This window comes from Vibrio celticus (assembly GCF_024347335.1).
Lineage (GTDB): Bacteria > Pseudomonadota > Gammaproteobacteria > Enterobacterales > Vibrionaceae > Vibrio > Vibrio celticus.
On the sequence record NZ_AP025464.1, the window covers coordinates 1,038,089 to 1,095,759 of the forward strand.

The 57,671-nt window shown below is 44.1% G+C and carries 51 protein-coding genes, 2 pseudogenes and 1 riboswitch; of the genes and pseudogenes, 21 read left to right on the forward strand and 32 right to left on the reverse strand.

Annotated elements, in window-relative coordinates:
- Positions 1-77 precede the first annotated feature (77 nt).
- From aroG to OCV19_RS20610, 4 genes and pseudogenes are all read right to left on the reverse strand, one after another.
- Positions 78-1,130 (reverse strand): 3-deoxy-7-phosphoheptulonate synthase AroG, encoded by a 1,053-nt coding sequence (aroG, locus tag OCV19_RS20595; RefSeq protein WP_065675869.1) that lies wholly within the window; start codon positions 1,128-1,130, stop codon positions 78-80.
- 313 nt (positions 1,131-1,443) lie between these two features.
- Positions 1,444-1,659: a DUF3820 family protein gene (locus tag OCV19_RS20600; RefSeq protein WP_004730103.1), complete on the reverse strand. Its 216-nt coding sequence runs from the start codon at positions 1,657-1,659 to the stop codon at positions 1,444-1,446.
- A gap of 104 nt (positions 1,660-1,763) precedes the next feature.
- A pseudogene (locus tag OCV19_RS20605) lies at positions 1,764-1,874 on the reverse strand (DUF3313 domain-containing protein); the annotation flags it as partial.
- Positions 1,875-1,974: 100 nt separating this feature from the next.
- Positions 1,975-2,328: a hypothetical protein gene (locus OCV19_RS20610; protein WP_017061749.1), complete on the reverse strand. Its 354-nt coding sequence runs from the start codon at positions 2,326-2,328 to the stop codon at positions 1,975-1,977.
- Positions 2,329-2,651: 323 nt separating this feature from the next.
- A riboswitch (cyclic di-GMP riboswitch) is annotated at positions 2,652-2,741 on the forward strand.
- A 72-nt stretch (positions 2,742-2,813) separates the two neighbouring features.
- Between OCV19_RS20610 and gbpA the strand changes: the two genes are divergently transcribed.
- Positions 2,814-4,280: an N-acetylglucosamine-binding protein GbpA gene (gbpA, locus tag OCV19_RS20615; RefSeq protein WP_065675868.1), complete on the forward strand. Its 1,467-nt coding sequence runs from the start codon at positions 2,814-2,816 to the stop codon at positions 4,278-4,280.
- Between the two features lie 110 nt (positions 4,281-4,390).
- On the opposite strand, the gene cyoE is transcribed toward gbpA, so the two are convergent.
- The 4 genes from cyoE to OCV19_RS20635 form a co-directional block, all read right to left on the reverse strand.
- The gene (gene cyoE, locus OCV19_RS20620) at positions 4,391-5,365 is read right to left on the reverse strand and encodes a heme o synthase (RefSeq protein ID WP_065675867.1); all 975 of its coding nucleotides are present in this window, start codon (positions 5,363-5,365) and stop codon (positions 4,391-4,393) included.
- Complete coding sequence (locus OCV19_RS20625) at positions 5,355-6,410, reverse strand: COX15/CtaA family protein (protein ID WP_065675866.1); 1,056 nt, start codon at positions 6,408-6,410, stop codon at positions 5,355-5,357. The genes cyoE and OCV19_RS20625 overlap by 11 nt, the downstream gene beginning before the upstream one ends.
- A gap of 61 nt (positions 6,411-6,471) precedes the next feature.
- Positions 6,472-7,080, reverse strand: coding sequence for a hypothetical protein (locus OCV19_RS20630; protein ID WP_065675865.1), 609 nt, complete (start codon positions 7,078-7,080; stop codon positions 6,472-6,474).
- A gap of 54 nt (positions 7,081-7,134) precedes the next feature.
- Positions 7,135-8,070, reverse strand: a complete 936-nt coding sequence (locus OCV19_RS20635; protein ID WP_083994279.1) for an SURF1 family protein — start codon at positions 8,068-8,070, stop codon at positions 7,135-7,137.
- Between OCV19_RS20635 and OCV19_RS20640 the strand changes: the two genes are divergently transcribed.
- Positions 7,964-8,194 carry a DUF2909 family protein gene (locus OCV19_RS20640; RefSeq protein WP_065675863.1) on the forward strand — a complete coding sequence of 77 codons (231 nt, stop codon included), beginning with the start codon at positions 7,964-7,966 and terminating at the stop codon, positions 8,192-8,194. The two genes, OCV19_RS20635 and OCV19_RS20640, sit on opposite strands and share 107 nt — an antisense overlap.
- 72 nt (positions 8,195-8,266) lie before the next feature.
- Here the strand turns inward: OCV19_RS20640 and OCV19_RS20645 are convergent, their stop codons facing one another.
- The 4 genes from OCV19_RS20645 to coxB are packed head-to-tail and all read right to left on the reverse strand — an operon-like array spanning position 8,267 to position 12,691.
- Entirely contained in the window at positions 8,267-9,151 is an 885-nt protein-coding gene (locus OCV19_RS20645; protein ID WP_065675862.1) for a cytochrome c oxidase subunit 3, read from the reverse strand.
- A 38-nt stretch (positions 9,152-9,189) separates the two neighbouring features.
- A complete protein-coding gene (locus OCV19_RS20650) occupies positions 9,190-9,819 on the reverse strand; it encodes a cytochrome c oxidase assembly protein (protein ID WP_065675861.1) in 630 nt (209 codons plus the stop codon).
- A gap of 11 nt (positions 9,820-9,830) precedes the next feature.
- Entirely contained in the window at positions 9,831-11,492 is a 1,662-nt protein-coding gene (gene ctaD / locus OCV19_RS20655) for a cytochrome c oxidase subunit I (protein WP_065675860.1), read from the reverse strand.
- A complete protein-coding gene (gene coxB, locus OCV19_RS20660) occupies positions 11,489-12,691 on the reverse strand; it encodes a cytochrome c oxidase subunit II (protein WP_065675859.1) in 1,203 nt (400 codons plus the stop codon). Before coxB ends, ctaD begins: the two co-directional genes overlap by 4 nt.
- A gap of 453 nt (positions 12,692-13,144) precedes the next feature.
- Here coxB and OCV19_RS20665 point away from each other — a divergent pair, with 453 nt between their 5' ends.
- On the forward strand, positions 13,145-14,851 hold the full coding sequence (locus tag OCV19_RS20665) for a phospho-sugar mutase (protein WP_065675858.1): 1,707 nt from the start codon (positions 13,145-13,147) through the stop codon (positions 14,849-14,851).
- 106 nt (positions 14,852-14,957) lie between these two features.
- Here the strand turns inward: OCV19_RS20665 and OCV19_RS20670 are convergent, their stop codons facing one another.
- The 4 genes from OCV19_RS20670 to yegD all read right to left on the reverse strand — a co-directional run bounded on the left by OCV19_RS20670 (position 14,958) and on the right by yegD (position 19,649).
- Positions 14,958-15,590 (reverse strand): LysE family translocator, encoded by a 633-nt coding sequence (locus OCV19_RS20670; RefSeq protein WP_059018985.1) that lies wholly within the window; start codon positions 15,588-15,590, stop codon positions 14,958-14,960.
- Positions 15,591-15,740: 150 nt separating this feature from the next.
- Positions 15,741-16,373, reverse strand: coding sequence for a fumarylacetoacetate hydrolase family protein (locus OCV19_RS20675; protein WP_065675857.1), 633 nt, complete (start codon positions 16,371-16,373; stop codon positions 15,741-15,743).
- A 373-nt stretch (positions 16,374-16,746) separates the two neighbouring features.
- Positions 16,747-17,811 (reverse strand): porin, encoded by a 1,065-nt coding sequence (locus tag OCV19_RS20680; protein ID WP_065675856.1) that lies wholly within the window; start codon positions 17,809-17,811, stop codon positions 16,747-16,749.
- Positions 17,812-18,296: 485 nt separating this feature from the next.
- Positions 18,297-19,649: a molecular chaperone gene (gene yegD / locus OCV19_RS20685; RefSeq protein WP_065675855.1), complete on the reverse strand. Its 1,353-nt coding sequence runs from the start codon at positions 19,647-19,649 to the stop codon at positions 18,297-18,299.
- Positions 19,650-19,808: 159 nt separating this feature from the next.
- Here yegD and OCV19_RS20690 point away from each other — a divergent pair, with 159 nt between their 5' ends.
- Positions 19,809-20,117 carry a DUF1289 domain-containing protein gene (locus OCV19_RS20690; RefSeq protein ID WP_083994281.1) on the forward strand — a complete coding sequence of 103 codons (309 nt, stop codon included), beginning with the start codon at positions 19,809-19,811 and terminating at the stop codon, positions 20,115-20,117.
- A 134-nt stretch (positions 20,118-20,251) separates the two neighbouring features.
- On the opposite strand, the gene OCV19_RS20695 is transcribed toward OCV19_RS20690, so the two are convergent.
- Positions 20,252-20,602: a HopJ type III effector protein gene (locus tag OCV19_RS20695; RefSeq protein WP_065675854.1), complete on the reverse strand. Its 351-nt coding sequence runs from the start codon at positions 20,600-20,602 to the stop codon at positions 20,252-20,254.
- Between the two features lie 194 nt (positions 20,603-20,796).
- Between OCV19_RS20695 and OCV19_RS20700 the strand changes: the two genes are divergently transcribed.
- Positions 20,797-21,456 carry a PilZ domain-containing protein gene (locus OCV19_RS20700; RefSeq protein WP_065675853.1) on the forward strand — a complete coding sequence of 220 codons (660 nt, stop codon included), beginning with the start codon at positions 20,797-20,799 and terminating at the stop codon, positions 21,454-21,456.
- 59 nt (positions 21,457-21,515) lie between these two features.
- Here OCV19_RS20700 and luxQ read toward each other — a convergent pair whose 3' ends face one another.
- From luxQ to OCV19_RS20725, 5 genes are all read right to left on the reverse strand, one after another.
- Positions 21,516-24,089: a quorum-sensing autoinducer 2 sensor kinase/phosphatase LuxQ gene (gene luxQ / locus OCV19_RS20705; RefSeq protein WP_065675852.1), complete on the reverse strand. Its 2,574-nt coding sequence runs from the start codon at positions 24,087-24,089 to the stop codon at positions 21,516-21,518.
- Positions 24,089-25,183: an autoinducer 2-binding periplasmic protein LuxP gene (locus tag OCV19_RS20710; protein ID WP_065675851.1), complete on the reverse strand. Its 1,095-nt coding sequence runs from the start codon at positions 25,181-25,183 to the stop codon at positions 24,089-24,091. Before OCV19_RS20710 ends, luxQ begins: the two co-directional genes overlap by 1 nt.
- Positions 25,184-25,491: 308 nt before the next feature.
- Entirely contained in the window at positions 25,492-25,806 is a 315-nt protein-coding gene (locus OCV19_RS20715) for a GIY-YIG nuclease family protein (protein ID WP_019823424.1), read from the reverse strand.
- A complete protein-coding gene (locus OCV19_RS20720; RefSeq protein ID WP_019823422.1) occupies positions 25,807-26,463 on the reverse strand; it encodes a YceH family protein in 657 nt (218 codons plus the stop codon). It lies immediately after the preceding gene.
- A 56-nt stretch (positions 26,464-26,519) separates the two neighbouring features.
- Positions 26,520-26,720 carry a hypothetical protein gene (locus OCV19_RS20725; RefSeq protein WP_065675850.1) on the reverse strand — a complete coding sequence of 67 codons (201 nt, stop codon included), beginning with the start codon at positions 26,718-26,720 and terminating at the stop codon, positions 26,520-26,522.
- Positions 26,721-26,915: 195 nt separating this feature from the next.
- On the opposite strand from OCV19_RS20725, the gene OCV19_RS20730 reads away from it, so the two are divergent.
- The 3 genes from OCV19_RS20730 to OCV19_RS20740 all read left to right on the forward strand — a co-directional run bounded on the left by OCV19_RS20730 (position 26,916) and on the right by OCV19_RS20740 (position 28,484).
- Positions 26,916-27,230 carry a DUF496 family protein gene (locus OCV19_RS20730; RefSeq protein WP_004730049.1) on the forward strand — a complete coding sequence of 105 codons (315 nt, stop codon included), beginning with the start codon at positions 26,916-26,918 and terminating at the stop codon, positions 27,228-27,230.
- Between the two features lie 226 nt (positions 27,231-27,456).
- Positions 27,457-28,083, forward strand: a complete 627-nt coding sequence (locus OCV19_RS20735; RefSeq protein ID WP_065675849.1) for a D-Ala-D-Ala carboxypeptidase family metallohydrolase — start codon at positions 27,457-27,459, stop codon at positions 28,081-28,083.
- Positions 28,084-28,247: 164 nt separating this feature from the next.
- Entirely contained in the window at positions 28,248-28,484 is a 237-nt protein-coding gene (locus tag OCV19_RS20740; protein WP_065675848.1) for an SMP domain-containing protein, read from the forward strand.
- A 32-nt stretch (positions 28,485-28,516) separates the two neighbouring features.
- Here the strand turns inward: OCV19_RS20740 and OCV19_RS20745 are convergent, their stop codons facing one another.
- On the reverse strand, positions 28,517-31,081 hold the full coding sequence (locus OCV19_RS20745; protein WP_065675847.1) for an ATP-binding protein: 2,565 nt from the start codon (positions 31,079-31,081) through the stop codon (positions 28,517-28,519).
- An 893-nt stretch (positions 31,082-31,974) separates the two neighbouring features.
- Between OCV19_RS20745 and OCV19_RS20750 the strand changes: the two genes are divergently transcribed.
- Positions 31,975-33,411: a glyceraldehyde-3-phosphate dehydrogenase gene (locus OCV19_RS20750; protein WP_050621730.1), complete on the forward strand. Its 1,437-nt coding sequence runs from the start codon at positions 31,975-31,977 to the stop codon at positions 33,409-33,411.
- 239 nt (positions 33,412-33,650) lie between these two features.
- On the opposite strand, the gene OCV19_RS20755 is transcribed toward OCV19_RS20750, so the two are convergent.
- Together OCV19_RS20755 and hcp are read right to left on the reverse strand one after the other, a co-directional pair.
- Positions 33,651-34,706 carry a hybrid-cluster NAD(P)-dependent oxidoreductase gene (locus tag OCV19_RS20755; RefSeq protein ID WP_065675846.1) on the reverse strand — a complete coding sequence of 352 codons (1,056 nt, stop codon included), beginning with the start codon at positions 34,704-34,706 and terminating at the stop codon, positions 33,651-33,653.
- 119 nt (positions 34,707-34,825) lie between these two features.
- Positions 34,826-36,487 carry a hydroxylamine reductase gene (gene hcp, locus OCV19_RS20760; protein WP_065675845.1) on the reverse strand — a complete coding sequence of 554 codons (1,662 nt, stop codon included), beginning with the start codon at positions 36,485-36,487 and terminating at the stop codon, positions 34,826-34,828.
- 273 nt (positions 36,488-36,760) lie between these two features.
- Here hcp and OCV19_RS20765 point away from each other — a divergent pair, with 273 nt between their 5' ends.
- Positions 36,761-36,991, forward strand: a complete 231-nt coding sequence (locus OCV19_RS20765; protein ID WP_048659061.1) for a hypothetical protein — start codon at positions 36,761-36,763, stop codon at positions 36,989-36,991.
- A 53-nt stretch (positions 36,992-37,044) separates the two neighbouring features.
- The gene (locus OCV19_RS20770) at positions 37,045-38,208 is read left to right on the forward strand and encodes an alpha/beta hydrolase (RefSeq protein WP_065675844.1); all 1,164 of its coding nucleotides are present in this window, start codon (positions 37,045-37,047) and stop codon (positions 38,206-38,208) included.
- A gap of 115 nt (positions 38,209-38,323) precedes the next feature.
- On the opposite strand, the gene OCV19_RS20775 is transcribed toward OCV19_RS20770, so the two are convergent.
- The 3 genes from OCV19_RS20775 to OCV19_RS20785 form a co-directional block, all read right to left on the reverse strand.
- The gene (locus tag OCV19_RS20775; protein WP_048659058.1) at positions 38,324-38,938 is read right to left on the reverse strand and encodes a LysE family translocator; all 615 of its coding nucleotides are present in this window, start codon (positions 38,936-38,938) and stop codon (positions 38,324-38,326) included.
- Positions 38,939-39,065: 127 nt separating this feature from the next.
- A complete protein-coding gene (locus tag OCV19_RS20780) occupies positions 39,066-39,986 on the reverse strand; it encodes a LysR family transcriptional regulator (RefSeq protein ID WP_065675843.1) in 921 nt (306 codons plus the stop codon).
- Positions 39,980-40,441, reverse strand: coding sequence for an Lrp/AsnC family transcriptional regulator (locus tag OCV19_RS20785; protein ID WP_065675842.1), 462 nt, complete (start codon positions 40,439-40,441; stop codon positions 39,980-39,982). The genes OCV19_RS20780 and OCV19_RS20785 overlap by 7 nt, the downstream gene beginning before the upstream one ends.
- Before the next feature lie 254 nt (positions 40,442-40,695).
- On the opposite strand from OCV19_RS20785, the gene yjeH reads away from it, so the two are divergent.
- Positions 40,696-41,961 carry an L-methionine/branched-chain amino acid transporter gene (gene yjeH, locus OCV19_RS20790; RefSeq protein WP_065675841.1) on the forward strand — a complete coding sequence of 422 codons (1,266 nt, stop codon included), beginning with the start codon at positions 40,696-40,698 and terminating at the stop codon, positions 41,959-41,961.
- Between the two features lie 16 nt (positions 41,962-41,977).
- Here the strand turns inward: yjeH and pdxR are convergent, their stop codons facing one another.
- Positions 41,978-43,435 carry a MocR-like pyridoxine biosynthesis transcription factor PdxR gene (gene pdxR, locus OCV19_RS20795; protein WP_065675840.1) on the reverse strand — a complete coding sequence of 486 codons (1,458 nt, stop codon included), beginning with the start codon at positions 43,433-43,435 and terminating at the stop codon, positions 41,978-41,980.
- A 90-nt stretch (positions 43,436-43,525) separates the two neighbouring features.
- Here pdxR and OCV19_RS20800 point away from each other — a divergent pair, with 90 nt between their 5' ends.
- Together OCV19_RS20800 and OCV19_RS20805 are read left to right on the forward strand one after the other, a co-directional pair.
- A complete protein-coding gene (locus OCV19_RS20800) occupies positions 43,526-44,185 on the forward strand; it encodes a pyridoxamine 5'-phosphate oxidase family protein (protein ID WP_065675839.1) in 660 nt (219 codons plus the stop codon).
- A gap of 82 nt (positions 44,186-44,267) precedes the next feature.
- Entirely contained in the window at positions 44,268-45,230 is a 963-nt protein-coding gene (locus OCV19_RS20805; protein ID WP_065675838.1) for an urea transporter, read from the forward strand.
- Positions 45,231-45,240: 10 nt separating this feature from the next.
- Here the strand turns inward: OCV19_RS20805 and OCV19_RS20810 are convergent, their stop codons facing one another.
- Positions 45,241-46,248, reverse strand: a complete 1,008-nt coding sequence (locus tag OCV19_RS20810; RefSeq protein WP_065675837.1) for an AraC family transcriptional regulator — start codon at positions 46,246-46,248, stop codon at positions 45,241-45,243.
- Positions 46,249-46,381: 133 nt separating this feature from the next.
- Between OCV19_RS20810 and OCV19_RS20815 the strand changes: the two genes are divergently transcribed.
- The 6 genes and pseudogenes from OCV19_RS20815 to OCV19_RS20840 all read left to right on the forward strand — a co-directional run bounded on the left by OCV19_RS20815 (position 46,382) and on the right by OCV19_RS20840 (position 53,025).
- Positions 46,382-46,732, forward strand: coding sequence for an MFS transporter (locus tag OCV19_RS20815; RefSeq protein ID WP_017066493.1), 351 nt, complete (start codon positions 46,382-46,384; stop codon positions 46,730-46,732).
- Entirely contained in the window at positions 46,726-47,949 is a 1,224-nt protein-coding gene (locus OCV19_RS20820) for an HlyD family secretion protein (protein ID WP_048608932.1), read from the forward strand. The genes OCV19_RS20815 and OCV19_RS20820 overlap by 7 nt, the downstream gene beginning before the upstream one ends.
- A gap of 717 nt (positions 47,950-48,666) precedes the next feature.
- Positions 48,667-49,692: pseudogene (codB, locus tag OCV19_RS20825) on the forward strand (cytosine permease); the annotation flags it as partial.
- A 9-nt stretch (positions 49,693-49,701) separates the two neighbouring features.
- Positions 49,702-50,979, forward strand: a complete 1,278-nt coding sequence (locus OCV19_RS20830) for a cytosine deaminase (RefSeq protein ID WP_065675836.1) — start codon at positions 49,702-49,704, stop codon at positions 50,977-50,979.
- A 358-nt stretch (positions 50,980-51,337) separates the two neighbouring features.
- Positions 51,338-51,550 (forward strand): transcription antiterminator/RNA stability regulator CspE, encoded by a 213-nt coding sequence (gene cspE, locus OCV19_RS20835; protein ID WP_004740083.1) that lies wholly within the window; start codon positions 51,338-51,340, stop codon positions 51,548-51,550.
- A 458-nt stretch (positions 51,551-52,008) separates the two neighbouring features.
- Complete coding sequence (locus tag OCV19_RS20840) at positions 52,009-53,025, forward strand: GGDEF domain-containing protein (RefSeq protein WP_065675835.1); 1,017 nt, start codon at positions 52,009-52,011, stop codon at positions 53,023-53,025.
- A 127-nt stretch (positions 53,026-53,152) separates the two neighbouring features.
- Here OCV19_RS20840 and OCV19_RS20845 read toward each other — a convergent pair whose 3' ends face one another.
- The gene (locus OCV19_RS20845; protein WP_065675834.1) at positions 53,153-53,749 is read right to left on the reverse strand and encodes an aldolase/citrate lyase/malate synthase family protein; all 597 of its coding nucleotides are present in this window, start codon (positions 53,747-53,749) and stop codon (positions 53,153-53,155) included.
- Between the two features lie 169 nt (positions 53,750-53,918).
- On the opposite strand from OCV19_RS20845, the gene OCV19_RS20850 reads away from it, so the two are divergent.
- Positions 53,919-55,448 (forward strand): DUF3612 domain-containing protein, encoded by a 1,530-nt coding sequence (locus OCV19_RS20850; protein ID WP_083994278.1) that lies wholly within the window; start codon positions 53,919-53,921, stop codon positions 55,446-55,448.
- A 567-nt stretch (positions 55,449-56,015) separates the two neighbouring features.
- On the opposite strand, the gene OCV19_RS20855 is transcribed toward OCV19_RS20850, so the two are convergent.
- Positions 56,016-57,656 (reverse strand): DEAD/DEAH box helicase, encoded by a 1,641-nt coding sequence (locus OCV19_RS20855; RefSeq protein WP_065675832.1) that lies wholly within the window; start codon positions 57,654-57,656, stop codon positions 56,016-56,018.
- Positions 57,657-57,671 lie beyond the last annotated feature (15 nt).

Genomic DNA, 57,671 nt, shown 5'->3' on the forward strand with positions numbered 1-57,671 from the left:
CACAAAAAAGCCCTTATTAGCTGTTGCTAACTAAGGGCTTTGAATTTTCAGTAGCTTAATCGCTGACTGTAATTAGTCTATTTGTTACGACGAGCTTCAACAGCGTCTGCCAGCTGGCGAAGTACTGTTTCAGTGTCTTCCCAACCAATACACGCATCAGTAACAGATTGACCGTACGTTGCAGCTTTGCCCTCAACCAGGTCTTGGCGACCTTCAACAAGATGAGATTCAATCATCACACCAAAGATAGCTTTGTCGCCACCAGAAATTTGTGCGCTTACGTCATCAGATACGTTCATTTGACGCTTAAACTGCTTAGAGCTGTTTGCGTGGCTGAAATCGATCATCACTTTTTGTGGAAGACCAGAAGCTGCTAACTCTTCTTTAATCTTACCAACGTGTTCTGCGCTGTAGTTTGGCTCTTTACCACCACGTAGGATGATATGACAATCAGGGTTACCTGCTGTTTCAACGATAGCTGAGTGACCGTACTTAGTTACCGATAAGAAGTGGTGAGAAGCGCTAGCAGAGCGAATAGCATCTGTTGCAATCTTGATGTTGCCATCAGTACCATTCTTAAATCCTACTGGGCAAGATAGGCCAGAAGCCAGTTCGCGGTGAACTTGAGATTCTGTAGTACGTGCGCCGATTGCACCCCAGCTGATTAGGTCAGCAACGTATTGAGGCGTGATCATATCTAGGAATTCGCTTGCCGTTGGCATGCCCATGTCAGTTAGGTCCAGCAGTAGCTTACGTCCTAGACGAAGGCCATCATTTAGCTTGAACGTATCGTTCATGTACGGGTCATTAATTAGACCTTTCCAACCAACAGTTGTACGTGGCTTTTCAAAGTAAACACGCATTACGATTTCAAGGTTATCACCAAGTTCGTCACGCAACACTTTCAAACGCTTACCGTACTCAAGAGCAGCTTCTGTGTCATGAATAGAACATGGACCTACAATAACAAGCAAGCGGTCATCGCTCTGATCTAAAATATTGTGGATCGCTTTGCGGCTTTCAAAGGTTGTAGAAGAAGCAACTTCTGTCGCTGGAAACTTTTCTAAAACAGCAACAGGGGGTAATAACTCTTTTACTTTGTTAATTCTTACATCATCAGTCTGGAACATTGCTTACTTCTTCCTTTTTTCTATCCTTGAGCTGAATGTACGTTGTCTCACGTCACTTTCTATCAGCACTAATCTTCTTGTTCCTTGTAACTTAACTAGTAAAAACTCTAGTTTCAATCACTAATTAAAAATAAACGCAATTTTTTTTGTGTTTTATATTTAAAACACCCTGTATACCATTATTTACACGCTATCGATTGCGTATTTTATAGGAAGGTAAGAAGATCCATCCTTCAAGCTTCATCATGCATGTGAAATTGTGTCGAACTTAAAAACAAAAAAGCTCACGTGAACAGCGTGAGCTTTTATTTAATTACATTCTTTTCAATGGCTTGACGACACTATCAAGCCCTTCAATTTTCAGAGCAAGGCACAGTTTTAATAAGTCGCCGAGTTCACCAGACGGGAATCCCTTTTTATCGAACCACAGCAAATATTCTTCAGGTAAGTCAATCAGTGTACGACCTGCGTACTTTCCAAATGGCATCTGCATTCGAGCCAACTTAATCAGGTTCTCTTTCTCTAGCATTATTCGCTCTTTCTATGCATCATCTATGTTGTGTAGAGTATCACCTAAACGTTCAACCCAATAGTTGATCGCGTCTTTGGCATCATCCAGCAAGTCAATCATGGCTGAAAATCTTCGTAGCTGGTAAATTTAGTAGCAGTTCTAATTGGGCCGCCTGCACAACCAAACAAGAAAATGCTGGTTGCAACAAGCAAAAGGACTTTTAAAGAGTTCATAACGCACTTAGTTAAAATTAAGGAATCTAACTAAGTATGCTATACCCTATGTAAAAAGGTTGTAGAAAAAGGGGGTTAAAAATCAGAGCTAACTCTAAAATCAATCATGTTGAACAGTGTGTGCGTACTCTACAATTACCTGATTTCCTTCAATATAAGCATTTTGGATCTCACCATCAACACTCATTCTACTTTTCAGGTAGACCACTTTAGGCCCAGACTCATTGCCCTCTTTCAGCGAGGGGAATACATTCCTTGGTTCCAAATGAAGTAAACGACAAAAGTGACTAATGAAAGACATGGTTAATGGCGTCTCCCCTCTTAGCACTCTTGAGAAATCAAGCTGGTTCATGCCTAGCTTTTTTGAAAACTCCATCTGCGTAATTCGCATTCTCGATTTTTGTGACATCCACGTTTGATACAACGCGTCTCTGTCTAGTTCTGTGAATTCCATACCGGCTCCTTTATATAATTCATACCAATCAATTGTCCGGTTTTTCATACATGGCGTGTCAGGGTTCGGTTAGTGGAAACCAAAGGTTTGGTTTTGATATGCGCACAATTGTTGTACAGAGCGAAGCGAAACAACCCAAATTCATTCACTAAAACGATTAGAGCAAATGCTTTCTTTATTTATATCAATAATTTATACGTTAACGAACTAAACATATAGCAAGTTAATTTGTATCAAGAATTAAAAGTTCGAGATTGGCATTCCACATTTCAATCGATTGATTCGCATTTATAAAACTGGTTGGCTACATTTCGATTGCTCAAACGCACTTCTGGCAAACTATTTGAAAGAATAGGACGCAAAGCCACCGGTCTGTCGACAAATATTCTGTCTATGATAGCGGGGCCGCCACTTAATAGAATTTAAGTGTAAATGCATGCCGGGGTGCTCTCTTTTTTGTCGGCCAAATACAGTAAGGACAAATAATGAAACAACTCCAAAAAAAATCACTCATCGCGCTATCGCTTCTTAGCGTAAGCGGTGCAAGCTTCGGTCACGGTTATGTCTCGGCATACAACAATGGCGTAGCTGAGAGCCGTATTGCCCTATGTAAGTTCCCTGCAAGTGATACGCAAGAGAAAAACACCAACTGTGGTGGTATCCAATACGAACCACAAAGTGTAGAAGGCCCTGAAGGCTTCCCAGAAGTTGGCCCTGTTGATGGGAAAATCGCCAGTGCGCAATCTTCTTTAGCAGCAGCACTAGACGAACAAAAGGCAGACCGCTGGGTTAAACGCCCTATCAAGTCTGGTTCTCAATACTTCGAGTGGACATTCACAGCTAACCACAAGACTCGCGATTGGAAATATTACATTACTCAACCCGACTGGAATCCAAACCAGCCGTTGGCTCGCAGCTCTTTTGACTTAACGCCATTCTGTGTTGTTGAAGGCAATATGGAACAGCCACCGATGCAAGTCAGTCACTTGTGTAATGTGCCAGAGCGTGAAGGTTATCAAGTGATCCTTGCCGTATGGGATGTAGGTGACACTGCAGCAGCTTTCTACAACGTTATCGACGTGAAATTTGATGGCGACGGCCCTATCATTCCTGATTGGGATCAAGGTGGTCAAATCAACCCGACACAAGACCTGAATGTTGGTGACGCTGTTTATACGCGTGTATTCGACCAGTCTGGTGAGAACGCTTCATACAGCACTGAGCTTGTGATTGAAACTTCTGAACAAGGCAAAGCCAATAACTGGTCTTACGCGCTTGCTTCTAAGATCAACCAAGAGCAGACGCAAATCAAAGCAGGTCAATTGAATGACCAAGGCGATTTCGCACCCGTTTACGGCACGAATCCTGTTTATCTAAAAGCAGGCTCTGGCTTTAACAGTGTCGAAATCGGCTACAAGATTGATACTCCAGAACCCGAGCATGAGCTTGAAGTAACGGGCTTAGAATCAGAGTACATTATCGATGAGAGCCAACCTACTCAGCTTGATCTTACGTTAGCGGCAACAGGCGATATCCAAGCTGAGCTTACCGTGTACAACCATCACCGTGAAGCACTTGCATCTCAGAAATCGGACCTAACAGACGGACAAGTTGAAGATGTTCAACTGACTCTTTCTAAGTCTGAAGCTGGCCACCACATGCTTGTGGTTGTGACGAAAGATGACCAAGGTAACTTAGTGGATCAGAATACGCTTGATTTCCATCTAATGGATGAGCAAACACCGCCACCAGCGGGCGATTACGACTTCGTGTTCCCAGAAAGCATTGAATCTTATACTGCAGGAACAAAGGTTCTGAGCAGCGATGGTGGTGTTTATCAGTGTAAAGAGTTCCCATACTCTGGCTACTGTGTTCAATGGGCTCCAACAGCAACTCAGTACGAACCAGGTGTAGGTTCACACTGGCAAGATGCTTGGAACAAAGTGGACTAATTGTTAGCGAGTTACTTACTTTCAAGTATGTGAGCTTGTGTAATTAGCCAAACAAAAACGGATGCCCAGAGCATCCGTTTTCTTATTCAGCAACAGCAGAAATGCGGTTATCAAAGTAGATAGTGGTCTGCCAACAGAGCCACAAACAAGATCATGAGATGATAGATGGAGAACTTAAAGGTCTTCATCGCCATATTAGGCTCATCACGATATTTCAGTATCCAAGCGTGATAAACAAACCCACCGTTAAGTACCAATGAAGCGCTCAGATATATCCAGCTGCTCATGCCAACCAATACAGGCAATATACACACGATGCTAAGCAACAAGGTATACAGCAAAATAGACGTCTTAGTGTATTCGATTCCGTGGGTTACAGGCAGCATGGGGATGTTCACTTTGGCATACTCGTCACGACGATGAATTGCCAACGCCCAGAAGTGGGGAGGCGTCCAAATAAAGATGATCATCACCAACAACCAAGCGTTTGAATGCAGCTCGTTGGTGACTGCCGTCCAGCCCAATAGCGGAGGCATAGCGCCTGCGATCCCTGCTATCACGATGTTCTGTGGCGTCGCTCGCTTCAAGTACATGGTATAGATGACCGCATAGCCCAACAAGCTTGCAAAGGTTAACCAAGCCGTGAGTTGATTGACCCACACAACTAACGTAGCAAACCCAAGTAAGCCGATACCTGCTGCAAAGCTGAATACGCGCACACTGCTGAGCTCACCGGATGGTAAAGGACGTCGATTTGTTCGAGTCATCTGTCCGTCGATCTTTTTATCGATCAAATGGTTAAACGCAGCCGCTGAACCTGCCATTAACCCTATCCCAATCATTCCGAACAGAGTTTGTTGCAAAGGCAATCCATTCGGCACGGCCAAACACATCCCAACCAATGCCGTCAGTAACATCAAAGCCACCACTTTAGGCTTGGTCAGCGTTAAATAAACCTTCCAAGTAGCTTTGTTTTTTTCAGCCTTTTCGTTACCTAAAGCTATGTCATTGTTGGCTGCTATCTTATGATTTAAGGCTGCGTCTTGAGCCACCACCTCATACTGTGTTGACGTTCTACTGACCATGATTACCTCCTTGTAATACACTGTTCTTCACCAAGCTCTCACTCGGTTTGCGTTGCCACACCACAAAATTGGTTACAACCATGCTGATGAGCAACATCGCTGCGACTAGGTTATGCAAAACCGCGACTGAGATTGGCAGGTGAAACCATACATTACTGATCCCAAGGCTGATTTGAGTAAACAACACTATTGCGACAATGACGCTCAGCTTTTGGTAAGGTGCTTGGCCAAACTTCCATAACTGGTACACGACCATCAGCACCGTTAATGTCGCCACAATAGCCCCGAACCTGTGCATGACATGGATGGTGAGCCTCGCGGGATACTCCAACACGCCAAACTCATAGTTATCGTGTCCGTGTTGAGCAAAATCGAACGCATTTTTGAAATCGAGGTAGCTCATCCAGTTACCTTCACAAATAGGTAATTGGGTACACACCAAAGCGGCGTAGTTTGACGATGTCCAACCACCGAGAAGTATCTGTCCAACCACAATGAGTAACCCAAAGAACGCCCAAAATTTAAGTGTTGGAGAATAAGAAGCCTCGCCAAAACGGCTTTGGAATTGAGACAAACGACAATAAAGCAGACACAACAGTGACAGCAACGTGAAGCCGCCCATCAAATGCGCCATAACCACAACGGGCATCAACTTGAGAGTCACCGTCCACATTCCAAGCAAGGCCTGAAAGATCACAGTGGCAGAGATAAGTAATGGAAGACCAACTGGTGTGATGTTCTTTTTAATACACCAAGCTACAACAACAAAGATGAGCAGTCCTAATGTTCCTGCAAAGTAGCGATGTATCATCTCTATCCAGGCTTTATCTGCTTCAAGAGCTCGCTCAGGGAATTGCAGATTGGCTTGATTCACTGCTTGAGCATCAGAAGGAACGGTGATCTTCCCATAACACCCTGGCCAGTCAGGACAGCCAAGACCAGCATCAGACAAACGTGTATAAGCGCCGAGAACAATCACGGTAAGGGTTAACAAGATAGTTAATCTCATCACGAGCATCAGTAAATCAGGGGCTTTATTCTGCATCACTTATCTCCCTATACTTATTCCCTTTTCGCTGCTTAAGCTCAAGCATTCGCGCCATCAACTACCCAACTCGTGACAGCTTAAGTAGCTTTCTTAAATCATGAATCATGCCTTTGGATTGCCCGACTAACTGCGACGGTTCCGAAACGCTTTTGTACTCCATAACCAACTGTCCTAGCGGGTCAATAATGACAATAGAAGCCGGCGCAAACTCGGTACTTAACTGATCACCACCAGCTAACAAAGACAAATCCGGCTTATCGAGCGAACCCGTTAACGAGTTGCCCTCAGATACAAAAACAACGGCGGTCACGCGCTCTTTGTTTTTCCCTAACGCCAAGTAGCTTTGATTCAAATAATGGAGTTGTTGTTCACACAAGCTTTCGCACTCCATCGGTGCGATATAACCCACAACCCACCCCTCTCCTGCCATTGGTACCGTTACGCCGAAATCTGCTAGTGTGGTTCTTGGTTCAATCAATTCGCCCGAGTTAGTGACACCTGATGTGTACCAATTCTGGTCCAACACGGTTTTGGCTATAATCGCAGGTAAAGCGAAAATCAAAACTAATCCAATTAATACCAGACGTCCCTTAGTTCGGCGGCTTTTAAACTCGGCCATATTTGCATTGGTACTTTCCCTGCTGATTTGTACTTGAGATTTATCCATCTTTCTTCCTTATTGCAGGCGATGCCTTTAAGCCGCTATTTAAACTTCAAGTGCCTACTTCTTATTCATGTGGCTATTTTTCTCAAAATGACGGAACCCAATCAACAACATCAAAGACAGAAGTACAGCAGCCATTACAAACCATTGAAACGAGTAACCAAAGTGCTTCTCAGATTTCATCGCCGTCGGTCGCCATAACAACTCATAAGGCCAGGAATCTAAGCTCTGAGGTTGGAAGACAAAGGGCAGCACTTCTTGCCCTGTATACTGTGATAACGCTGCTATGTTTAGGTTTTGGACTCTATTCGGTGTCGTATTTTCTAAACCCAACTCATGACTTAAAGGATTAATTGAGCGTGTATACAAGCGCCCTGACATTTTGGTTGGTACAGTGATGCTTCCTAATTGCGGCAATTCTCTTCTGTCATTACTTGCCGGAACAAACCCAAGATCGATCAACAACTGTTTTTCAGCTACTAAGGACTGGTTTTCATCTTCAAAGCGAACCTCACCCAACATGTAAATCACATACCCTACCGTTCCTTGGTTTATCTGGTTGTCTAACAAGAGTATCAAGCCACTCGTATTGACTAATTCAACATCAGCCTTTAACCCGTTTAGGGTTTGAGGATTTAATGACTCTTGACCAGATAAATCCAGCTCTCGCAACTCAGAAATAACAACACCTAAAGGTTGTGACGAGAGCTGTGCTCTCTCAGCTAATTGTTGTTCATAACGTAATTTCTCGTTACCACGATCGAGTTGCCACAAACCTAACTTGATTAAAGCGCCGACTGAAACCACAGTTAAAACAACCGCAATCCAAAAACCTTTACCGCGGAACTTGTGTTCATCATCAATCAATCGGTTTGGAGTTATCACTATGGCGTCATCTACCTTTGTTCTGTTATTTAAAGTCGTCTTGGTCGCTTTGCTGTTTTTTATCGCTTTCAATTTGATGAAAGGTCTAATCCAAATCGCCTCGGGCAAACAAAATGGCAAAAGACTGAGTCACTTCTTAGGTCGTCGTGTGGTGCTGTCTGCCATCGTTGTGCTATTGCTGTTACTTGCCCTAGCCTCAGGCACCATTACTCCAAATCCAAGGCCTTATTAAGGCTTTCAAGTTGATCAACGTTTTCAAACATATTTATTCTTCCAAGCAGCGCTTAAAGCAAACCCGTTATTATTAAAGGACATAGACGAACACAAACAACCCTAACCAAACCACATCAACAAAGTGCCAATACCAACTGCCCGCTTGGAACGCAAAGTGGTCTTTCGGAGTGAAGTGGTCTTTTGCAACCCTTGCCAGCAACACAATCAAAAAGATCGTCCCTAAACAGACATGTAAGCCATGAAACCCAGTCAGCAAAAAGAAGGTATTACCGTAGATGCCTGACTGAAGTGTCAGCCCCATCTCTTGATAAGCATGAAGGTACTCTTCAACTTGGAAGAACAGGAAGAAGCCAGCCAGAACAATGGTTATCTCCAACCAGACGATCAAAGCCATACGCTTATTTTGCTCAAGACTGATATGTGCAATGTGCAGCGTCACAGAGGAAAGCAGCAGAATAATAGTGTTCTTAAGCGGGATACCTTGCCAAGGCATGGCTTGTGTCGTTACGCCATCAGGGGTAGTCGTTAGTGGCCATATTGATTGGAACATCGGCCACAATACTTCATGGGTCATTTCATTATTGCCCGCACCACCAATCCAAGGCACAGAAATCATACGAGCATAGAAAAGCGCGCCGAAGAAAGCGCCGAAGAACATGATTTCAGAGAAAATAAACCAACTCATTCCTTGTCTAAAAGAACGAGAAATCTGCTCAGAATAAACTCCACTTAATGATTCCGTGATCACATTACTAAACCAGCCTGCGAGCATGTAAAGCAGCACTGCAAACCCGACTAACAACACCGCTTTGCCAAACACACCACCTGCGGCGTCGGTCCCCATGTTTTGCACCGTCAAGCCAGCGCCAACCGCGACCAAAAACAGTGCTACAGCACCCACTAATGGCCAGTGACTTTGATGTGGAACGAAATAAACTTCCTTTTTAGAACTCATCGCTCAACTCCTTATGTTGATACTGGTTCTGTATATCCCTAATTACTTGCGAGTACGTTAGGCTCAGATTTATTGGCCGCTGCACCCACCTCATTCGTGATATTGAATAACGTGTAAGAGAGCGTAAGCGTATGTATCGATTCTGGAATATCTGGCTCAATGTAAAATATCAAACCCATTTCGACGCTCTTGTGCCCGTCCAATGGTTGCTGATTAAAGCAAAAGCATTCCATCTTGTTAAAATAGGTCGCTCCCATTCCCGGAGAAACCGATGGTACGGCTTGGCCAACCAGTGAAGCTCCAGAAAGGTTTTTGGCAATGTAGTTAGTTTGAACCACCTCGCCAGGATGAACCTCTAACACTCGAACCTCAGGCGAAAACTGCCATGGCATATCTGGCTTGATGTGGGACATGAATTCGACTCGAACCGTACGAGAGTAGTCTGGCTGCATTCCCTGAGGTTGCACCGCTGAAACAGTATTAGTTTTACCATTGATGCCTAAGGCCTCACACATCACATCGTAGAGCGGCACCAAAGCGAAACCGAAGCCAAACATCGCAACCACGCTCAACACCAAGTAGCCCGTCAGCTTTTTGGTCGATCGCTTATTAGACAGGCGCTTAGGTTGTTTTTTATCTTGATTGGGATCGCTTTGCTTATCACTCATGGTTCTGCCCTCTAATCCACTTTCGGCGGATGAGTAAAGGTGTGGTGAGGCGCAGGGCTTGGTACTGTCCATTCAAGACCTTCTGCTCTATCCCAAGGCTTACTTGGCGCAGGCTCTCCCCCTCTTACGCACTTAATCGCTAGCCATAAGAAAATTAGCTGAGACAACCCAAACGCAAAACCACCAATCGACACGACTTGGTTAACGTCAGCAAACTGAATCGCATAATCAGGAATACGACGCGGCATACCCGCTAACCCTAAAAAGTGCATCGGGAAGAACAGTACATTGACTGAAATCACCGACGTCCAGAAATGCCACAGGCTGAGCTTGTGGTCGTACATATGTCCGGTCCACTTAGGCAGCCAATAATAGGCAGCAGCCATAATCGAGAACACGGCACCGGTTACCAGAACATAATGGAAGTGAGCCACAACAAAATAAGTATCGTGGTATTGGAAATCAGCTGGCACGATAGCGAGCATCAATCCAGATAACCCGCCAATCGTAAACAAAACAATGAAGGCAATCGCAAACAGCATTGGTGTTTCAAAGGTCAAAGCACCCCGCCACATGGTCGCCACCCAGTTGAAGACTTTCACACCGGTCGGCACCGCTATCAACATGGTGCAATACATGAAGAACAGTTCGGCAAATACTGGCATACCCGTGGTGAACATGTGGTGTGCCCAAACCAAGAATGACAACAGTGCGATACTACAGGTCGCATAAACCATCGAGTGATAACCAAACAGGCGCTTACCACTGAATGCAGGGATGATGGCTGAGACAATACCAAAAGATGGCAAGATCATGATGTACACTTCGGGGTGCCCAAAGAACCAGAATATGTGCTGGAACATCACTGGGTCCCCACCACCAGCGGCATCAAAGAAGCTAGTCCCAAAATACTTGTCAGTCAGTACCATAGTCACAGCCCCCGCGAGAACGGGCATCACGGCTATCAGCAAGAAAGCGGTAATTAACCATGTCCATACGAACATCGGTAGCTTGAACCAAGTCATACCCGGCGCTCTCATGTTCACTATGGTTACGATCACGTTAATCGCCCCCATGATCGAACTGATCCCCATAATATGAACTGAGAATACGAATAGCGCGGTACTGTCTGGGCCATAAGTTGTCGAGAGTGGCGCGTAGAAGGTCCAACCAAAGCTCGGGCCGCCCCCTGCTGTAAACAAAGATCCGATTAAGATTAGAAACGCAAAAGGCAAGATCCAGAAACTGAGGTTGTTCATTCTAGGCAGCGCCATATCTGGTGCACCGATCATCATCGGAATCATCCAGTTAGCCAAACCCGTAAATGCAGGCATCACGGCACCGAATACCATGATTAAACCATGGACTGTCGTCATCTGATTGAAGAAATCTGGCTCAACAAGTTGTAAACCCGGTTGGAACAGCTCCGCACGGATCACCATCGCCATGGCGCCGCCCGTTAAGAACATTGCAAAGCTGAACCACAAATAAAGTGTACCAATATCTTTATGATTGGTTGAATACAACCAACGAGCCCAACCTTTAGGTGCCGCATGTGAGTCGTGATCATCAACAGGCAAATCATTATTGCCCAGGGTGTCTTCCGCAGAATGGCTCAGTACTTGGTCTTCTGCTGGAGCCGATTTCACCGGCTTATTGATTGGTGAACTCATAACTGATCCTTAGCATCATTTTGTGCATCATCCGTTGAGCTTTCAGAACTGCCTTCTTGCTTGGCTTTATAAGCGTTCACATCTGAAGCCTGAACAATATCGCCGGTGTCATTACCCCAAGCGTTTCGTTGATAAGTCACTACCGCTGCGATCTCTTTCTCAGTTAACTGATTATCGAACGCTTGCATCGCCGTACCGCCACGACCATAAACAATGGTGTCGATATGAACATCCACATCACCAAGGGCAATAGGACTTCCTTTGATGGCAGGGAATGCTCCAGGGATACCTTCGCCATTCACTTGGTGACAAACTGCACAACGAGTTTTATATACCTCTTCGCCAATGGTATTGAGCTCTTCCAAAGAAAGTGACGCATCTAATGCATCTTTCGCGGCTTGTTGTGCGGTTATCGCCAATTCTTTCTGGTCCGCTAACCATGCATCAAACTCGTTTTCCTCCATAGCCTGTACCACTATCGGCATGAAGCCATGAGCACGACCACATAACTCAGCACACTGGCCTCGATAAACACCGGGCTCATCTATCTTTGTCCAAGCTTCATTGATAAAGCCCGGAATGGTATCTTTCTTAACGGCAAATGCTGGGACCCACCATGAGTGAATCACATCGTCAGAAGTCATCAAGAAACGGACTTTACGATTGATAGGCAGTACCAGTGGCTTATCAACTTCTAGCAGGTAATGCGCGTCTTTCACTTCGAGGCCTTCAATCTCTTTGTCACTGGTCGCTAAAAGGCTGAAAAATTCGACGTCTTCACCAAAATAGCTGTAATGCCATTTCCATTGTGATCCAGTGATTTTAACGGTCAGATCTGATTGGGAGGTATCTTCCATCGCTATCAAAGTCTTGGTGGCGGGTATGGCCATAGCGATGAGGATGATAATAGGGATGATGGTCCAAAGAATTTCGACTTTCGTGCTTTCGTGAAAATGTGCAGCAACTGCGCCCTTCGATTTCCTGTGCCTCAAAATCGAATAAAACATCACACCAAAAACCACAAAGGCAATCGCACAGCAGATGTAGAAGATCAGCATATGAAGTTCATACACCTTACCACTGATCTCAGTGACGCCTTGAGTCATGTTGTAATGACTGCTTGCGTGCACTAAAGGCGATACTAAAAGCACAACAAAACTCTTCAAAAGCCACGCTAGCCTAACCAGTAATCTTTTCAAAAGAGCTCTCCTTATCCTTCCTAATTGGATACTTGCGACCTAAATGTCGTTGCGAGCTGGACAACATTCATTGTTATTCCGGCTACGCTTAAAAAGGCTGAATCTCAATCTACAACTCACATGGAAATGGCCTGTAAGCGGACTGCTGACCTCATATCACCTAAGAACTAATACGGTTCAAAAGCGTTGGAGGTTTCCATGAAAGATTCAAAAACGGCGAATTTGTTAAATTTTGTTATATTTATGTAAAAGGCTAGTTAGTGATATCCAATTGTTCAAGGTAAGTTTACTTACTAAACAGTCAATTATTTGAAGTGGCTTAATCTACGTGCCCTCTTGCCGTTGGAATTTATTTTATATCGAGTTTTACGATTGCTTTCATGGAAATGATAATCAATATCACTTAAATTAAATCAACAGTAAGTCATACAGACATTAAAAGGTTTAGTGATTATGCAAGATGCAATGAATTGGTTAGCGAGAGACCCAGACCCAAGAACTCGTGAAGAACTTCAACACCTCATCGATGAGGGAATGCACGACGAACTTGAAGACCGCTTTACCCAACGATTAGAGTTCGGAACAGCAGGGCTTAGAGGAAAAGTTGGATGCGGCCCAAATCGAATGAACCGTTTAGTCATACAGGAAACAGCAACCGGGCTCGGCCACTACTTAATCGAACATGTCGCCAATGCGACCATCCGCGGTGTGGTCGTCGGTTATGACGGCCGTTTAGATTCCAAGCAGTTCGCGATTGATACCGCTTCCGTGCTCACGGCTTTAGGCATTAAGGTTTACCTAACCTCGAATGTCGCAGCGACCCCTATCGTTGCCTTTGGTATTGAACACTTCAACGCCGCCGCTGCCGTTGTGGTGACGGCCAGCCACAACCCACCGGAATACAATGGTTTCAAAGTGTACTGGGAGAATGGCGCTCAAATCATTCCTCCTCACGATGCAGGCATTGCCGCTGAAATCGATATCGCATCAACCAAGCCGCTCCCTTTAATGAGCCTAAGTGACGCTGAAACGCAAGGAAAGTTGGTGTGGTTAACTGAAGGCTATTATCAAACCTACCGCGCTGCGATCAATCAGAGCCCATACGTGAGTAAAGAGATCGAATCGGCGAACACCACTATTACCTATACCGCAATGCATGGTGTCGGCGCACAAATGGCTGAGGATCTACTTCATGATTCTGGTTTCCATAAGGTATTCAGCGTCGCCGAGCAAAGAGAGCCCGATGGTCATTTCCCGACGGTCAACTTCCCGAACCCGGAAGAAAAAGGCGCGATGGATTTGGTGGTTAACTTAGCAAAAAGTGTCGATGCCGACATTGCTTGTGCCAACGATCCAGATGCAGACCGATTTGCGGTTGCAGTGAGAACAGATGATGGCTCATACAAAATGCTAACAGGTGACCAAGTTGGTGTGCTATTCGCGCATTACTTGTTATCAAAACCTCATACCAAAAACCAGTTAGTTGGTAACAGCATCGTCTCATCCACCCTACTAGAAAAAGTGGCTCAATCTCATGGAGCGACTTATTTCCAAACGCTGACAGGTTTTAAATGGTTAGCGAATATTGGCATGCAATTAGAAGATGAGCAGAACGAGTTCTTGTTCGCCTATGAAGAAGCGTTAGGCTACACAATTGGTACTCAGGTACGAGACAAAGATGGGCTATCGGCTATTGTCGTGTTTGCTCAATTGGTTGAGGAGTTAAAATCTCAAGGCCGAACGGTTTGGGATCTCCTCGCTCAGATTTCATTTGAACATGGGGTTCACACCAACGCTCAACGAAGTATTGCACTAGACCCAGATTCACCATCGATTGGTTCTAAGCTCCGCTCGGCACAGCCTAAAGCAATCAACGGTGTCGTTATCTCTGTGATTGAAGATCTGCAGTCTTCTTTACGCTTCGTCATTGGAGGCAATACGGAAGCCATTAACCTGCCTGCAAGTGACGTACTCATCTATCACCTCGAGGATGGATCTCGCATTATCGTAAGACCTTCAGGCACAGAGCCAAAAGTGAAAGTCTATTATGAGACGGTGACAAAGTTTGAAGGGACAGAAACCTATGACGACACTCGCCTACGCGGTGAGCAGTACATAGAGAAGCTGATTGAACAGCATCAACAAGAGTTAAATTCATAGCAGTTAGCGCGTTCAACATGTAACGGTTAAATATAAAAAATGGACGCTCGAAGCGTCCATTTTTGTCTCAGTGGCAAACCACGAGAAGATGTCTGATTTGATTCGTCTACGAAGTAAAGAAAGACGACAACATCCAGATGGCTAACACGATGAAAACTCCGCCCATCACTTTCTGTTGATAGGTACGAAACTTCGCGTTTTCTACGAGAGATTTACCAATCGTACCCACTAACGCCACCAGCAAAAAGTTAAACGTTAAGCCGAGAACATTCAGTAATAAACCCAGAACGAGCATCTGCTGACCGGAAGTCGCTTCAATATTCGTCGACACAAACTGTGGTAAGAACATCACAAAGAAAACCAAGGCTTTTGGATTAAGCAGGTTACTGATTAGCGCTCTTTGATAGTAGGCTTTTGCTGCAAAGTTATCGCTTAACTCAGGCGCGTTACCCTGTTCTGTTCGAAGGCAATCCCACCCCATTTTCAATAAGTAGGTTCCGCCTAAGAGGTGAAGGGCTTTTAGAGCGACGGGGCTCATTGCGATCAATGCTGAAACACCCATCGCTGCCAATACTGTCAGGATGATTCCGGAAGTTGCATTACCTAAACTTGCGAACACACCAACCTTGCGGCCATAGCTCATACTTGAGCTCGCGATGAGTAACATATCAGGGCCAGGTAAAAGAAGAAGTGCAACAACGGCTGTCAGGTAAACAGGTAAGATGGCTAAGTCGATCATGGGTTTCAGTATTGATAAAAACGGAGGCGGATTTTATATCAATTACCAACACCCTTCCAGATGTAATTAGTTGTAAGGTGGCAAATTGTACGAATTAAAAACTAACTTTAACCAATCAAACCAATTTATTAATTAAACATAGAGTATTAATTAACTCGCTACCCACTCAATCTCAATCAATGTCGTTTCACCACACTTTAGACGGCCAAGGAAGATATCACCTCGATGCACCTCACCAACACCTTTAGGTGTGCCTGTCATTACAACATCACCATCAAGCAAAGTCGTGTAAGAAGATAACTCTTCGAGGATAGTTTGTGGAGAGTAAAGCATCTGCTCTACGTGCCCTTTTTGAACGCGAACACAGTTAATAAATAGCTCTAGATTTAAGTCAGAGAGATCTAAGTTATCAATGGGTACAAAACGGCTCAAGACAGCGGAACCATCAAACGCCTTGGCGCGCTCCCAAGGTAGGCCTTTCGCTTTTAAGCTACTTTGTAATTCACGTTTGGTGAGATCTAGTCCTAAACCCACAGCGGAGTACTGACCATTTTCAACAATCAAACAGATTTCTGCTTCGTAGTGCAGCGCTTCTTGATGAAAAGAAGACAGAGATGACGTAACACTGGTGCTCGGTTTATTGAAAACCACCATAGAGTCTGGAATTGCGTTATTGAGTTCTTCGATGTGATCGACATAGTTACGCCCAACACACAGCACCTTGGTTGGAGTTGCTGCTCGTTTCGAATTCATCAGCTGTTCCTGATCGACAACACTGCTCATAGTTTATCCCTGAACTATTTTTGGAGTGGAGAGTTTAACTCATCATAAAATGAGAGTCTTCGACAAGATGGTTACCAATATCTAAATTCTGATCTTTAGCTCAATTAAATGATTTAAATACTTTTATCCGAAGATCGCGACATATAAGAACTGATGACAAGAGCCATAACTTCGTAGATCATCGCTGCGTAGATCATAACTACGTAGACAAAATGAATAGCAGGGGAACATGAAGGAAAAGCTAAAACCGTACGTATAGAACGAAAGAAGCCCTCTCAAACCAAAAGGCTCGAGAGGGCTTAGCATGGTGTCTAGGACAGTATCCTAAAAGGTAAACTTAAGGAGTAAACACTATGCTAAATAAGTCTTCGACTTATAGGTAGTAACGAGCACCAAGTAGCCATTGGTCGTCAGCTTTTTCTTTGTACACGCCAGAACCTTGTAGGTCGAACTGGTAACCAGCAAAGCCTACGAACTGAGATGTGAAGTTGTATTCAGCTTGTAGAGCAGTTGTAGCAAATACTGTTTCGCTCATCTTGTCGTCTTCTACAGCTTCGTAGTTAACGCTTAGATTAAGGCTGTTAGAAAGAGCGTAAGACGCTAGTAATTCAACTGCCGTTGTCTCTTCTAGAGGACCAGCAGAAGTCTTGTTCATGTAGTTGTTCATAGCGTAAACACCTGCAAGGTATAGACCTGAACCGTATGAACCGTAAGTTGCACTTACAACGTTAGAATCCGCAGTTTTTGAACCAGAGATACCATCAAAGCTTACATCACCAGTGTTGTATGCGTAGTTCACAGAGAAGTCTGCGATGTTGTAGTTCAGAGCAATCTGAGCACGGTTACCGTATTCGTTATCTAGAGATACAGCATCGCTGTATTTAACTGTATCAGCTTTACGACCTTGCCATGCAACACCAAGACCTAGCGTACCGGCATTACCGAAATCTAATGCGTTAGCGTAGCTAACCATCTCTTCACCACGACCAGTACCTAGGTTACCGTGGTCATCGTAGATGAAGTCATTCGCGAACGCGATTGGCATATCAGCAACACCAGCAACGTTGTAGTAAGGTGCCCATTGAGTACCTACTGCTGCACGACCGTAATCATCGTGAGAAACACCAACGTAACCAAGACGAGTTGTGAATGACTCATCACCGCCGTCTAGCATGTTTAGCGCCCACTCACCTTTAGCATCAGCAGTGAAGCCGTTACCAAGGTCGTGAGTTGCACCGAAGTTGATACGTGGAGAAACAGTCTCTACACCGATATCATCTTCACTAAGACGGTCAGCGCTGTTTACGTCACCAACTGCAACTGAAACGTGGCCGCCAACTGAGAATGTTGTGCCGTCTTCGTTGTAAAGTTCTACTGCAACTGCCTGTGTACCAAATACTGCACCAGAAATTGCTAGCGCTAAAAGTTTCTTATTCATTGTCATATCCATTATGTAACTGGGTGAGTTATTCACTAACAACCTCGTGCTTACGGAGAAGTTGTTACCTGCATTTAACAAGTAGCCAAACCCTAATATACGAATGACAAGAAAGTTGCATTAAAATATATAAAATAAAAAACCGCATCATAAAAACAAAAATCTTTTAAAACAAAAAATAATACAGAAAGCACTGGGAGTTTCTTTCATTCTTTGAGATAAGCACTTTGATTATTTTTGATTTTATAATCACTAAAAAAGCATTAAAAATCTAAATCCAAGATAACTCATCAGACCATCGAGAGGCTCGCCTTTACCCTTGAAACATTTTGCAACACATAGAGCTCAGCTGAAATATTTAGCTTTGTGAAACAAATCCCAATTTGAGCTAGGAAAAATCGCTCAATTAAAAGTTCACTAGAGAAAAGACAAAAAAGGGCAACCAATCAGCGACTGGTTGCCCTTAATAACTCATCATTGAACTCTTATTTGAAGCAAACCTCAGCCCAACGAGCTAAACCTGCGGTTACTGAACCGAAGTAATTACCACTCACAATAGGTACGTTCGGCACAGCTTGTTGTACGGCCTCACGAAGTATCGGTGAACGAGCTGAACCACCCGTCATGTAGATTACGTCTGGCTTTTTCTGGCCTTGTTGAATCGCCTCTTTAACCAACTCAATCATCTTAGACTTTGGTGTTTCAATCGCTTCAACCATCTGTTCGACTGAGATATCTACCTCGACAAGTTCAGAGGCAACATTAATCTCAGCACGATATTGAGAGGATTCTGCCAGCGCAATCTTAGCTTCTTCAGCTCTACGCACAATACCGTAGCCCAAGGTGTCGTGATAAACCTTCATCAAACGTTCTAGCTTTTGAGGCTCCGACGCTTCTTTGCGAAGTAATTTTAATGCCGCTAGGTTTTCTCTTGAATAGAAGTTCTTTTGAGCTTCAACATTATTAATCGCAATTGGATTCCAGAATTGAGTCAGTGGCATATCAATACCCGAAATGCCTTTGCTGCCCATACCAAAAGGTGACATCAGTTGTTTGAATGCAAGATAGATATCGAGGTCATTACCCCCTACCCTTTGTCCACTGTGTGCCAACAAGCTCTGGGTACGATCCGCTTTACCAGACCAGCTTGGTCCCATCTCCAATAATGAGCAATCGGTGGTACCACCGCCAATATCAACAACCAATACCGTTTGGTTTTCAGTTAGTGTGCTTTCATAATCAAGACCTGCGGCTACGGGCTCAAATTGAAAAGCGATATCAAGGAAACCAGCACGCTTAGCTGCGCGAGTGAGGGTGTCTTCAGCTTGTCTGTTTGCTTCTTCACCACCTCGACCGTGGAAGTTGATTGGTCGACCGATAACAGCTTGCTTGATCTGCTCTTGAGTCGTGAGTTCGGCTTGATTCTTGATATTTGCCATCATGGCGCACACTAAATCTTCGAAAAAGCTCACCTGCACATCATGCAGTCCACTCGCGCCAAGGAAAGACTTAGGGGACTTAACATAATAAACATCGCGAGGATCTTCTAAATATAAGTCCAACGCAGCCTGACCAAATGCCATGTCTTCTGGTACTAGGTCGATACTCTCTTCTCTGTTCAGAGCGATCGCACGTCGTAAAACTTGCTCACCGATCGCATCACTCGGCTTGATATTCAAATGACGGAATAGATGTTCAGAAACACTCTCACGAGTAGGCGCAAACACGGTTGAGGGAATATAGTGGTTGTTACCTTCGAGCGGTAACAGGCTTGGCTCTCCATTAACCATCGCCGCGACAGAACAGTTCGCTGTTCCATAATCAAATCCAATAAACATAATATCCCCCACTCAACAAAAGGGGCGAGATGCTACATGAAAAGCCTAAAAATTACGAGGTCATTTCTAAAATTAACTGAGTAATTTCTTAGCCTAACGGCTCTTCAAGAAGAAACAAATATGCTACATTTCAGCCCAAATGAATCACAGGTTAGACAAATGAAAACACCTTGCCGAGCGGCTTGTAAAAATAATGGCGGAATGTGTAGTGGCTGCTTTCGAACAATGGATGAGATTATAGGCTGGAAAGGCTTATCTGAAAACGAACGAACGTCAGTCATGGATAACCTTAGTGGCGAGAGTTCGACTCACCAATGTCCACAGTGTAATGAGCCAGCTCAATGCGATATCAGTGCGGGCAAAGAGACGTGTTGGTGTTTTGACCTAGAAAAACGAGATACTAGCGATATTCCAAAGGCTGGAGTATGTCTATGCCGCAAGTGCTTGTCTGCCCTGCCTATTCAGTAGCTTAGAACCTATTCAGCTCGTTACTAGTTAACAAGTTACAAGCTGGTTCAACGCAGACAAAAAAAGCGAGAGGTTATGTTCTCGCTTCAAAATACTGAGATTAAGTTTCGACCTAATCGTTACCAAGTTAGTGTCTACTTCGTTTTTGCAACCAGCGCAGGCTGAGAAAACTGGATACCATTCCAGCCATGAACCATGAAGTTACGAATATTTTGATGGTCGCTGTTCTCAGGAAACCCTAGCACGTCGTTACGATAAAATTGACCAAAACAAGCAAGTGTTTGCTCTGCTGATAGGCCTTGCTCTAAACCAAAAGCAAAAATCTTACACGAACCATTATTCTGCCCTGCAGCGTTCACTACCTCACCATTACGAAATTCGCTCTCAGAAAAATCATAGTGAGCTTCGATCACTTGCATTGTATCTTCAAATTGCACAGCCTCTGGGGTTTCAGCCAGAGTATTTAATAAGGTTTCCAGTTCCATTTACTATTTCTCCATCAAGTATATATCTGTCAGCAGTGTATCTTGTTTTACGACAAGAGTAAGCTGTTGTTTAGTTGAGACAGCGATTCACTTTTTTGTTGTACGCTGCTAATTACTTCAATGAAAATAATGACATAGTTTTATCAGGACGTTATATTATTTTATCAAACGATTAACATTATTCAGTAACGAATATGCATAAAGATAAAAACTTAGAACTGTTCAGATACCTAAAGCCAGGTACAAAAACAGCAGGTGTATTGGAATTTGGCCCAGACGACTCAATCCAGATCAGTACACTTTATATCGGGCACAAAGAAGATCAGTACCTTATCCTAGAGCTTACGCAAAAAGCGACAGAAGCACTGACACTGAGAAAGCTCACAAACGTTGATATTATTGTTCGTGCGATTACCGACACCGAACTTGGGCACATTGTCGCGTTCAAAACCAATGTACTGGCTCATATCTCCTCACCAGCACATCTAATCTTCCTTCGCCCACCCTCAAACTTTGCAACCAAGCCTATTCGTGAACACGAAAGGTATAAGGTACGTCTCGGCTGTGAAGTCACCTTTGATACCTTGTCGCTGGATGCCACTCTGGTCGATTTTTCAGCGTCAGGGTGCGGTATCTATCTTACCCAGCAATCAGATATTGATGTCGGCTGGAAGATAAAAGTTAATTCTGACTTAAATGAGTACTTAGATGACGATCTAGTCTACAAAGTGTTGAGTAAGAAAAGGCAAAGACAAGGCTGGCTGTTAGGTATCCAATTCCCTGAACACCTAGATATGAGTGATGAGTTAAAAACGCTACTGTTGGAACAAGCCTTTGTCGCTGGCTCTATATAAAGGCACCAAATTAGTCACTGCTCTTCAATAGAGTCCGTTTAAGAGCGCTAAGTTAAAGCCTAGTGCTCTGTGTCATTCCAGTATGAGTTTTTAAAATGAACAAACGCTTGGTGGAGCGACTCTTCTTTAATCGGCTTTACAATCACGTAATTCGCCCCAGCGGCCATAAAGCTGTCTCTAGTTGACTCTTGAGCATCAGCGGTACACGCATAAATAGGGGCTGACACACCAATCTCACCTCTTAGTTGCTGAGTGGTTTCTACACCACCGAGATTAGGGAGCTGATTATCCATCAAGATCAAGTCATAGGTAATCGTCTTAGCCATCTCTATCGCTTCTAAGCCATCTTTTGCCCAAGTGACGACCATGCCATATTTCTTACAGAAAGCCTGAGCAATAAAGGCATTGGTGTGATTGTCTTCCACCAGCAACACATTCAAAGGTCGACTAAACAACGCCTCTGGCTCAACTTCAGCTTGTTGCTTAGCATCGACTAATAGCGGCTTGGCGTGTACGATAACAGGAATTTCTATCGTGAACTCTGAGCCTTGACCTATCACGCTGCGGACTTGAATGTCCCCTTCCAGCATATCGACCAGATTTTTTACAATTGTAAGTCCTAAACCAGTGCCACCATATTCACGAGTGGTGGTCTCTTCGGCTTGAACAAAGGGTTCAAAAACAGCATCAATTTTGCTTTCATCAATACCAATTCCGGAATCTTGCACTCGCACGATTAAGCTGGCGTGATCGGAGTTAAAGATGCTCTCGAGCTCAAAGCTGACGGAGATACCGCCTTGATGAGTGAATTTAAAAGCATTACTCAACAGATTAAACATGATCTGATTGAGGCGTACTTGGTCGGTATTGATTTCAATATCATCAGCCAAGTGATTCACAATGGTAAATTCGACGGATTTATCTTCACACAGCGGTCGATAGATGCTGTCTAAAGTATTAACTAACTCCCCTAAACGGAAGTCTTTCTTTTGAATATTAAACTGCCCTTGCTCAATTTTTGAGAAGTCCAAGATATCGTTAAGTACCGCCAGTAAATGTTCCGCACTATTACACAGTACATCCACCTGCTCGCGATTATCTTCATTGTGCATAGAGCGCTTCAGCAGCTGAGACACACCGAGAATACCGTTGAGCGGCGTGCGAATCTCATGACTCATCTTAGCTAAGAAGTCTGCTCGCACATTCGCAAGATGCTCAGCTTCTTCTCTTGCTCGATCAGCCTGTCGTTCCGCCTCGATAAGCTTAGTAATATCTTGCCCTTGTACCACCACTCCTGTGATGCCGTGTTCCACGCGAATAGCAGACATGTTCCAACGAAACACCTTTTCACCAATGGGTACGTTAATACCCGTCAGTTTAGATCCTTGAACCACCATTTGAATATTAGGCAGCATTCGATACTCAAACTCTTGGGCAATTGGACCATAATTGTCATCAGCATCGAACAACGCCATGCGAGCGGCGGGGTTCATCTGAATCAAATCGCCTTTTTCAGACCAAACTAAGATAGGCGAATGAGCAAAGTTAAAGAGATCTTGGAATTTTTGATTCTGTTCAGATAAGCGCTCAAAGGTGTCTTCAAGAGTACAACCAATATGATGAAATTCGAAAATGTTAGAGCCATCGAACTTGTTGTACTCTTCGCTAGCACTTGCCGAACGAGTAAAGTCCATTAGCTTATCAAGCTCGGCTGAGACTCTCTTTTGAATCCAAGTTCGAGCAAAAAAAGACATCAATATGATCACCACAATCACCACGATGATCGCACGCTGATAATTCTCTTCTAACGCAATGAAATTATTATTTTTTTGAACAGCTCGAATGATTAAAGGAGTTTCAACAGCATTAATCTTAATGGTTGCGATGGTAACGAAATGACGCGGCAACTGTTCGTACATTTGATAATTGAGGATGTCGGTAATGGTGTAGCTTTCATCACCACTGAATGTCGATGTCACCGGTGTACCGTGCGCTTCAATAACGATATTTTCGCAGTTACTGCCTTGTTGGATTGACTCAGCCAAAGAGAAGTTATTATCAAGCACAATGGCGATATAGAGTTGACCAAGGACTTCCCCAGTAGCGTTATCAACAATAGGGGTACGGCGAGCCAACAAGTGACGCTTACCTATATCTGTCCTCAGTTTAATAAAATGCCAATTACTGCTGAACGAAACCTCATCAGAAATATGCTTTAAGTTGTACTCATCCAAACCATAAAATTGACCGTTGCCGTCTTCCCAAACCAAACCATCGTGGGTTGAGGCAAAGCGTAAATCTGGCGCATGGTCCGGTTCACGTTGGTCAACACCAAAGAAAAAGTAGCTCAGAGTCTCGTCATTACCCGTATCAAAATACTCTCTGAGAGTTTCACTGTGTGAGCTACTGTCTTGATGGATTTGCAGCACCGACAAACGATAATCAAACATGTTTTGGATCAGGCTTGAGGTTTGCTGTACCGTTCGATTCGTCTCTTGCTGTACGATATTACTGCTGGTTTCATAATTATGAATAAGCACGCCAAGTGCCATCACGCCTATCACCAAAATAACGATACGCGTAATGAGTCTAGCTAAAGTGTTTCTAGGTGTACTGGCGTAACTTTTCTTCATTAGTGACCTGAGTACCTAAATGCCCGCTGTTTAAGTTCTGAAATACGTTCTGGGGAATCTTCCTTGGTGACAATTTCAAATTCACCAGAGTAAACGGTAGGCACTTCCAAACCGGCTAGATCCCACTTGATCGCCTCTGCCATTGCAATGCCTGTATCGTCGTTCATACGCATGACAGTAACATCTAGGTCGCCCCTTGCAATGGCTTCAAGTTCAGCAGAGCCGCCTCCCCAACCATTCACTAAGATGTCTTGGCCCGATTCACGAATCGCTTCCATTGCACCGAGAGCGACATCCGTTGAACATGCATAGATAAAGTCTAGATCCTTATCGTTCTCTATGCTGATTTTAGCCGCTTGGTAGCCACTGTCTTTGTTTGATTTTGTGTAAAACGAAGACTTAAGGGTAAAGTTGGTATCAGTATTCACTTCATGGATAAAAGTATCTCCACGCGCATCACTGATATAGCCTTGTGAGTAATACAAAACAGAATACTTACTGTCTGGTGGACTTACTTGTTTAAAATAGTCCGCCAGTTTTAAGCTGCCTGTCGCATGGTCAAAACCCACATACATAAATGGCTGTCTATCTGCCCAAGCTCGCACTGGCGTCGTGATATTTTGCAGAATGAGTTTGGTGTCAGTAGAGGTCAACACGTGCTCGATAAACTTGCGGTGGCGCGTGGTATCTAGTGTGAAAATCAAATAATCCGTCTTGTTTTCAATCGCTTCTTGCAACGAAATACTCTGCTGCGCGAGATCGGCATTAATACGGGTAAATACTTGATTTATTTGGTAGCGGATCTTCAGCCTATCGAGACGCTTCTCAAAAGCTTGAATATTACGAACCCAGTAATCCGAGATCTGTTGACCCGGATACACCACGGAAATCGTAATTGGTTCGTCTTGGATTCTTCTCAATGGCACAGGGTGATTTTGTACAGCCTCGACCATTTTATCGGTCAATGCTTTTTGCTCTGGAAAAATGGAAAGATAATCTTGGTATTCCCAGTACCCATTGAGGACATGAGTACCATGGGAGAGAGCGGACGCAGAAAATACGGCAAGTCCAAACAACATCAGTAAACGTTTCATATTTTTCTCGTTTTGTATGAGCTACTTTGGCTCATTTTTTAACCTAGCATGACACCATCTCTTTGTATGGCTAATGGATATTATGTAGGACAACGATGATAAATGATAGCGTCTAACACTAATTAGAACGACATTCTAAATGAGCAATATATTAATTTGGAATGGAGATTAACAACGACCAGTTCAATCATGATTTCAGCCCATTCACCTTAGGATTAATTAACGTTTAAATTCAAAAGCTTAGCTTAATTTATTATAGACCCTTATATTATTAAGATTTAATCAATAACAAATATTTTGGCTATGAATTATGAGACTTCGATATATTGAATTTTGTCTTTTTGCCACTCAATAATCAGTTTGAGTGATACCAGTTTTTCTTTGCGGGATTTGGGCAATTGCTTAATCGCATATTCGGTTTTCAATGCTTCACTTTTTGAGCCAACATCAAAACTCCAAACCAGCTTTAGCGGGCCTTTACCTTTTAAAGCTTTGGCGCCTTTACCGGTTTGATGTTGTTCAAATCGACGTTCTAGATTGTTCGTCACGCCACAATAAAGGGCATTGTGACGATTGCGGATCAAGTACACGACCCAATCCGCATTTTTATCAGCATCTGACATTTAAAGCAGTGATTCAACCAGAGCCTTAAGCTCTGCCACTTCTGCTCGTAGGCTTGCAACTTCAGACTCAAGCTCTTCAAACTTTTCACTCGTTGCAGAGGGGGCAGCCGCACTTACTGATGCCGTCGCAAACGCTTCAACATCCACTTCACCGCTCAACAAGTGCTGGTAGCGTGATTCACGTTTACCCGCTTCGCGTGGCAGCTTCACAACCAAGGCACCTGCTTCTCTTGCAGCGAGTTTGTCTAATGTTGCTTCTACTTCTTTCACATCACTAAAGTTTGCAAGGCGACCCGTTCGAGTACGAAGTTCACCAGGCGTTTGCGCGCCGCGCAGTAACATACAGCAAATGATTGCACGCTCTTGCTCTGTAAATTGCAGATCACCGAACTCAGTGTTGCAGAAACGATGCTGATACTTATTAACACGGCTATTGAAGCTGCTCTCATCACTCACCATGCGACGTCCAATTAAACCATCAACCGCATCTAAAACATCTGACTCAGAAAGAGAGAGAACAGGTTCACGGTTACTCTTTTGATTACATGCCGTGGTTAAACTGTTCAGTGTCAGTGGGTAATGATCGGGAGTAGTGACTTCTTTTTCGATCAAACAACCGATAATTCTCGCTTCAATTGGGGAAAGTACTGTGTTCATCGTTTTTCCTTTTTATTATTTTGATAATTCCATCTCAACACCTAACAATGCAGTAACTAGTGTTCAGACAAAATTGGTATTCGTTTCTTTCTGCCCTGTTCATCAATCATTATGATCTTAGAACGATTTAGCTCTATTTCCACGACTTCCAAATAAGTACGCTCTTGTACATACGCATCACGAAGCTTGTTTTGTTCTGCTGAAGATTCAGTGACATTGTCGTCCAATTCTTCGTTTTCCAATTGTTGTTGATTCATTTCACATTTCGTATCAATGCAGTATCTACATGGGATACTAACTTGAACGGTAAGATAAAAACAATCACACATCAGCGAGAGTGACGAATAATTAAACAACCTTACTTTTGCTTTGATCTAAAGACTGTTACATCATCAATTGATGTGCTTTAATCAGAACCAGACAACGTATTTGACGAATAGGAAAAGGAATCTATGAGCAGCGTATTTGAAATTGTTAACCAAGCACGACGTAAGAACAAACTTAAGCGTGAACTTTTAGACAACGAAAAGAAAGTTCGTGACAACCGCAAGCGTGTCGACCTTCTTGATAACCTACTTGATTACATCAAGCCAGAGATGACTCACGACGAAATCCTAGGCATTATCAAAAATATGAAAGCTGACTACGAAGACCGTGTTGATGACCACATCATCAAGAGCGCTGAGATTTCTAAAGCTCGCCGTGACATCAGCCGTCGCATTCGTGAACTGACAGAAGAAGACAAGCAAACTCAAGGTAAGAAGTAATCTAACCTCGCTAATTTACTTGTAACAATGTTAGTAACCCACTCATAGTAGTGGGTTTTTTTGTACCTAAACTCCAGCGTCTATACTTAAGCATCTAGACCTAAGCATCTAGACCTAAGCATCTAAACCTAACCGTCTAGACTTAAGCGTACCTAAGCAAAATGAATGAAACTCAACAGCAGTATCAAACTAAATAACGAGTGTACACTAGCGATGGAGAGACTTTATGTACGGAAGTATTCTGATTACCTTGGCGTTATCAACGACACAACCTTACCCTGAAAAATTTGAGAAACTTTATACCGAAGAAACCGAAATCACTTATGACGATCTCGTGGTCGATGTTCATGGCTACAAGGTTCCGACCCGATCAGCATTTCGAGGTTGGATGCTCCTCAATCACGCTCAAGACCAAGTGAGAGCGATCGGACAACAACTCAAGGACAATGGCGTCACTCAGAGCATGCCTCTGCATCTCGTTCTATTGCAAGGGACGGATTGGGCAATGAGTAATACAACCTTGTTTACCCTCCCAAATAAGAAACATGTGCCAAACATGATCAATACCCTGAAGTACATACAACAATATATTGAGCCTGAAATCGGTGTTGTTATCCCTGTGTCCGGAGAGCGAACCAATATCTACAATCAACAAGCTGGTGGTGCACTGCGAAGTAAACACTTGGAATTCTGCGCCTTAGACTTAGTTCCTGCGAATGATATTACTCGCGAAGATCTACACGTGAAACTTAAAAAGGTTCATGCTGAATTTGGGCAAAAAAATAACGTTGGGCTGGGGTTGTATTCTGGTGTTCGATTCCACATCGATACTTGCGGATTTAGACAGTGGTAATCACATCGCAGAGTCATAAGGACATGATAACCACTAAAGTCATTATGACTCACACAGTTAACAGGACACTTTAACCACTTGATTTAATGATTAAATTAAAAATGGAACGCTAATTGCTATTAATAACAAGTATCATAATTATTAATAGCAATTAGGAATTCAATATGAAGACGATGACTCAACGCTTTCAAACTCTGCTTTCTGTTTCAAACTTCAGTCTAGCTATCACAACCTTGCTTATGCTTCTCAGTATTATCGTTGCTTATCCAATGGCCGATCACTTCTCACTGCCAATTCAAATCGTCGCCCACATCAGCACCATCTTAGTCGCAGCCTTGTTGAAAATCAGCTATGTCGGTCGTTGCCTTGCACAATACAACCTTGGATTGGAAGTTTGTTAAGTCGCGTCGCGCTAGCCTTGATAAGGGAGCCCTTAGACAATATCAAGGCTACTGAAAAGATCGTACAGCTGATGAGATTTATAGGGTTTCGGTAAGTAGGCGTTCATACCGGCTTCAAAACAGTCTTTGATATCTTCTTCTAGAACACTGGCGGTTAAAGCTATGATGGGTAATGGTGTGACTTGTTGATCGGCTTCCCACTGGCGAATCGCACGAGTCGCTGTTATACCATCCATAACAGGCATCATGCAGTCCATTAAAATGGCATCAAACTGAGCTCCTTGGGTAATGACATCCACCGCTTCTTGGCCATTACTGGCAATCAAATATTCATAACCCGCTTGCTCAAGGAAGAAGCTCGCTATTTTTTGATTCATCAGATTGTCTTCAACGATCAAAATGCGTCGATTCAGAGAGCGAACTTCTTCATCTTTTGCTTCCACTTGAGGCGTTTGCTCTTCGCCCACATCGAGAGATTGTAAGCTGGTTAAGAAACGTCGGCCCAAGAATGGCAAGGTATGAGTCGAGTGAACCGTTTCTCTGATTAGGTTGGTTTTAAATAGGTGATGCTGACAAACGATGACGCGAGCAAGAGGATATATCGCCTTCAACGTCGCAAGATCTTTCTCCATAGAGTGATGCAAGGTATGACAATAAAGTATGAAGTCGCTTTCTTTGACACTTTCACTCAGGGCTGCAATGGATGACACCACATTAGCTCGAACATTCAAACGCTCACACTCTTTAACAAGTTGATCAAGGTAATTGAAAGAGTTCGATATGATGGTCGCTCGGCTCAGGTTATCAAAAGTTTGAACAGGCGCTTCTACAATATCGACATACAAACAAAACGTGAATGTAGAGCCCTCTCCTTTCACTGAACGCGCGGTAATGTAACCACCCATCAAATCAACAAGCTGTCGACAAATCGCAAGCCCTAGCCCCGTACCACCAAATTGGCGGGTAATGCTGCCATCTTCTTGAGTGAAAGGTTCAAATATGGACTCTAGCTTCTCTGGCTCAATCCCAATTCCAGTATCAGACACACTGCATTCAAGCTTGCCCCTGCCCATAGACATAGGTGTATAAGCAATGTCCGTAGTAATCGTGCCCTTAGACGTAAATTTGATGGCATTAGAAAGCAGATTGGTCAGCACCTGTCTCACGCGGTACTCATCGAAAAACAGTTGTGACGGCGTTTGATAATCGATATTGATGTCGAGCTCAATATCCTTACTTATCGCTTTCGACTGAATCACACTCACAGAGTCATAAACCGCTTCTCGCAAATCAGCATTGTGTGGTGACAACATCAAGTTACCCGACTCGATTTTAGACAGGTCGAGTATGTCATTCAGCAGCACCAGTAAAGAGTGAGAGGACGATTCGATATCCCCCAGTACTTCTTGTTGATTTGGGCTCAGTTGACTTTGAGATAAGATCTCAGCCATGCCAATGATCCCGTTAAGTGGCGTGCGTATTTCATGTGACATATTGGCTAAGAATGCGCTTTTGGCTTTGTTAGCCGAAATCGCGTCTTCTTTTGCTGTTATCAACTCTTTGTTGTGCAGATAGTTGCGTTCCATCACTCGATTTAGGGTTTCAGTGAACTCGGCAAGCTCATCGTTCCCTTGGATACGAATCACCTTTGGCTGGCCGTAGCTATCAGCGCATTCCGACACACCTTTCAAGATAATCGACAGGTTTCTGTTTAAGCGCAGAGATGTCGCAACCCCAAGCCACATCAAAACACCAGATGCGATGAGTATAAGCAACGTCATGACCAAGGTTTGCCTTTTCTGCAACGCGATATTCTTGGTCAGTTCAAACTGTATTTGATTGGTGTAAGCGCCAATCGCGTTTGAAATAGCCCGTTTTTTAACCTCTAAGCTTTTCAAGTGTTGATATATTTCGGGTGATGAAAAGTCCCCTTTGAGGATCCGAGATGTGAACTTGTCTTGGAATTCATCTTTGGCGACAGCGTTTAGCAACTGTCTAATGTTTGGAGAACGCGTATCCGAACGGAAAAAGGTATCTAATAGCTGTTGCTGCCTCTCTAGTGCACCGACATAGCTCAGCAAGTATTGGTTTTTAAACTCTGGCGAGCGATACAAACTGAAACTTAACCACGCTTCTCTCTGAGTCCAAAACACGTAATGCGTAAGATTGATGAACATCGCATCCGCTTGACCAATATTTTCATCGACTAAGGCCATGCGATATTCAGACAGATCCATTAGCACGTCTTTTAATAAGTCGAAAGCGCGCTCTGTCGATTGTCTGCTGTCTCTGGTTTCAGATGTACTAGCTAGGGTCATCAACAGCTTTTTCAATTCAGCTAACTGAGGATCAATACTCCAATTGCTGTCGAACTGTTGAAGTCGCATTCCATACTGAGTCAGTCTATCCAGTTCTGATTGCAACGTTAAAAGTAACTGACCTTTCTCAGGGGAGTCATTAGACAGCACCAACCATCGATAAGCATCACTTGATACCGTATTAAAAGATTGAAGCGCTTCGACCTTAATACGCGTTGTTTCAAGGTGATTCATCTTCTCATCGTTCTTAAGCACTTCATTCACTGTAAACCCGAACATAATGAGTACAGAAACCGTGGAAAGAAAAATAAGACGCCATCTAATTGACATATTTATCATTTTTATAACTACTCCCTTCCCGAAAGTAATTTACCTAACCCAAATTAAGAATAGGACATTAACAGGGGGTTATTGATCAAATTGGATATGAACAAACGATACTCTGAGCCCAGAACGAAAAATTAAAGCCAACTGGTATCCAGAAAAGAGTTTTAAAGCGGAAAGGCGTGCTTTTATTAAGACTGGTTTAAACAAGCGAGGTTTCAGAGAGCAAAATGTAAACAAAAGACGTTTTCTCCAGTTATTATCACGCGCATAACAAGTGAACGGCCACATTTCGCGGCTCAACTAGACTGTGAATAATGACTCTGCGCGCTAACAAAGCGGATAGTTAGGTTAAAATTGTGACATCCAATCGTTTGCGTGATGCACTTTTCACGCTCAAACTAGACTTATTCAAAGGTCGAACAACAATACTCGCTGATTCCCTTATTTGTCGTTTACTGTTTACGTGTAACTTGAGTTAGCGATCACACCTTTAATGTTCAATATGACCTGTATTACATATTATCTTTTGAATTGAGTATTTTTTGACGAAAAATAAGTGCTACAGATTGTTAAAGTCAATAGTCTTTATTGACGTTCAAATCTTGATTTATGGCTAATATAAAGCCAATTTACAGAGATTTTGTCTGCATTTATTTTTCCTAGCAGAATAACCCGTCGTACCTTACAATCCTGCCACATAAAAATTACAAGTTACACACAAGGTATATCAGCACATTTAAGTGGCAATAAAGACCACAGCCTGATGCCTCAAATCCCCTATGCTGATTGGCTTCCCTACAACCGCCATGAATGCAGAAACTTAACGTGAAAGGTCCCGAGTAAAGATGAGTCCCGAAAAGCACCTCCTAGATTGGCAAACTAGTCAAACCATTGCTGAATCCATCGCTCCAACTTTAGGTCAGTTATACCGTCAAAAAGGCGTAGAAGTTATCCTCTTTGGTAAGACCTTAGTTAACGCGACAACTATCGACATCATCAAAGCTCACCGCATCGCAAAACGTTACACTGGTTCTCCTCTTACAGCAGAACAGACTCAACCTATCATTCAACACCTTCTCTCTATGGACTTATCTCCATGTCGTATTGACGTTGGTCGCCTTGCACATTCATTCTGGCAAGATCGCGAAGACACACACGGGTTGGATGATTTCCTACAAACTGCGCTAATTGAATCGCTTGAAGGCGATGCGATGACAGAACCTCGTGACGTTGTATTGTACGGTTTTGGTCGTATTGGCCGACTGCTCACTCGCCTGTTGATCGAGAAAAGTGGCCCGGGTTACCCACTGCGTTTACGTGCAATCGTTGTACGTGGCGGCAAAGATGGTGACCTAGAAAAACGTGCAAGCCTGCTTCGTCGTGACTCTGTACACGGCCAATTCAACGGCAGCATTGTTGTAGACCAAGAACGCAAAGCGATCATCGTTAACGGCAACTTCATCCAAGTTATCTACGCAAACAAACCAGAAGAAGTGGATTACACGACTTACGGTATTGAAAACGCACTTGTGGTTGATAACACAGGCGTATGGCGTGACGCGGAAGGCCTGAGCCAGCACGTTGCGTGTAACGGTGCGAAGAAAGTGCTACTGACTGCGCCTGGTAAAGGCGACATCAAGAACGTGGTATTTGGTGTAAATGAAAATGTTATTCAGCCAGAAGACACCATCATCTCTGCAGCAAGCTGTACTACTAACGCAATCACTCCAGTATTGAAAGCGGTTCACGACAAGTTTGGCGTGCTGTCTGGTCACATCGAAACGGTGCACTCATTTACCAATGATCAAAACCTAATCGATAACTTCCACTCGGGTGATCGTCGTGGTCGTGCTGCATCATTGAACATGGTTTTGACATCGACTGGCGCTGCTAAAGCAGTATCAAAAGCGATGCCGGAAATGGAAGGTAAGCTAACAGGTAATGCGATTCGCGTACCTACGCCAAACGTTTCAATGGCAGTAGCGAACCTAAACCTTGAGAAAGGCACAAACAAAGAAGAGTTGAACGAGTACCTACGTGAAATGGCGCTGTCTTCTGCTTTGTCTGCACAAATCGATTACACAGACTCAACTGAGATTGTATCTACAGACTTGGTTGGCTCTCGTCACCCAGGTGTGGTTGACGGTGTGGCGACTATCGCACAAGACAACCGTGCCGTGCTGTACATTTGGTACGATAACGAGTTTGGCTACAGCTGCCAAGTTGTTCACTGTATGGAACAGATGATGGGTGTACGCTACAAGACATACCCTGAAGTTTAATCAACTTCGCTCTTGTAGATACGTCCAGCGCAACCAGCTCCACAACATAATAACTATATCTGCGAAGTCTGTATGGGCTTCGCAACCCCTTTTGTTTTACTCCCCCGTATAAACAAGAGGGTTGCCACTTAGATCTGCTCTCTCTAACTGATCTAGGTGGCCTTTTTACATCTAGCGCCCTAACTTTTATCGCTATGACAAGACCTTGTCTTCATCACCCTTGCACAGCTTCACGTCTGTTATAATTCAACCTCAACATCTGACTGAATCGAGCTTGAACATGCGAGCACGTACCCCTGCTCAATCTGTTCTGGCGTCAATGTCTCTTGGCTGCTTGATTCCACAGACCCTTTGGTCACTTTGCATTTACACGAACCACAAATACCGCTGCGACAAGCGATGATAATTGGAACGCCTGCTTTTTCTAATGAATCCGCCAATGGTGTACCAGTTTCCGCTTCAACTTCAGCTCCGAACGCTGGCACAAATACCTTAACAGCACTATTCGTATCGTCAGCAACTTCGGCTTTTGACGCTTCTGATTGAGCATTCTGAGTAGCAGGAGTGAAGCTTTCTTGATAGAAGTTATCCATGTTGAACTCAAGTTCTTTCAGATAACTTTCAATGTCTTGCATGAAGCCTACAGGCCCACACAGGTAAACCGTTCTCTCTAAGATATCTGGGCTCAGTTTCACTAACCAGTTTTTATCTAAACGACCTTGAGAAGCCGTTGTTCCTTCGTTGTCTTTTAGCAGCAGTTTTAAGTTGAAATTCGCATGTAATTCATCGAGCTGATGAAGTTCTTGAAAGTAGATAGTCTCAAGCTTGTTGCGTGCCATGTGGACGAAATCAATCTCGATGTCACTGCCTTGAGACAGCCAATACTTGACCATCGCCATTACTGGTGTGATACCACAGCCTGCACTCACTAGCGTTACTTTCTTTGTCGCCGTTGGCATACAATCAATACAGTTAAACGCGCCTGCCGGCTTCAACACTGAAACCTCATCACCTTCATCAAGCTCATCAACAATAAAGTTCGAAACCAAGCCACCTTCCACACGCTTGACCGTCAACTTCAGACGGTTATCTTCCGGGCAAGAAGCCACTGAATAAGCACGGTAATCCGTTTTCGTCGGCATATCTAAACCCAGAGTAATAAATTGCCCAGGCTTAAAATTAAAATGTAAGTCTTGTGGAATGCTGCCAAGCTCAAAGCTGACCGTATCTGGCGTCTCATGCCATTTCTTTAAACACACTAAATTGATTGAATCGCTATCCGACCATGCATACATAGTTCGTGTACCTTGCTAATGACTAGATGATTAAATGATTAAGGATTTAAATCGAAAAAGCCCCGCCGTTGTCTGTTTTTGAAAAACGTCACAACAACGGGGCTTCAGGTTGGCTTAAATTAAGCCGCTAAGATTGTTTTAAGATCTTGCTCTGGCGTTGAGATAGAACGCATATCGAACTCGTCTTGAATAATCTTTAGTAGGTTTTCTGTTAGGAACGCTGGCGCTGTTGGGCCTGTGTAGATGCCTTTCACACCAAGAGCAAACAGAGTAAGCAGGATAACGATCGCTTTTTGCTCGAACCAAGAAAGAACAAGTGTTAGAGGCAGTTCGTTGATGCCGCAGTCAAACTCTTTAGACAGTGCTAAAGCAAGCTGAATAGCAGAGTAAGCATCGTTACATTGACCAACATCTAACAGACGTGGGATACCGTTAATATCGCCAAATTGGTTCTTATTAAAACGGAATTTACCACATGCCAAGGTCAGGATTACTGAATCTTCTGGTGCTTGAGCTGTGAAATCTGTGTAGTAACTACGCTCAGATTTGTCGCCGTCACAACCACCGACTAAGAAGAAGTGCTTAATGTTGCCTTCTTTCACTTGCTCAACAACCGCAGGCGCTGCTTCCATCAGTGCGTTACGACCAAAGCCAACAGTGATCATTTGCTCGATCTCGTCATGCTTGAAGCCTTCTTGTGCAAGAGCACAATCGATCACAGCGCTGAAATCGTCACCTTCAAGGTGAGCAACACCCGGCCAGCCAACGATGCTACGCGTAAATAGACGGTCAGCGTATGAGCCTACATCAGGGTTAAGCAAACAGTTAGATGTCATTACGATCGCACCAGGGAAGTTCGCAAATTCTTTTTGCTGATTCTGCCAAGCGCTGCCGTAGTTACCCGCAAGGTGTGGGTACTTGTTCAGTTCAGGGTAACCGTGTGCAGGTAGCATCTCACCGTTGGTGTAAACGTTAATGCCCTTGCCCTCTGTTTGTTGAAGGATCTTTTCTAGGTCATGCAGGTCGTGACCAGAAACAAGGATACAGTGACCTTTCTTCGTCTTCACATTCACGGTTGTTGGTTGAGGGTGACCAAATGTATCTGTCTCGCCCTTATCCAGCATTTCCATTACTTTGTAGTTCATTAAGCCAATCTGCATAGACGTATCTAACAGTTGTTTTAGGTCTGATGGGTCTGTACCTAGGAACGCCATGATTTCGTGGTATTCAGCAAAAATAGCATTGTCAGTTTGACCAAGAACACGTGCGTGCTCCATGTACGCTGCCGCACCTTTTAAGCCGTATAGGCAAAGAAGGCGAAGACCAATCACATCTTCGTGTTGAGAGTCGTGACCGCGGTTTACCGCTGCTTGAGGGGCAAGCGCCAATAACTCTGACGAATCCGTTGGAAGATCGAAATGAGCAGCAGCAGAAAGCGCTGGGATCTCAAAACCGGTCAACGTAGCTGCCGCTCGAACTTGTTGTTCTAAACGCTGCTTAAACTCGTGAGATTGCTGAGCAAATTCGATGATGCGAGCAGGATCGAAGTTAACGTTCGTTAATGTTGCGAAAAATGCTTTTGGTGCCCATTCATCAATTTCAGTATCAATAACATCACAAGCACGGCCTAAATTAGCCCAGAAAGAAACACCTTGAAGAGAATACACCAACACATCTTGAAGGTCTGACACTTCCGAGGTTTTACCACACATACCTTGTGCGAAAGAACAGCCTTTTACAGTGGGTGTTTGAATGGTTTGTTCACATTGAATACAGAACATATAGGGGCTCCAGTAATTTTTATTAGCTGTAAGTGCTTTGCTTACAGTGACTTATTCCAACCCCTATAGAGCATCAACCGTGCCAACTTTTAACTCATTGATTTTATTAGACTTAGCTGTATTCCATGTTTTTAGTGCGTGATTATGACTACATATAAACTCACCAAGAGCACACATCCGTGTCATAGTGACTCTCCGAGATTAATTAACGGCGTTCATGTTTCGTTCAGAATAGAAGCGATAAAGTAACAACATAGAAAAAGAGGAATGAATATGAAAAATATATTAGTTACGATTGTTGCATTATTTACTGGCCTTTTGGCACTATTCACAAGCTTGATCCTTGCTATTCCTTTGGCTATTGCAGCTTTAATCACTGGCAAGCGCATTCAGAATCAAATGAAGAAACAAGGTTTCGCAGCTCATATGAACACTCGTCAGTCATCAACCCATGATGCCGGTGTTATTGAAGGCGAATACGAAGACCTTTCAAGCAGAAAATAATCTAAACTTCAGTTTCAGACATAGTGAAAGCACAACAGAGACAAGATTACATAATGCAAAGAAAGCCCCTCCTAGCACTGCTGGCCTTAACGACTTTAAGTCTCGTTGGTTGCTCCAACGAGACATCAATACCCGCTTACGAAACTTCTCCAGATTTGCCTAGCTATCAGCAAGACAGCTTTGATGCCTACGTCAATGACACCCAAGATTGGTTATTGAAAAACCGTGTGTTCATGACGGAAGACAAACAACTCGAGATCCAACTCAATTCGCCAACCGAGTATCAACCAACCTCGCCAAACGGAAAGGCAGTGTTACTGGTTCATGGATTAGGTGACTCACCCTACTCATTTAAAGACATCGCTACCCATTTGGCTGAGCAAGGTTACTTAGTGAGAACCGTGTTACTGCCGGGTCACGGTAGTCGCGTGGGTGACTTAATGCAGCCGAGCCTAGAAGATTGGCAAGGTGTGGTAGCTCATCATACGAAGTTACTTGAGCAAGAGTATGATTCTGTTTGGCTAGGCGGCTATTCAACCGGCGCGAATCTCGTGACTTCACAGGCGATGCATGATCCAAAGATCTCTGGGTTACTGTTGTTCTCCCCTGCGTTTCAACCGAGCTCGTCAGCCGTTCAATATGCAGAGCTAGCGAGCTACTTTGTCACTTGGGCCGATCAAGATCCTGAAGATAATGTGCTGCGTTACAACTCACTGCCAATGAACGGTGCATCGGTTTACTACGAGACATCAGAAGTCGTACGTGATGACTTACAAGATAAACACTTCGATAAACCAGTGTTTATTATGATGAGTGAAGGCGACAGCGTGATTGACACCAATTACGTTCAGCAAGCCTTTACTGAATCTATGCCGAATCCAAACAATGTGCTGGTTTGGCAAGGAGAGACGACTCTCGAGGATCCTCGCGCTGTTCAGTACAGCATGAAAATTCCAGATCAGCGTATCTCGAACGGATCTCACATGGGCTTGCTGTTCTCACCAAGCAACCCTTACTACGGAATCAATGGTAGCGAGAAGATCTGCTCTAATGGTCAGGCTGAAGGCTTTGAAGAACAATGTAATGCAACCAGTGAAGTTTGGTACTCAGCATGGGGCTATCGCGAGGAAGGGAAGAACCATGCGCGTTTGACCTACAACCCCTACTTCTCAGATTCTATGGCGAAGTTAGATGCCGTGCTGAATTCTGAAGGCTAACAAGCTCAAACCTGTCGAAGCCAATCCATAGAAATCAAAAAGGCTCACTAGATAACGTCTAGTGAGCCTTTTTTAATGAGTATCGTTTCTCGTAACTTACTCTTATCGCTTACTGCTATATCGTCCACACCACACGAACAGCAAGCAGGATCAACACCAAACCTGATAGTCGGTCAATCAGCTGCGCCTTTGAGCGAATACGTTCAACAATCAACGGGCTAGATAGCACCAAGGTGATAAAAGTGTACCAAAGGCCGTCGACAATCAACGGCGTTGAGACAATGATCACTTGATTGGTCAGTTCATTACCTAATGCAACAAATTGGCTGAACAGAGCGATGAAGAACAGCGCAATCTTTGGGCTTAAGATAGAGATCAAGAAAGCCTCGCGAGCAGACTGCATGTAACTCATCTTTTCCCCCGCCTCTAATTTCGCGGCAACACCACCTTTCGAACGTAACGCGTTTACGCCGAGATAAAGCAGATACGCAGCACCCGCTAAACTAATACCTTTGAACAACATTGGTGATTGCTCAAGCACAACGGCCAAACCAACAATGGTTGCGAACGCATAAATACCGATACCAGCAGCATGCGACCAAGCTGCGATAAGTCCGTTCATGCGGCCACCAGCCAAGCTGTGCTTAGCGATCATCGCCAAACTCGGGCCCGGAGACATTGCACCCAACAAGCAAATCGCTAATAAAGAAAACCAAATTGTTACTGTCATCATTCCATTCCTAGTAAAATAAAGCGTTCCAGCTGAACACTCTACGCTTAATACTCAATACTTGGCACTTACCATAATCCGCAGAACGTATCATTTGAAATCAAAGGTTATCATTACACTTATGATTTCAAATCATACTGATATTGTAACTCGACTTTTTCATGGCTTGGAATGCCTTTTCTCTCGCCCATTTGTGGGCAGAGTCGTTGTCATATTTAGGGTGCCACATTAACCAATAGGTATGCATTTCCGTATCAAACGGCAAAGAAAAGTAGGTAGTATCGAGGTGTCGACCTAGGTTATAGGCGATATGTTCCGGCACAATCATCAGGTAATCGTCTTGCATCAATACAGTACCAGCCGACGAAAAGAACGGAACCTGTAGCGCGACTCTTCGCTTAAGTCCTTGCTTCTTCAATGCTATGTCCGCGTAGCTGTCTTTATCTCCGCCCCCCGTCACCTTTATGTGAGAGTAGTTAACAATGTCTTCTGCACTCAAAACCACTTGTTGAGCTATTGGGTGAGACTTGCGCATCAAACACACCGACTTGTCTTCACCAAGTTTGATGCTTGAAACATGCTCTGGCTTTGTGGGAAACATACTAGAAGCTAAGTGGATCCCCGACTCGTTCAGTGCTTCAAGGTAGTTTGGCTGCCACAGGCGATAAGCCAAATTGATGTTCGGCGCTTCAGCGGACACCTCTGCCACAATCACAGGAAGAATATACTGAGCCACATAATCACTCGAAGACAACACCAACTCACCTTGCCAGTCTCGTGGCTCAAAGGGTTTATCGTCTAACAGGTGATCAAACTCTCCAAGCAAGTCATCGAGCTTATCTTTAAGCTGAAGAGCACGATTAGTAGGAACCAGTTTGTTACCATCACGAACCAACAAAGGATCGCCACACAAATTTCTTAGCTGGCTAAGTTGGCGGCTAACCGCTGACTGTGTAATATGCAAGCGTTGAGCTGCGCGGCTGACATGACACTCTTCTAGAAGTACATGCAGCGAACGCAGTAGGTTTAAGTTGATATTGCCTAACATGGATGTACCGTCGGATTCAGTTTGTTAAAAAACTCGGTAAGCACAGTATGAGTCATTAGGTGACGCAGATCTGGATAGCTCTGCAGTTGGTCGCGAACTTGATTTAAACGCTCCATGCTTTCCACTTCAACGTACAGCATCATATCCGTCTCACCGCTGATCGAGTGACACCACTGCACACCATCAATACTCTGGATTCGTTGCGCGTAGGACTCACAACTATGGTCGCTGCTCGACATGTCGAACTTCAACAAAATATAAGCACACACATTCTTCGTTTGATTGGGTTCTGTCACTTGAGCGCAGTAGCCCGTAATCACTTTATCGCTTTCCAGTTTCTTGATTCTGGCGTTCACCGCCGAGCGCGAGAGACTGACATCTCGTGCGATATCACTCACTGAGCATCGAGCGTTGGTTTTGAGAATATCCAAAATCTGGCGATCAAATTTATCCATACTTCTGATTCTTTCCACTTATTGTTCTATTTATAACGCCTAATTTGACACAACTTTCCTACTTATAACAGCCATTATGACAGCCGACACTTTCACGCTTAATCGGATTAATACCGTTAAAATGACGGTGTCTTACGACGTTTCGCTAGCTGTATTATTGATGTCAACAATGTATGCTCTCAATCATAACTTCTCACACACCAGAAGAAAGTTACTGGAAGACCGTGACCAGAATCAAATAGCTAGGAGAGCGAATGACACAACTCAAACAAGAAATCACGCTTATTTCAGGAATCGGACAACTCTCGACGACCTTGCTAGGCACTGGATTATTTATGATCCCTGCGATCGCAGCAGGCATTGCAGGACAGTTGTCTCTTCTCGCTTGGTTAATCCTGTTTATCGCTATTTGCCCGATTGCACTAACCTTCGCAGCACTAGGAAAACGCTACCCGAATGCAGGTGGCACGGCCTACTTTGTGCGTCAGGCGTTTAGCGAGCGATTAGAAACAAGCGTGGCGTGGTTGTTTGTGAGTGTTATTCCTGTCGGTATTCCAGCGGCCATTGCACTGGCAGGTGGCTTTGCTCAACAATTGTTACCTGCGCCTCTCGACACACCACTTGGTGCTCAATCCTTTACCGTCGCCCTGCTTATTGCCGTCAATTTGATGGGCAGTAAATCTTCTGGCCGCTTACAAACGGTGATTGCGTTGTCGATTTTCGCCTTGGTTAGCGCTTTTGTTTGGAAAGCCGACATCACGGTAGCCAATGTTGCTCTTCCAGCCATCTCGTCCGATTCTATGTGGTCTATCGGCGCTGCGTTGGCTGTCATGTTTTGGTGCTTTGTCGGAATAGAAGCTTTTGCTCACATGGGAGAGGAGTTCAAAAATCCACAACGTGACTTCCCAATCGCGATCATTGCAGGCTGTTTTGTTGCGGGGCTAGTGTATTGGGCTTGTTCAGTAGTGATTCTTAAACTGGGTGCTTACGGTTCACCTGAATTCGACGCTGCATCCATCCCTTGGGTAACAGAACAACTGTTTGGTAATGGCTTTAAGACCGTCATCAGCGTGCTGGGGTTCTTTGCTTGCTTTGCCAGCCTCAACCTTTACACACAAAGCCTGTCTCGGATGATCTGGGCTCAGGCTCGTCAACACACACCTACAAGTCGAATGGCTCAACTGAACAGCCGCGGCGTACCACTTTACCCAACGATAGCAATTGGCTTTGTCGTGCTTATCTCGTGTGTGATTGGTGAACTCTCTAACTTGGACCTTGAGTTCTTTCTCAAGCTCGCTAACGGTATTTTTGTTCTGGTTTATCTGCTCGCAATGTTAGCCGCTTGCCGATTACTAACAGGCGCATCTAGATACACAGCCATGCTTTCATTGGTCATCTGTACCTTGGTGTTTATCTGTTTAAGTTGGTCGATGCTCTATGCCGTGACTATTTTTGTGACATTGTCACTCCCTTGGCGAAAGTGGTTGGGTAAACCCACCGTTTCTGTCGACAAGCTGTAAACGATACCTACCAATATCACTGATAAAAAAGCCGAGCGATCTGTTTGATCTTCGGCTTTATCTCAGCCAGACGGATATTTCCAAACCCCAGCACCGCCCCACTCCAATCACGAGCATCACTCGAACCGTACTCATAAAAATCAAACGGACGAATGATGATATTTTCAAGCTCAGCTCGTCGGCTCCACTCATGTTCAGATATACCTTGATACCACTGCACGGTCACATGTAGCCCTGCCGCCTGACTGATCACTTCAAGATCACCGTTAAACTCGCTTTCAATCGCTTCTATCATGGTTTCATACTTGAGTTTGTATAACCGACGCATCTTTCTAATATGACGCAGCAAATCGCCTTCTCGAACAAAATCCGCCAAAGCTTCCTGTGTGTGGGACGCCGTGTCTCCAGTAAGCGCATCTTTGATCTCAAGACACTTCGCCACCAGACTTTCTGGCACCACTAAGTACCCTAATCGAAGGCCATTGAACATCACCTTACTCAGAGAGCCGACATAGATGATGCGATCATCGAACCCCAACTTTCCCGCCAACCCTTGCATGCTGGTATAAGGGCGATGAGCAAACTGGAACTCACTGTCGTAGTCGTCTTCAATGATCCATGACTGATGTTGATTGGCCCAATCGATAAGTTTAAGGCGTTGCTCAGTATTTAAAGTCGTGCCCATTGGGTATTGGTTACTCGGTGTGACATACAGAGCCTTAGCATTACTGGCCAACACTTTCTCAATATCTAGCCCCACCTTTTCACGCACACTTACACCGTCTAACTTTAGTCTCAACAGATCGATAATTTTATGTACTTGTCGATAACCGGGTTCCTCTACAAGGATTTTGTCGCCCATCGTTAACGTTGCCATTAATCCGATTGAGATGGCTTGCTGCGCACCTGCGGTGATGATGATTCTGTCGGCACTGCAATGAACCGAACGACTGCTTGCAAGGTACCCGCTCAATGCTTCTCTCAAGGCTAAGCTTCCCTGAACCTCTTGATTGCCCGCAATGTTCTGACGTGTAGAGTGGCGTTGCAGCAACCTCTGCCATTTCGCAAAAGGGAACGCATCTAAGTCTGGGACTCCGGGGGCAAAGCTACGGTTAATGTCGTTAGGTGTGGCTATGTTTGCACTCGGTTGACTGACTGTTTGTTTAATCTTTGCATCCTGAACACACTTCGGTTGAGACAAACTTAGAAAGTGTTCTGGTTGTTCAACCGAGACATAAAACCCTGAGCCTTGCTTACTCTCGATATAACCTTCAGTGACCAGTTGTTCGTACGCATAAATCACCGTATTTCGACTCACCGATAACTCGACGGCCAACTTACGTGTTGAAGGTAACTTACTGCCCTTGCTCCATAAATCTTGAACGATCTTCTCTCTGATAGCGTGGAACAAGGCGGTTTGACGCGTGTCGTGTTGTTCGTCTAATTGTAGGTCACCGACATCGATAGGCTGCATAACTGGATCCAAATAGTGTTTAAAAGTGGCTCTATTTAATAGACCAGTTAATCGCTACATTAATCAAAAGGCAATGATTAAGGAGCGATTATGTTATCTAACACGAAAAGAACCACGATTAAAAAAGGGGCTCACAAAGCCGTATTTGAACAAGAGAAACTGCACCAAATTATTGATGAGAGCTTAATCGCACACATTGCATTGCAGGGCGAACAAGGCCCAATGGTTATCCCGATGCTCGCGTGGCGAGTGGATGACATGGTCTACATTCATGGGGCTAAAAACAGTCGCCTACTAAAAGGGCTAAAAAAGGGAGAACCAACCTGTTTAACGTTCACCTTGTTCGATGGTTGGGTGTTGACTCGTTCGGCATTTCATCACAGCGCGCATTATCGTTCTGCTGTGGTGTTGGGGTCATTTTCAGTCATCGATGACAACCAAGAAAAGGATCGCTTGTTGAATATCTTTATTGAGCAAATCGCGCCGGGCAGAACCGATGAAGTCAGGCTCAGTAATGAAAAGGAACTGACTGCGACCGAGCTATTAGCAATACCGTTAACGGAAGCGTCTGTAAAAATTGGTAAGCATGGTGTGAATGATGATAAAGCCGATATGGACATTCCAGTATGGGCTGGCGTATTACCTTATCGAACGGTTGTTGGGCCGTTAGAAACCGTTCCAGAGCAAGAAGGCATTATTGAAACACCAGATTACCAACAAGCTTATGGTGAACGTTGGTATCAGAATTAACACTCGAAGATGGTGAACTTGATAAAATTGTATACAATCTGAATTACAAAAATTTAACATGACTCAATAATGTAATCAGACAATGAAAACGAACAGGGATATTCTACCATTTCAAGGCTTGCTCAATGGCATCGGGCAAGTCTATTTCACACCGTCTGTCATGACGTCGATTTTGCTGTTGCTTGCCATTTCTATTGAGTCACTTGCACTGGCTTTTCTTACCTTACTTGGCGCTAGTTGCAGCTTTGCATTGGCCTTCTATGGCTATATGTACACCAACACCAACACCAACACCAACACCAACACCAACACCAACACCAACACCAACAAGTCAGTAGACGACATTGATAGTGGAATGTACGCGCTAAATGGCGCTTTAATTGGCTTATTTATCGGTAACTTTTTTGGTGTGACACCATTATTGGCTTTAGTGACTGTGTTAGGTGCATTAGTCACGGTGCCGATTGCCCACATCGTATTCAGTTTTAAGAAATATCGCGGTTACACTAGCGCCTTTATCCTCACCACTTGGCTGATTTATATTATCCAATCAGCCTTTGAGCTATCAGCGTTTTCTGCACCTGATTCCGCACTGATGCCATTCATCAGTATTGAGGCTAGCTCGTGGTTTAACCTGCCAACAGTGGTGATCCCGTTGTTAAAAGGGATAAGCCAAGTCAGCTTCATCGAAAATGCGTTGTCGGGGCTCGTTATCTGGGTTGCCATCGCACTCAACAATATCAAGAGTGCCATTTGGGTTATGCTCGCAGTAATAATTAGCACCGTATTTAGCGATTTGATTGGCGCTTCTAACGAACTGGTAGCCCAAGGTCTTTACGGGTACAACGCCATTCTTGCCACTTTAGCACTTGTGCTCTATCCGCGAATCCCTTGGCCGTTAACTCTATTAGGCATGCTATTAAGCTGTGTAATCACACTTGGTTTTCATGAACTGTCACTACTACCACTCACCGCCCCTTTCATTTTGAGTACTTGGGCTGTGGTTTACTTGTCTAGCCTGATCCATAAGCGAACCATAAGTTAGCTCTGTATAGTTACAGGCCGGTTTTTAAGCGCTCAACATATTGCTTAGGTGTCAAACCTCGATGTTTCTTAAACATCCGATTAAAGCTCGCGACATTGGTATAGCCGAGCCTCGTCGCGACTTCTTTTATTGGCACTGAATACATCAACAACTCCACCGCCACGTTACTTAGCGCATAGCCCATAATGGTAGAAAAGTTGATGCCTAAGTTATGCAATCGACGTTGAAATTGCTGTTCAGATAACCCAAGCAAACTCGACACTTTATGCAGTGTTGGCAGGCCGAAATGGCGACTGTAATTAATCATCTCATAGGTCACCTTATGCTCATCCGCGGCATCAGGCATGTTGAGGTAATTATCTAAGTCATGAAAGTTCATTGCCAAGCTCATCTTGCCGCTAGAAGGGGCTTGATTGCTCGATAACCTCGACTGGCTTGGTATCCAGATTTCAGTTCGTGGCTGGCCCCACTGAATATTGCACCCAAAATACTCTTGATAGAGTTGAGTGTTCTCGCGATAACCTGCGATAGAGACGGCTGCGGGAGTAAAGTCGTCTCCCAAGTAACGCCTTAATATCTTCATCATAAAGATGGCAACTCGAATTGAGTCATGAACTTTACCCACCTCAGTATAAGCAGGATTGTCGTAGCACCATTTGATGAAATTACCGACTTGAGCGCCATACAGGAAAGCGCCGGACTGCAAACAGTGCAACCCGATGTTAACTCGGCGTATAGACGACGCCAGATCGTGCTCCGAGAAAAACCAGTTCGAAAGAGGACCTAGCCTTTCAATATCCACCCTATCAGCCAACTTCAAGATAATATCGGGATCACCGGCTTGTTGTTCAAGCAAGCCATACCATTTGTCCACTTCACTTACGGGAATAAGGTTCATCGGGTTATTAAACACCGATTTAGGAATACCTAATTGCTCAGTATTCACGGCCTTATTGGTCGTTGCGTATTGGTAAATACCCAAAATACCCAATGCTCTTAAGAAGTTACAATTGTTCATTAGCTACCATACTTAGAAGTCGTTATTACAGATCAAATCATATTGACATCATTATTAAAGTAATTGGTAAATTTTCAACCTCTGAATCTGATATCAATCACACTCGGCGCTCAATTTAACCTAGGGTATATCAATGAGTTTAGTTAGTGTCCCATTTGTCGGAACCGGCGCAGATACCGCACTACACGTAGTTGCAGGCGTAGTGTTGGTCGCAACCATCGCTGCTGCATGTTACGGCTTCTGGCGTGTACATGAATTACCAATCAACAAGGCTCACAGTAAAGAGCATCAACAACTCGGTTTGATCACCGCATTAACATGGATTGGTTTTGTATGGCACTGGGTATGGGTACTAGCAGTAATTTTGGCCTTCGTTGATATGGAAAAAGCCATCATCAATCTAAGAGACACATGGAAGTCACCGACAACAACCAAGGAGCAAACAACTTCCGATAAACAAGATGAGGAGAGCCAAACATGTTAGAAGGCTTGGCAATTTGGGCACTGTTCATTTACTTACTCAGACTTGTTGGTATGCCTTGGAACAAAGGCACAAAGGCGTTTGCGTACCTAGGGGGTACATCTTGGTTGCTGTTTGTATGGGTTGGCCTACTCAACTTTACTCCGATGGATCTATCGGGAGGCTCAGTGGTTCAATCTCCACATATTCAGTTGCGTCCAGACTCAACTAATGTGTCGGGAAAAACTTCCAAAGTCCACATCCACCCGAACCAGGATGTGACTGAAGGACAGCTAATTTACGAAATTGATGACACCAAATATGTCATCGCAAGAGACAAAGCCAGCGTTCAACTTGAATCTGCAGAGGTCGCTTTAGACACAGCTCGCCAAGAAGTGAGCATTGCAAAAGTCAGCTACCAATCGGCGCTTGAAGACATCAAAGCTTCAGTCGCACAAATAGATTCGGCTAAAACAGACTTGGTGCTGCAGTCAAAGACGCTTGATCGTTACCAGAAGCAAAACAAAGTGGTAGAACATACGATCACTGAAACTGACATCGACCAACAAACAGCAAAGGTAGACTTAGCGACGTATAACGTTACGACATTGGAATCTCAGCTTAGCAAGAAAGAAGTCGATGCCGAGAATGCAAAGTTAAACATCCACAAAGCTGAAACCAATGTGAGCAAGAAGCAAACTGAGGTCGATTCAGCAAAGGCAACACTGGCACAAGCACAATGGGACTTGAACAGCACCAAAGTCACGGCACCGACTGACGGCTTTGTAACGAACTTTATTCTTCGTGAGGGTCAGCGTGTTTCAATGATGCCTCGTATCCAGATGTATACCGAAGAGAAGTACGTGCTGATGCGAGTGAACCACCAAGCGATTCGTAATATTAAGGTCGGTCAACCAGCAGAATTTGCGACAGCGGTATACCCAGGGAAAGTATTCTCTGCAACCGTAGAAGGTATTGTAGAAGCGACTGGTGAAGCGCAAGCAAGCTTGCTGGGTATCGATGAGCAGGTTCGTGTTACCACAGGCAAAAACCTTCAGAACAAGCACCACTTTGTTCGTTTAAAAATTGATGAGGCAGAGGGTTACGATATTCCTGTTGGCTCTGTCGGATTAGCCTGGGTAAGCGGTGAGAAGCCTATCAGCTTTATGGCGTTCCTAGACGTAATACGCGGGATCATCATTAGAATGAAGTCTCAACTGTACTTCTTCTATTCCATCTAATACTTCCTATTGGGGAAACAATACCCAAGCCCGTGCGCTCTTAGATCGCACGGGCTTTTGTTTATTTCACTATTCGTCTCCAAAAAGAACACAAACTCGAAAAACGAATCAACACTCTAAAGTTGCAAATCGCAATTGCATTTTGCAATTAGTCATTGCAAAAACGCAAATTAAACGCTCAAATACGCACCAGATTGCTATAAAACTGCCGTTTTACGTGGTTTTAAAAGTTGGCACGCTAACTGCTATGTATATATTGACCCTTCTTAAGCCGAGGGTCACCTAGCCAACTGACGTTGTTAGTGAACCTATTCTTGTTCACATAATATTTAAGCCAATTGCGATTATTGCGATTGGCTATTTTTTTACCTGCAGTTTGGCCGGCCACCCTCCTTTTCGATACAGACACCCATTCAAACGTATAATAATCAACATTCATAACCAACCAAGAACAGCAGATAACCAACCCGTTATAGAAAACGTTTTCTATTTATTTTTTTGAAATAAATACAGAAAATAACATTATGTTTTACAAGATAATTACTGCAATAACTGATTTTAAATCGCCCTTATTGACAAAATTAGCATTGACTGTGTGATTTATATCACCATAATGCGCACGTTTGCCTGCAATACGGCGACCGTTAATTTTAATTTTGATCATTTGCGGAGGTAAAAAATGGCTGCTGATAATAACTACAGTCTAGGGCCGGTTCCTACATCGGCTCATCTACTGGCCTCTCTACTCACCTCCTAGCTCGTTTCTCTTTCGGTACAAAAGGCTCATGGCTTCCTTCTGCTCTACTTGGTGGTACACAAGTCGGTTGGTTTGGTGTGGGTGTTGCGATGTTTGCGATTCCAGTACAAAAAGCAACGGGCATTGATACCAACACCTTGATTATCGTATCTGGCTTGTTAATGACGGGGACGGTGTACTTCGGCATTAAAGCACTAATGGTACTTTCAGCGATTGCGGTACCTGCGATTGCGATTCTGGGTGGTTACTCAGTACTGACTGCGGTAGACAGCGTTGGCGGACTAGAACAACTGCAACTAATTAAACCAGAGACGCCAATGGACTTCTCAATGGCTCTTGCAATGGTTGTAGGTTCATTTGTTAGTGCGGGTACGCTAACGGCCGATTTTGTTCGCTTTGGTAAAAAGCCTGCGAGCGCAGTATTAATCACAATGGTTGCATTCTTCATCGGTAACTCACTGATGTTTATCTTTGGCGCAGCCGGTGCAGCAGCAACAGGCCAATCAGACATTTCAGATGTGATGATTGCACAAGGGTTACTGCTTCCAGCGATCATCGTGCTTGGCTTGAACATCTGGACAACCAATGAGAATGCACTTTATGCATCGGGTCTGGGTTTATCTAACATCACTGGTCGCTCAAGTACTACAATGTCTATCATTAACGGCATTATCGGTACGATTTTCGCGCTTTGGTTATACAACAACTTCGTTGGTTGGTTAACCTTCCTTTCGCTGGCGATTCCACCAATTGGTGGCGTAATCATCGCCGACTTCTTCGCGAACCGTAAACGTTACAAAGATTTTGCAAATGCAGAGTTCCAAACCGTAAACTGGGCTGGCATTATCGCGGTAGCAACAGGCGTAGCCGCTGGTCACTTCCTACCTGGCGTTGTTCCTTTGAACGCAGTGTTAGGTGGTGCAATCAGTTACCTCGTGCTTAATCCTCTATTGAACAAAAAAGCTCTGAAATCTCAGGCCGCTTAAGGACACACTATGACAACCTTATTAATCAAGAACGCGAAATTTCAAGACCAAGAGGGCTTGAAACAGATTCTGATTGAAAATGGTCAATTTTCTCGCATTCTCGATAATGACGCGCAAATCAATCATCAAGGCGACATCCTTGATGCTGAAGGTGGCATTGCAGTTACTCCTTTCTGTGAACCGCACATCCACCTAGATACTACTCAAACTGCTGGTGAGCCTAACTGGAACATCTCTGGCACTTTGTTTGAAGGTATTGAGCGTTGGGCTGAGCGTAAAGAACTGCTATCAATCGAAGACGTAAAGTCTCGTGCCAAGCAAACACTGAAATGGCAGATAGCTAACGGTGTTCAACACGTTCGTACACACGTTGATGTGTCTGACCCAACACTCGTTGCGTTAAGAGCGATGGTTGAAGTTCGTGAAGAGATGAAAGAGTGGGTCGACATCCAGATCGTTGCATTCCCTCAAGAAGGCATCCTTTCATACCCTAACGGCAAAGAGTTGCTTGAAGAAGCAGTGAAGATCGGCGCTGACGTTATCGGTGCTATCCCTCACTTCGAATTCACTCGTGAATACGGCGTTGAATCTCTGCATTATGTGTTTGAGCTTGCACGCAAGTACGACTGTCTGATCGACGTTCACTGTGATGAAATCGACGACGAACAGTCTCGCTTTGTGGAAACATTAGCAGCTCTTGCTCATAAGTTTGATATGGGCAAGAAAGTAACCGCTAGCCACACGACTGCGATGGGCTCTTACAACGGTGCTTACGCATCTCGCCTATTCCGTCTATTGAAGATGTCTGGTATCAACTTCGTGGCAAACCCGTTAGTGAACATTCACTTGCAGGGCCGTTTCGACGATTACCCGAAACGCCGCGGTGTAACGCGCGTTAAAGAGATGCTAGCAGCAAACATCAACGTTTGTTTTGGCCACGATGATGTGTTTGACCCATGGTACCCACTGGGCACAGCGAACATGCTTCAAGTTCTGCACATGGGACTGCATGTGACACAGGTTATGGGCTACGACCAAATCAACAACTCACTTGATTTAATCAGCAAGAACTCTGCTCGCACATTGAACATCCAAGACAACTTCGGCATCGAAGAAGGTAAGCCAGGTAGCTTGCTGATTCTTCCTGCTGACAATGGCTTTGATGCAGTGCGCCGCCAAGTACCAGTGCAGTACTCAATACGCCACGGTAAGGTGATTGCAGAGACTCAACCAGCGAAAACAAAAATAAATTTAGATCAAACTGAAGATATCAACTTTAAGCGTTAATATCGTCTATACTAATGATCAAAAGGAAGCTGAGATGCTTCCTTTTGTTGTGTTGGACGAAGCGACAAAACTATCACTAAATCAGTGTAAATCTTGTACATTCGCACGGTATGACAAAAAAAGCACAAATTTCTAAAGCAATGCGTGTACATCTCAAAAGACTGTGTTAACATGCTCTCGCTCTGTTAGCCGGAGTTATTTAAGTTAGATGAATAGTAAAAAATTGACATGTAAAATCGTTACCCGTTTTTGTAAGTAGTTTTTCCTTATTTCTTAGCAATATTAAATAATTCAATTATCAGCGCATTGCATTAAATGCAATCAACAACTTAGAAAATTTATGAATAAGGGACAAATTATGTCTAACACAAATACTGGCACTGTAAAATGGTTTAACGAAGAGAAAGGTTTCGGCTTCATTTCTCAAGACAACGGCGGCGCTGACGTATTCGTACACTTCCGTGCAATCGTTTCTGAAGGCTTCAAAACTCTGAAAGAAGGCCAAAAGGTTTCTTTCGAAGTTGAAAACGGTCAAAAAGGCCTACAAGCAGCAAACGTTGTTGCTCAATAATTAGCTCTTATAGCTAAAAAGAATTTTAAAGCGCTGATTTTTATCGGCGCTTTTTTATGGCTGCTCATAAACATTTCCCCTCTCGATACAAGCTTCCCCCGTTAACTCTGAACAAATGCAAATCATCAAGCAAGCCTCCTCAATCTAACCTCTCAGTTAAAGCTCGACGACCAAATCACTTCACTTTTTGTATGCGCTTCCCCTAGACAACAACAGTCATTTCTCAGCAATGTTTTGATACGAACCCACTCTATGTCGAAAGTTTGATAAGCCCAAATATGGTTAAAGAACAATCCATTAGATTACACTTATGAATACGCAATCGATATTCATAATAAAAATGAGTTATTTATCCAACCCTCATCCACTAATCATATAATTTTTAAAGCAAAGACGTTCGAAATCCGCTAACCTTGTTCGCAAGTGGCTTAGTTGTTTTGGTATCTGCAGTAAAAATAATGAACAAAGACGAATTTCAGAAATCCACCGCAAATCTAAAAAAAGCGGTGCCTCTTATGATGAAGAACAGGGTGTCAACGACACCTGCAAATTACGCACTTTGGTACACCTATGTTGATAACGCTATTCCCCAGCTGACTCAAGACATGGATGGTGTTTTAGAACACTATGGTATTTGTCCTCCTGCCGTGGGTGAGCAGCTATACAACAATTATGTTGCTTGCAAATCCGAAACCAGCATCAATGACCTTCGCGCTAATTTGGAACTGTTAGTTTCTGAAGTTTCCAATTCAATGAATGACACCCTGACCGACACCTCCGCTTTTTCTGACATGATCGATAAAAGCTTCGAGGACTTGGCTCGTGTTGATAATGAAAGCTTATCTATTGATGAAGTCATGTCCTTGGTTCGACAGTTGGTGTCTGAATCTCGTCATATTCGTCATTCTACTCAGTTTTTGAACTCTCAGCTGAACTCTGCAACTTCAGAGATCACCAAGCTAAAAACCCAGTTAGTAGAAGTTCAGAAAGATGCGCTTTTCGATAGTACAACCACACTCTATAACCGTCGCTCTTTCGACCGTGACATAGAAACCTTGTGTGAAGCACAACAATCTTTGTGTCTGATTCTTCTCGATATTGACCACTTTAAAAACTTCAACGACACCTATGGCCACTTGTTTGGCGATATGGTTCTTAAAGGGATCGCTCGTAAGCTGAAGTTAAGTTGCCGTGAAGGTATTTCTGCTTATCGATTTGGTGGTGAAGAGTTCGCGCTAATTGTGCCAAACAAATCTTTGCGTATTGCTCGTCAACTCGCTGATACCAATCGTCGCTCTTTAGAAAAGCTGTCGATTAAAGATCGCCGCAGTGGTGAACAAGTCGGCAGTATCACTGCATCGTTTGGTGTCGCTGAACTTGAACCCGGCGAATCAGCTCAATCGCTGATCGAGCGTGCTGATAAGCTACTCTACGAAGCGAAATCACTTGGCCGTAACCGAGTCATGCCTTTGTAAGACACACCAACAATGCTCTTATCGACATATTAGTTGGCTCGTATTTAAACTAGAAAGCCCCAAAGACATTATCTTCGGGGCTTTTTCTTTAGCTGTGTAAATTGATTTAGCTACCTAGGTTTCACCGTTAGATCTGGAAGCAATAATTCAGGCAGTAGTCTTCACCACTCTTTGCTCTGAACTCTTTATCTTCACTGCATGCCTTTGGTTTACCCTTTGCGTCACCTTGAATCAAACTGATCCAGTGGCGCATCGCTGCAATGGTCTCTTCACGCATTGTGGTTGTTGCTTCCATTGGCGATTGGCCAAACGTGGTGCATGATTCCAGCTGAATATCATCAATTTCTACTAGCTCAATACAACCCGTCCCTTTATGGCAACCAAACATCACCTCTAGGTGACTGCCACTGCCATCTCGGAACAAGATAGAGTCTGGGTCGTTCTTCTCACCCATATAAGCTACAAACTGCTTAGGGTACTTCAAACCGCTGTGCTGACCATCTTTAAAGTAAGCCATAATATGACGGTAATCGACTACGTAGCTGGTTACGTCTTGATGTGAGCCATTCTCTAGTGGGAATAGTCGATCAAGCAGCTGCTTTGCTTTCACTTGCTTTTCAGTTTGCTGATTAGCACTGATTGTCTCCACGGCAAAGACAGCTTCAGCGATAAATGGCTTTGATTGTTTTTGGATTTCTGTTTTATCGAATGTAAGCATATTCATAGTCTTTCCCTCTTGACCAGTCCGGTGATAACCACCGATTTCTACAGCAAAAATGTGTCCTAGAGCAATTATTCCAAACTAACGTTTAATTTATTTGTCATTTTGTGAATTGCTTAGTTTGTAGATTAGCGCTTTTTTACATACAATTTCACAACAAAAATTTTACAATGTGAATTTTACAAATATGGCCTTGTCAAAAAGTTTAGTTCGTCAGTCACATTTCCTAGGTACGAAGATACGTAACCTAAGAAAACGTAACCATTTAACGATGGAAGACCTGTCTGCGCGTTGTATTAGAATCGACCCAGAATGTGCCCCTTCCGTTTCTTACCTTTCAATGATTGAACGTGGAAAGCGGGTTCCGAGCATCGATATGCTGGAAGTGATTGCACAGGTCTTTCAGAAGAACCCGACGTGGTTCCTCGACGACGAATCTGAACAGCAAGCCATTGCTCCTGATAAAGGGAATCGTGGTGGGATAAGTGGCATGGCGCTCGAGCCGAGCTTCCTATTCTCAAACGACATCCTGCAAATTGCGATTCCTGAGATGCTGTCACAAACGGGCATTTCAGGCCGCCAGTTTGCGCACCTCTTGATTCGAGCACACCAAGAGAGCAACCAGAACCACTTCCCTGACCTTGAGCGCGCTGCGGAGGAAGTCGGCTTAAAACGTCTTAACCTCAGCGTAGAAGACCTGATAGACATCGCTAGAAGCCTAGGAATCAACATCCGCTGGGTGACGCGCACGCCGCAAGACGTCGTCGATGAGCTCGGAATTAACGCTAAGCAGTTAGTGACCTCCTTCTTTGAGCCTCCCGGTACTATCTTCTTAAACGAGATTCTTAAAGAGTACCCAACCCGTCTGAAATACGACCTTTCGGTTTATATCGGCCATTGCATTCTGCACAGCAAAGAAGGCCTAAAGAGTGTGTTGTCGGTCGGTAATAACAACACATGGGATGACAACCAGATATCAGGCTCTTCACAGCTCAACTCCCAAGACATTCTTCAAGCATGGCGAGACTTTGAATCCAGCTTCTTTGCTGGCGCACTTCTGTGCCCGAAAGTCCCGTTTAGACAGCTACTCGACCGCACTGGTTACGAAATCGACGTTCACAAAAGAGCAGGGGTTTCCCCCTCTGTTGCGATGCGTCGAATGACTGTAGTATCGCCCTACCCTCACTGGCACTACTTTGATGCTTATGGGCCGGGGAAACTCAAGGCGGTATATCGCGGGAACGGGATCCCACTACCTTGGGGAAATATGAGAACGGTCGCTGACCCATGTCAACATTGGGCTGTGTTCCGTCGATTATCAGAACCTCGAGCGGGAAGCTCGGCTCAAATCTCCATTTTGAACGTGGGTGATGAGCCAAGGATCTACTGCTGTGAATCCATCAATATGACGGATCCTGCGGGTAACAATCGTGTGTTGTGTGCTGGTATAGATCTCAACCCTGCGATTGATGCTCAAGGCGGTAATTCAAGAGACATAGCAGAGCAGCTTAAAGCGTCATGCGTTAACAATGGTGGCTCTGTGGTAATTCCGCGTAACATCAAGAAAGATCTCACGACAATAGCCAAGATTCTAAATATAAATTGGATTGAACGTGGGATTGAGACAGAGGCGAGGCTTATCTGCTCCAGAGGTGGAGAATGCCCACGCCAACCAAGCTGTTACTCAAAGTGTGGTGAGTAAAAAAGTAATAACAAAAAATAGAACCTAAAATTCAGGCAAAAAAAACCAATCACAATAAGGGTGATTGGTCATATATTTTGTGTGAACAAAAAAGGTTCACTAACAACGTCAGTTGGCTAGGTGACCCTCGGCTTAAGAAGGGTCACCATTACTAATGCAGCATACGTGCCAACTTTTCAAACACGTATTTACTACGCATCTGGACACGTATTGGCCGAATATCCTTGTTTGTTTTGCAAACTGGAATTGCAAATTGCGAAATTCAACAAAAACGCTAGTGATTATGTTGTTATTAATAAATCATTAAAGATTCATTACCCTTCCCAAAAATGCCATATTTCCCTTAGATTCAATCACTTTAAACAGCAATAAACCTCTCCCTAGGTAACTCAACATAAACGGCTACTCAACATACACAACGCCCTAAACAACGCCCATAAAAAAACGCGAACATTGAAATTCAATATTCGCGCTTATTCGATTTCTATGACAGAAAGAGCTTAACCCACGAGACGCCTTTTTATAAAGCGACTCCTGTTCGTTGCTCTTTCAATATCTCAGAAAAGATTACTTCTGAGGAGCTGGCTTAGAGCGGCTTCTCGACGGTGAAGGTTTGTTGCCTGTCGGCTTATTTGACGACTTGCTTGGGCCGTAGCTACCGCCGTAACCAGACTTCTTAGGCTTGCCTGCAGGTTTACCCGCGTTATTTGGCTTACCAGTACCGTTAGATTTACCCGCACTGCTTGGTTTGCTTAGAGTGTTCTGAGCACCCGCGTTATTTGCAGCAGGTTTATTGCCCGCACTACCGCGCTTAAAGTTGCTGCCGTTGTTTCTTACTGACTTATCTTCACCTGTCGCAGCTGAATTGTTTTCAGCCGGTTTCTTTCCAGATGTTGACTTACGCTTTGGAGCCGAACCATTACCAGCTACATGACGCTTATTCTTACCTGCTGGCTTGTGCCCGCGAGCGTTATCACCAGAGCGTTGACCATCGGCATGTTCACGTGGCTGTTTTGCTTTCTTCGGTTTCTTAGGCTTGATTGGACGTGAATCCAAGCGAGACTCAGGCAACTTGTTTACTGGAGAGAAACCTTCCAGTTCACGACGCTCTAGCACTTGTTGAATCAGGCGTTCAATACCGAACAATTCACCCACTTCATCCGCACAAACCAATGAAATCGCTTTACCTACTTCACCAGCACGGCCAGTACGACCGATACGGTGTACATAGTCTTCTGATACATGAGGAAGATCAAAGTTAACTACTTGAGGCAGTTGCGGGATATCGATACCACGAGCAGCAATATCAGTTGCAACAAGTACTCGTACCTTACCTGTTTTGAAGTTCTCTAAGGCTTTAGTACGTGCACCTTGGCTCTTGTTACCATGAATAGGTGCAGCAGTGATGTCTTGCTCTTCAAGGAAGCGAGCAAGCTTGTTCGCACCGTGTTTCGTCTTGCTGAACACCAACACTTGTCGCCAATCGTTATCTTTGATTAGCTTCGCTAGCATTGCGCTCTTTTTCTTTTTGTCTACTGGGTAGATGCTTTGCTCAACCGTTTTTGCCGTTGAGTTTGCAGGGCTTACTGAAATCTCAACAGGATTGTTCACTAAGCCTTTCGCTAAGCTGCGGATATCATCAGAGAACGTCGCTGAGAACAGTAGGTTCTGACGCTTCTTAGGCAAGAAAGCTAAGATCTTACGAATGTCACGGATGAAACCCATGTCTAGCATGCGGTCCGCTTCATCTAGCACGAGGATTTCTAGTTGGTCAAAACGCACTGCATTTTGGTTGTATAGGTCAAGTAGACGACCCGGTGTTGCCACCAACACGTCACTGCCTTTACGCAGTTTTTGCATCTGAGGGTTAATCTTCACACCACCGAACACTACCGTTGAAGTCAGCGGTAAGTTAATACCGTACTTCACTACGCTGCCATTCACTTGCGCAGCAAGCTCACGAGTTGGCGTTAGCACGAGCGCACGAACTTGGTTCTGACGTACGCGAGTACCTTTCGATAACATTTCAAGAATAGGTAGCGTGAAGCCTGCAGTTTTACCTGTACCTGTTTGAGCAGCGGCCATAACATCTTTGCCCGTTAGGACAGCTGGCACGGCTTTCTCTTGTATTGGTGATGGCTTATCGTAACCTTGTGCTTCAATAGCTTTAAGGATCGGTTCAGAAAGGCCAAGGGAGGTAAAACTCATAGATTATTTTCTCAG

Bases quoted from the DNA above. Each gene is read 5' to 3' on its own strand.
- pdxR (WP_065675840.1), bottom strand. From the start codon at position 43,435: ATGCAGCCTATCGATGTCGGTGACCTACAATTAGACGAACAACACGAC.
- OCV19_RS20780 (WP_065675843.1), bottom strand. From the start codon at position 39,986: ATGTTAGGCAATATCAACTTAAACCTACTGCGTTCGCTGCATGTACTT.
- ctaD (WP_065675860.1), bottom strand. From the start codon at position 11,492: ATGAGTTCACCAATCAATAAGCCGGTGAAATCGGCTCCAGCAGAAGAC.
- OCV19_RS20775 (WP_048659058.1), bottom strand. From the start codon at position 38,938: ATGACAGTAACAATTTGGTTTTCTTTATTAGCGATTTGCTTGTTGGGT.
- OCV19_RS20845 (WP_065675834.1), bottom strand. From the start codon at position 53,749: ATGAATATGCTTACATTCGATAAAACAGAAATCCAAAAACAATCAAAG.
- OCV19_RS20745 (WP_065675847.1), bottom strand. From the start codon at position 31,081: ATGTTCGGGTTTACAGTGAATGAAGTGCTTAAGAACGATGAGAAGATG.
- OCV19_RS20800 (WP_065675839.1), top strand. From the start codon at position 43,526: ATGTTATCTAACACGAAAAGAACCACGATTAAAAAAGGGGCTCACAAA.
- OCV19_RS20680 (WP_065675856.1), bottom strand. From the start codon at position 17,811: ATGAATAAGAAACTTTTAGCGCTAGCAATTTCTGGTGCAGTATTTGGT.
- OCV19_RS20670 (WP_059018985.1), bottom strand. From the start codon at position 15,590: ATGATCGACTTAGCCATCTTACCTGTTTACCTGACAGCCGTTGTTGCA.
- yegD (WP_065675855.1), bottom strand. From the start codon at position 19,649: ATGTTTATTGGATTTGATTATGGAACAGCGAACTGTTCTGTCGCGGCG.
- cspE (WP_004740083.1), top strand. From the start codon at position 51,338: ATGTCTAACACAAATACTGGCACTGTAAAATGGTTTAACGAAGAGAAA.
- luxQ (WP_065675852.1), bottom strand. From the start codon at position 24,089: ATGAAGAAAAGTTACGCCAGTACACCTAGAAACACTTTAGCTAGACTC.
- OCV19_RS20830 (WP_065675836.1), top strand. From the start codon at position 49,702: ATGACAACCTTATTAATCAAGAACGCGAAATTTCAAGACCAAGAGGGC.
- OCV19_RS20810 (WP_065675837.1), bottom strand. From the start codon at position 46,248: ATGAACAATTGTAACTTCTTAAGAGCATTGGGTATTTTGGGTATTTAC.
- OCV19_RS20770 (WP_065675844.1), top strand. From the start codon at position 37,045: ATGCAAAGAAAGCCCCTCCTAGCACTGCTGGCCTTAACGACTTTAAGT.
- OCV19_RS20750 (WP_050621730.1), top strand. From the start codon at position 31,975: ATGAGTCCCGAAAAGCACCTCCTAGATTGGCAAACTAGTCAAACCATT.
- OCV19_RS20840 (WP_065675835.1), top strand. From the start codon at position 52,009: ATGAACAAAGACGAATTTCAGAAATCCACCGCAAATCTAAAAAAAGCG.
- OCV19_RS20665 (WP_065675858.1), top strand. From the start codon at position 13,145: ATGCAAGATGCAATGAATTGGTTAGCGAGAGACCCAGACCCAAGAACT.
- yjeH (WP_065675841.1), top strand. From the start codon at position 40,696: ATGACACAACTCAAACAAGAAATCACGCTTATTTCAGGAATCGGACAA.
- OCV19_RS20805 (WP_065675838.1), top strand. From the start codon at position 44,268: ATGAAAACGAACAGGGATATTCTACCATTTCAAGGCTTGCTCAATGGC.
- OCV19_RS20720 (WP_019823422.1), bottom strand. From the start codon at position 26,463: ATGAACACAGTACTTTCCCCAATTGAAGCGAGAATTATCGGTTGTTTG.
- OCV19_RS20735 (WP_065675849.1), top strand. From the start codon at position 27,457: ATGTACGGAAGTATTCTGATTACCTTGGCGTTATCAACGACACAACCT.
- OCV19_RS20675 (WP_065675857.1), bottom strand. From the start codon at position 16,373: ATGAGCAGTGTTGTCGATCAGGAACAGCTGATGAATTCGAAACGAGCA.
- OCV19_RS20625 (WP_065675866.1), bottom strand. From the start codon at position 6,410: ATGCAGAATAAAGCCCCTGATTTACTGATGCTCGTGATGAGATTAACT.
- OCV19_RS20755 (WP_065675846.1), bottom strand. From the start codon at position 34,706: ATGTATGCATGGTCGGATAGCGATTCAATCAATTTAGTGTGTTTAAAG.
- OCV19_RS20630 (WP_065675865.1), bottom strand. From the start codon at position 7,080: ATGGATAAATCTCAAGTACAAATCAGCAGGGAAAGTACCAATGCAAAT.
- OCV19_RS20695 (WP_065675854.1), bottom strand. From the start codon at position 20,602: ATGGAACTGGAAACCTTATTAAATACTCTGGCTGAAACCCCAGAGGCT.
- cyoE (WP_065675867.1), bottom strand. From the start codon at position 5,365: ATGGTCAGTAGAACGTCAACACAGTATGAGGTGGTGGCTCAAGACGCA.
- OCV19_RS20710 (WP_065675851.1), bottom strand. From the start codon at position 25,183: ATGAAACGTTTACTGATGTTGTTTGGACTTGCCGTATTTTCTGCGTCC.
- OCV19_RS20690 (WP_083994281.1), top strand. From the start codon at position 19,809: ATGAAAACACCTTGCCGAGCGGCTTGTAAAAATAATGGCGGAATGTGT.
- OCV19_RS20610 (WP_017061749.1), bottom strand. From the start codon at position 2,328: ATGGAATTCACAGAACTAGACAGAGACGCGTTGTATCAAACGTGGATG.
- OCV19_RS20715 (WP_019823424.1), bottom strand. From the start codon at position 25,806: ATGTCAGATGCTGATAAAAATGCGGATTGGGTCGTGTACTTGATCCGC.
- OCV19_RS20640 (WP_065675863.1), top strand. From the start codon at position 7,964: ATGGCGTCATCTACCTTTGTTCTGTTATTTAAAGTCGTCTTGGTCGCT.
- gbpA (WP_065675868.1), top strand. From the start codon at position 2,814: ATGAAACAACTCCAAAAAAAATCACTCATCGCGCTATCGCTTCTTAGC.
- OCV19_RS20815 (WP_017066493.1), top strand. From the start codon at position 46,382: ATGAGTTTAGTTAGTGTCCCATTTGTCGGAACCGGCGCAGATACCGCA.
- OCV19_RS20600 (WP_004730103.1), bottom strand. From the start codon at position 1,659: ATGCTAGAGAAAGAGAACCTGATTAAGTTGGCTCGAATGCAGATGCCA.
- OCV19_RS20650 (WP_065675861.1), bottom strand. From the start codon at position 9,819: ATGAGTGATAAGCAAAGCGATCCCAATCAAGATAAAAAACAACCTAAG.
- OCV19_RS20645 (WP_065675862.1), bottom strand. From the start codon at position 9,151: ATGAGTTCTAAAAAGGAAGTTTATTTCGTTCCACATCAAAGTCACTGG.
- OCV19_RS20765 (WP_048659061.1), top strand. From the start codon at position 36,761: ATGAAAAATATATTAGTTACGATTGTTGCATTATTTACTGGCCTTTTG.
- aroG (WP_065675869.1), bottom strand. From the start codon at position 1,130: ATGTTCCAGACTGATGATGTAAGAATTAACAAAGTAAAAGAGTTATTA.
- OCV19_RS20700 (WP_065675853.1), top strand. From the start codon at position 20,797: ATGCATAAAGATAAAAACTTAGAACTGTTCAGATACCTAAAGCCAGGT.
- OCV19_RS20855 (WP_065675832.1), bottom strand. From the start codon at position 57,656: ATGAGTTTTACCTCCCTTGGCCTTTCTGAACCGATCCTTAAAGCTATT.
- OCV19_RS20785 (WP_065675842.1), bottom strand. From the start codon at position 40,441: ATGGATAAATTTGATCGCCAGATTTTGGATATTCTCAAAACCAACGCT.
- OCV19_RS20730 (WP_004730049.1), top strand. From the start codon at position 26,916: ATGAGCAGCGTATTTGAAATTGTTAACCAAGCACGACGTAAGAACAAA.
- OCV19_RS20740 (WP_065675848.1), top strand. From the start codon at position 28,248: ATGAAGACGATGACTCAACGCTTTCAAACTCTGCTTTCTGTTTCAAAC.
- OCV19_RS20820 (WP_048608932.1), top strand. From the start codon at position 46,726: ATGTTAGAAGGCTTGGCAATTTGGGCACTGTTCATTTACTTACTCAGA.
- hcp (WP_065675845.1), bottom strand. From the start codon at position 36,487: ATGTTCTGTATTCAATGTGAACAAACCATTCAAACACCCACTGTAAAA.
- OCV19_RS20725 (WP_065675850.1), bottom strand. From the start codon at position 26,720: ATGAATCAACAACAATTGGAAAACGAAGAATTGGACGACAATGTCACT.